21 protein-coding genes, 1 tRNA gene and 1 pseudogene are annotated in these 44,522 nt (G+C 45.8%); 6 read left to right on the forward strand and 17 right to left on the reverse strand.

The window, feature by feature from the left end:
• A pseudogene (locus CGSMWGV1500E_RS06460) lies at positions 1-868 on the forward strand (serine/threonine protein kinase); the annotation flags it as partial.
• A 522-nt stretch (positions 869-1,390) separates the two neighbouring features.
• Complete coding sequence (locus CGSMWGV1500E_RS02270; protein ID WP_004128576.1) at positions 1,391-10,636, forward strand: Rib/alpha-like domain-containing protein; 9,246 nt, start codon at positions 1,391-1,393, stop codon at positions 10,634-10,636.
• A gap of 501 nt (positions 10,637-11,137) precedes the next feature.
• On the opposite strand, the gene CGSMWGV1500E_RS02265 is transcribed toward CGSMWGV1500E_RS02270, so the two are convergent.
• The 3 genes from CGSMWGV1500E_RS02265 to CGSMWGV1500E_RS02255 form a co-directional block, all read right to left on the reverse strand.
• The gene (locus CGSMWGV1500E_RS02265) at positions 11,138-20,710 is read right to left on the reverse strand and encodes a type I polyketide synthase (RefSeq protein ID WP_004128579.1); all 9,573 of its coding nucleotides are present in this window, start codon (positions 20,708-20,710) and stop codon (positions 11,138-11,140) included.
• A 101-nt stretch (positions 20,711-20,811) separates the two neighbouring features.
• Positions 20,812-22,458 carry an acyl-CoA carboxylase subunit beta gene (locus CGSMWGV1500E_RS02260; protein ID WP_004128583.1) on the reverse strand — a complete coding sequence of 549 codons (1,647 nt, stop codon included), beginning with the start codon at positions 22,456-22,458 and terminating at the stop codon, positions 20,812-20,814.
• On the reverse strand, positions 22,455-24,383 hold the full coding sequence (locus tag CGSMWGV1500E_RS02255) for a biotin carboxylase N-terminal domain-containing protein (RefSeq protein WP_004128586.1): 1,929 nt from the start codon (positions 24,381-24,383) through the stop codon (positions 22,455-22,457). The genes CGSMWGV1500E_RS02260 and CGSMWGV1500E_RS02255 overlap by 4 nt, the downstream gene beginning before the upstream one ends.
• Positions 24,384-24,596: 213 nt before the next feature.
• Between CGSMWGV1500E_RS02255 and CGSMWGV1500E_RS02250 the strand changes: the two genes are divergently transcribed.
• Entirely contained in the window at positions 24,597-25,250 is a 654-nt protein-coding gene (locus CGSMWGV1500E_RS02250; protein WP_004128588.1) for a biotin transporter BioY, read from the forward strand.
• Positions 25,251-25,655: 405 nt separating this feature from the next.
• Here CGSMWGV1500E_RS02250 and CGSMWGV1500E_RS02245 read toward each other — a convergent pair whose 3' ends face one another.
• A complete protein-coding gene (locus CGSMWGV1500E_RS02245; RefSeq protein ID WP_004128590.1) occupies positions 25,656-26,558 on the reverse strand; it encodes a biotin--[acetyl-CoA-carboxylase] ligase in 903 nt (300 codons plus the stop codon).
• Between the two features lie 106 nt (positions 26,559-26,664).
• Between CGSMWGV1500E_RS02245 and CGSMWGV1500E_RS02240 the strand changes: the two genes are divergently transcribed.
• Both CGSMWGV1500E_RS02240 and CGSMWGV1500E_RS02235 read left to right on the forward strand, forming a co-directional pair.
• Positions 26,665-28,833: a DUF6020 family protein gene (locus CGSMWGV1500E_RS02240; RefSeq protein WP_004128592.1), complete on the forward strand. Its 2,169-nt coding sequence runs from the start codon at positions 26,665-26,667 to the stop codon at positions 28,831-28,833.
• Positions 28,796-30,073, forward strand: a complete 1,278-nt coding sequence (locus CGSMWGV1500E_RS02235; RefSeq protein WP_004128594.1) for a PucR family transcriptional regulator — start codon at positions 28,796-28,798, stop codon at positions 30,071-30,073. Before CGSMWGV1500E_RS02240 ends, CGSMWGV1500E_RS02235 begins: the two co-directional genes overlap by 38 nt.
• A gap of 410 nt (positions 30,074-30,483) precedes the next feature.
• Here the strand turns inward: CGSMWGV1500E_RS02235 and CGSMWGV1500E_RS02230 are convergent, their stop codons facing one another.
• Together CGSMWGV1500E_RS02230 and CGSMWGV1500E_RS02225 are read right to left on the reverse strand one after the other, a co-directional pair.
• Complete coding sequence (locus tag CGSMWGV1500E_RS02230; protein WP_004128597.1) at positions 30,484-31,629, reverse strand: hypothetical protein; 1,146 nt, start codon at positions 31,627-31,629, stop codon at positions 30,484-30,486.
• A 640-nt stretch (positions 31,630-32,269) separates the two neighbouring features.
• A complete protein-coding gene (locus tag CGSMWGV1500E_RS02225; protein WP_004128600.1) occupies positions 32,270-32,731 on the reverse strand; it encodes a Panacea domain-containing protein in 462 nt (153 codons plus the stop codon).
• A gap of 46 nt (positions 32,732-32,777) precedes the next feature.
• On the opposite strand from CGSMWGV1500E_RS02225, the gene CGSMWGV1500E_RS02220 reads away from it, so the two are divergent.
• A complete protein-coding gene (locus CGSMWGV1500E_RS02220; protein WP_004128604.1) occupies positions 32,778-33,923 on the forward strand; it encodes a RelA/SpoT domain-containing protein in 1,146 nt (381 codons plus the stop codon).
• An 18-nt stretch (positions 33,924-33,941) separates the two neighbouring features.
• On the opposite strand, the gene CGSMWGV1500E_RS06505 is transcribed toward CGSMWGV1500E_RS02220, so the two are convergent.
• The 11 genes from CGSMWGV1500E_RS06505 to CGSMWGV1500E_RS02165 form a co-directional block, all read right to left on the reverse strand.
• On the reverse strand, positions 33,942-34,334 hold the full coding sequence (locus CGSMWGV1500E_RS06505) for a hypothetical protein (RefSeq protein WP_230455193.1): 393 nt from the start codon (positions 34,332-34,334) through the stop codon (positions 33,942-33,944).
• Positions 34,335-35,554: 1,220 nt separating this feature from the next.
• Positions 35,555-36,307 carry a hypothetical protein gene (locus CGSMWGV1500E_RS02210; protein WP_004128610.1) on the reverse strand — a complete coding sequence of 251 codons (753 nt, stop codon included), beginning with the start codon at positions 36,305-36,307 and terminating at the stop codon, positions 35,555-35,557.
• A 674-nt stretch (positions 36,308-36,981) separates the two neighbouring features.
• Positions 36,982-37,677 (reverse strand): 50S ribosomal protein L1, encoded by a 696-nt coding sequence (gene rplA / locus CGSMWGV1500E_RS02205; protein ID WP_004128613.1) that lies wholly within the window; start codon positions 37,675-37,677, stop codon positions 36,982-36,984.
• 14 nt (positions 37,678-37,691) lie between these two features.
• On the reverse strand, positions 37,692-38,123 hold the full coding sequence (rplK, locus tag CGSMWGV1500E_RS02200; protein WP_004118588.1) for a 50S ribosomal protein L11: 432 nt from the start codon (positions 38,121-38,123) through the stop codon (positions 37,692-37,694).
• Positions 38,124-38,490: 367 nt separating this feature from the next.
• Entirely contained in the window at positions 38,491-39,348 is an 858-nt protein-coding gene (gene nusG, locus CGSMWGV1500E_RS02195; protein WP_004128614.1) for a transcription termination/antitermination protein NusG, read from the reverse strand.
• A gap of 26 nt (positions 39,349-39,374) precedes the next feature.
• Entirely contained in the window at positions 39,375-39,602 is a 228-nt protein-coding gene (gene secE / locus CGSMWGV1500E_RS02190) for a preprotein translocase subunit SecE (protein ID WP_004128616.1), read from the reverse strand.
• A gap of 37 nt (positions 39,603-39,639) precedes the next feature.
• A tRNA-Trp gene (locus tag CGSMWGV1500E_RS02185) sits at positions 39,640-39,715 on the reverse strand.
• 160 nt (positions 39,716-39,875) lie between these two features.
• Positions 39,876-41,114, reverse strand: a complete 1,239-nt coding sequence (locus tag CGSMWGV1500E_RS02180) for a pyridoxal phosphate-dependent aminotransferase (RefSeq protein WP_155114874.1) — start codon at positions 41,112-41,114, stop codon at positions 39,876-39,878.
• Between the two features lie 125 nt (positions 41,115-41,239).
• On the reverse strand, positions 41,240-42,385 hold the full coding sequence (gene proB / locus CGSMWGV1500E_RS02175; RefSeq protein ID WP_004128620.1) for a glutamate 5-kinase: 1,146 nt from the start codon (positions 42,383-42,385) through the stop codon (positions 41,240-41,242).
• A 20-nt stretch (positions 42,386-42,405) separates the two neighbouring features.
• The gene (gene obgE, locus CGSMWGV1500E_RS02170) at positions 42,406-44,088 is read right to left on the reverse strand and encodes a GTPase ObgE (RefSeq protein WP_004128622.1); all 1,683 of its coding nucleotides are present in this window, start codon (positions 44,086-44,088) and stop codon (positions 42,406-42,408) included.
• 259 nt (positions 44,089-44,347) lie between these two features.
• Positions 44,348-44,522: 50S ribosomal protein L27 (locus CGSMWGV1500E_RS02165; protein ID WP_004128624.1), on the reverse strand; the 175-nt coding region annotated here is incomplete at its 5' end.

Genomic DNA, 44,522 nt, shown 5'->3' on the forward strand with positions numbered 1-44,522 from the left:
TGTTGACGCATCCAAAGCTAAGGATGTGGTGACTGAGCCGATGAATTTAGGAGACGAAACGGCTTATCTTGTAACTCGAGCAGGCTCTTTCGTTGGCAAATGGTGCACGAAGAGTGGCGATTGCATCAATCTTATTCCGTGTCTTTATGAGAGTGAGAAAAAGTGGGAAAAAGACGAAAAAAGTATTACAGAACTTATACCGGCAGATATTGCAGATAAAAACGGCAAAATACCTGATAAAAATAGCGAAGGCTATATGAATTATAATGGCGTTCTCTATTTGAGTTCATTAGGCCAAGATCCTACGGATTACGCTGTATTTGATAAGAATCTTCCAAATAGTTCAATGATGAGAAATCATCTTATTTCTGGTGATACTGGTGCTGTTGAACTGTATGCTGGAGGTTTTATTGCGCAATGCGGCAATCAAGATGCTCCTATTTATGGCGGTGGATTTACATGTCTGAATGGAAAATACGTCCAATTTCCAGATAATGATCCAGAAGAATATGAAAGAATTCATGACGATCCAGGCTACGGCATTGGTTACTACTACACAATGCAGGATTTTATGGTTGTTGTACCTGTTGGTGCGAAGTTCGATAAGCTTGTAAATAGTGGATATTTCGTTGGAAAAGTTGAAAATAAGCCGGATTTGACACGACCATTTATTTTGCGCAGGAATCCTAAGCTTTACAAAGAAACACGCAAGGATTTGCCTGCCGGCGGAGGCGATTGGATTAATCCCTTTGTACCTACAGAGCGTAGCCGCGCAGTTCCGTTCGCACCCGCCCCGGATGATTCGAACGCGTACTATCTTGTGGAAGAACCTTTCGACTGGTCTTCGATTCCTGGCGAATCGCTGTAAAACGCGCTAAATACGTAGCGCGACGACCTGCCTGAGCGCTGCTATTTAGCGCGCGAAGGCAACCCTGAGCAAGCGAGGTCTGTCTTCGTCTCGATTGACGAAGGCAGGGCAGATTAGTGTGGCTGTGCTTTAGAAACTAGGTTGTAGTTGGTGTGCGCTGACGACCTGCTTAAGCATGTGCACAAGAAACGCTACAAGTGTGATTAATTCATATGCGAATAAATTACTATAAAATGATAAAATTTTAGATAATTTTAAATAATCTGTCGTTATGACAATATTTTATACATAGAACACCCCCCCCCCGACAGAAAATTTTAAAGTTGTTAGATATTTAACAATAAAAAATTTATATAAACTTTAATAAAATACTGTATAATATTATGAATTGTGTGTATGCGCATAAATATTTATGCCACTATTCGTTATGAAAAAATAACGAATAAGCATAGAAAAATGGACATAAGTTTAAAATAAAACGCACTCATAAACGTGAAATTAAAACCAAAACGGGGGAACACTATGGCAGATACCACTCACAAAAAGCTCTCTAGCAAAAAAGCTACGAGCGCATTTGAAAACACATGCGCATCTTACGCAGCAAAAATGAATGCAACTTCCGTGTCTGCTACTATGCGCAAGGTGTCATTGAGCACACTTGCCACAGTTCTTACTGCAGCCACGTGCTTGGGAGGCCAGCCAATACTCGCATCCTCTAATATTCTTCTTCCTCCAACTACAGCGGCTTTTGCATCTCAAGTGAGTAGCGCAAGCGATGATCCTAATCCTTGGCTGCATAAGCCGAATATTCTTGAGTTTCAGCGCTGGCGTTATCAAAACAGCAACGGCGACGCAGGATACGTAGACACTAAAGACAATCTTGGCGATTATCACAGCTTAAAGAACAAGACGGATATGTATGCGTATCTCGAAAAGATCGGGAACGACCAATACCTAGTATTCGACGTGTTCTTTAACAATGACGGCAAGTCCATGCTTACATCGTCTAAAAAACAGCAATATGTGTGGCTAGTGCCTTATGCTGTTGCAGACCTAGACAATGGCAGATATAAAGGCGATACCGTAACTGATTTACGATTTGACTTCTACAAGCGCAATGACAGATCACCTCAAACGTATGCAAATCTTTCGCACGATATTACCTTGTTTAATCATGAGGCAAGCAAATCGTTCGATCAGAATTTATTTAACAACGACCGTGATTATAATGGCTCTACTTATAAGTATTCATTGAATGTTCGTAACGGAGGAAGTAGAGGACGAGATATATCCGATAACTTCCACGTTAACGAAAGAGATTTAGATGACGCTATTAAGAAGGCTATAGCTCCTGGACCAAGCCCTTATAGCGGATACAATTACGGCATTGGTATAACAACTGTTAATGTTGATTACGCTGTACGCATGCATTGCAAGGTAAAGCTGCGCCAAGGCGTAACAACAGACGACATTCAAAACGCTTTTACTTACGCAAACACAAGCTCTTACGGAAGAAATACACATTCTGCTTACACCTTCATTTCCGGACGAACTCACGACGAAAACTTCCCTCGCACAAAAAGCGATAATTTGCCTCCAAAGCTGTATTTTAATGGCAAGGAGCTTACAGACGACTCCAGTAGCATTACCGTATATCAAGGTGATAAGCAAAAGATTACTTTCGGCACGTCCGATAATAGCGAAAAAGTAACTAATTTCTCTGTAAAAGGATTCCCGGATAGCATAAAGAATGCAAACTTTGATGAGAATAATAAGGACGGTTATGACGCAACTGAAAAGAATCCTTACAAACACGAAATTAATGGCGTTAAGTTTGAGCACAAGGATGAAAAAAATAATCCAGTAAACTCCGACTACACGATTACAGTTTCTGCAACCGACGCTTCCGGCAACAAAGCAGAAAAGAATATTACAGTACATCTTAAGAACCTGAACGAGAAGTACAAGACTCCAACCGCTACCCCACTTACTGTTGGTTGGGGGCATACGCTTACTAAAGAAGAACTAGAGAAGCAGATTCAGGACAATGATGGAAAAGGCAAGATAACTTTCGAAAAGAAGCTACCAAGTACAAAACTATCCGAAAGCCGTTTCAAACATTCTAAAAATGAACTAAAAGTCAAAGCAAAGATTACATATGCAGATGGATCCAGCCATACAGTAGACATTCCTGTAATAGTTAAAAAACCACTCGCTTTTGATCACTTACCAAAAGGTAGCGAGAACACTGTAACCGTTGGAGATAAACTTAAACAACCAAGCGATTACATAACACTCGAAAATAATTCTGGCAATAAAGTCAAGCCGAAAAAAGTAGAATGGTACGGTGGAAAACCTAATTCCAGCACAATTGGCAACTTTAATAACACTGTCAGAGTGCATTACACAGACGGTAGCCACAAAGATACTACTGTAACATTTAACATTAAGCCGAAAACACCTGTTATTGAAACAGATTTAACCGGTCGCGCAAAAATTAAAAACCAGAAAGTAGTAGTAAACGTCGGCACTGGGTTTATACCAGGTGCCACAAACAAAGTTACATTATACGATGCCAACAATAACGCAATTGGCTCTACTACCGAAATCAAAGACGGTAAGGCAACTATTACTGTAGCTAATGGCATACCTGCAGGAAATGTGTATGCGATTACAAGCAGTTCATACAACAATCATCAGGATAAACATACAAATACCTTCAATTTATCTTCCGATAAAAGTGAAAATCATCAAGCTACAGAAGATAAACAAAATCCAACACTTACAGCAAACGACGCAACTGCAAAAGTTGGAGAAAACTTAATCTTTAATCTTGAAGCAAAAGATGATATTAAAATTGACGACTTCAATATTGCAACTCCATTATTACAACTTGTAAATAATGATTTTTCACGTTTGCAGATTGATTACCAAGGAACACAAGATAATCCAAAAGATCGCAAAGTAAAAATTACGATACTCGGCATGAAGGCAAGCGAAGTTGGCGAACACAAACTCAAGTTCTCAGTTACTGATGCAGCTGGAAACAAAACTGAGAAGGAAGTTAAGCTAACAGTTAAGCAACCTTACGAGCTAAAAGCAAATCCTATTACCGTTGACTTAGGTCATAATCTTACTGAGGATGATGCTAAGAAAATATTTGAAAACAGCAAGAATGTTCCTTCTGGAACAACATACACTTGGGTTAATAAACCTGAAACCAACTCAACCGGACAAGAAAAGCAAGGCACAGTAAAAGTCAGCATTCCTGGAGGAGAAACTAAGGATATTGCTGTAGCTGTAACAGTTCAAGATAAAGTAAAACCAGTAATAAAGGTGTACAAGAAAGGCCCTGGTAACACTTGGACTGAAGTAACTGAAAAGATTACTGAAGGCAAAGTAAGCTACACAAAGATTGACACATACCACGGTGACAAGTGCGAACTGAAAATAACAGCAACCGACAACAGTGGCAAAGTTACAGATTTGAAGATTAATAATTTAGTAGCAGGCATGTCTTCATCTGATTTTGCAACAAAGAAAGGTGTTGGTTCTGAACAAGATCCTCGAGCAATAAAGATTGCAGGAACTGTGCCGAATGGCGCGGCTGCCGTATCATACTCTAGTAATCTTATAGCAGTTGATAATTCTGGAAATCAAACAAACCTTCCAATTCGCTTTATTGTGCACACTCAAGCAGATAAATTTAACAAGATTACTCCAAAGGATATAACTCACAACATTCCTGCTGATGGAAACAATAATAATCATCCAAAGGCTGAGGATGGTATATCGGAAACCAGCAAGAAAGACTTCCCAACCGGCACTACTTATTCTTGGGTTAAGGAACCAGATTGGAATAAACCTGGCGAACAGAGCGAAGTTAAGATTCGCATAACATTCCCAGATGGTTCAACTCAGGAAATCAAATCAAAGCTTACTGTTACGGATACTATTAAGCCTGTTATTGAAAAGCCTGCTTTAGGAACAGCGAAGCACGGCAATATTGATCATTACTTGCTGAAAGTTCATCGTGGACAGAAGTTTGATCTTACACTGAAAGTTCATGACAACACTGGCAAAATAGTCGGCGCAAACTTGAATGGCAAAGTAACTGAATGTGGAATTACTAGTACTGCCCTAACAGTTGACAATGCAAACAACCACAGTGTTAAAAACCCTGCTATTGTACATATAACTGGCACAGCACCAGCCGACGAAGCAACAGACCAATATTGGAGCCGTACTGTTACTGTAACAGACGAGGCTGGTAATAAATCTGAACTCCCTATTCAGATTGCTGTGTATACAAGCGCAGAGGAACACACTGCAACTGCTACCCGTATTACGAAACAAAACGGTAAAAGAGTAACAGAAGATGATATAAAGAAAGCAGTAACAACTAACTATAAGGTTAAAGACCCAAATAAGAAACCAGTAGTTTCTGTAAAAACTGGTCAGACTTTACCAGATGGCAACACTCCTGGAAACTCCACAATAACAGCTATTGTGACTTATCCAGATGGTTCTACAACAGAAGTCGAAGTACCTATTACCATTAAAGAGCCAATGAGCAAGACTAATAAGCCTAATACAAAAGAGGTTGAAAAGCCTTATGGCTCTAAGAAAGACGATATAGAAAAATCTATAACAAGTACTTCTAATGGCGGCGGAATATCTTGGCCTAATGGCAAAGTCCCTGCAGGAAATACAACAATTGAGATTTCCGACAGAACCAAGATTCCTAGCGGGACTGAACCTGGCACATACGAAGTTCCAGTAAAGATAACATATAGCGATAACTCTGTTGGATACGCAACAGTAAAAGTTAAAATTGGCGAACCACAGAGCAAGAGCTATAACCCACAAGGCAATACGATTACATTTGATTACAACTCGAAGCCAAATACAGACATATCCGGCAAAATTATTGGCGTTGGAAATGATCAAGGCATTAGCTTTGGTAAAGATATAGCCCGTCCAAAAGGCGCGAAAATTGCTATTGACAACCAGAATAATATTCCAAACGGAACTAAAGCTGGCGATTTTACTGTTCCTGTAACAATTACATACGAGGACGGTTCAGAAGATCATACAGTTGTTAAGGTAAAAATTAACAAGCCACAAAGCGAAACAAATAAGCCAACTGTTACTAATATAACGAAGGAATATGGTAAAACAACTAACGAAGCTGAAGTAAAGAAGCACGTTACTTTTGACGGTAGTAAACCTAATCCAACTTCAGTAACTGTTGAAAACGCTAGCGATATTCCAAATGGTAAGACTCCTGGCGACGTAAATATTAACGTTAGTATCGAGTATTCTGATGGTTCTAAGTCTCACGTTACAGTAAAGGTTACTACTGGAGATCCTGATACTAAGACTTACGCACCAAGCGCAAGCGAAGTTAAGAAGAACCGTGGTGATAAAATCACCGCTGAGGACATTCAGAAAGCTGTAAAGACTTCTACAGTTAATGGCAAGACCGCTCCAAAGGGAACAAAGGTAAAGCTTGTAAATGAAAACAACTTGCCTGATATGACTAAGACTGGTACAACTAACGTACCTGTTAAGGTCACATACCCAGATGGGTCAGAAGTTGTTCTTGAAGTTCCAGTGGTAGTTAGGGATACTGACAAGGATATTTACACACCAACGTCTTCTACACTAGAAAAGTCTTACGGCTCAACTATTAGCGAGAAAGAAATTACTGATAAAGTAACGGTTCCACACTTTGTTGGAGATACAACTAAAATCTCTTACAAAGTCAAGGATAAAAAGAAGATTCCAGGGATAAACTCGGAACCTGGAGCTTACAACGTACCTGTAACAGTAACTTATCCAGACGGCACAAGCGAAGATGTGGACGTAAACGTTACAATCTTGAATAAGGATTCCGACTCTTACGAACCAACCGCTACAACTCTTACGAAGAAGCACGGCGAAACGATTAGCGATGACGATATTACTAATCAAGTACGTGTGCCTAACTATCCAAGTGGTGCAGGAAAACGGCAGCCAACCAAAACCATTAAAGCTGGAACAAAGCTTCCAAATACGAATACTCCAAGTGAAAGCTATGTGCCGGTTACTGTTACATACCCAGATGGAACTACTGACACTGTAAAAGTTCATGTGGTTGTTAAGGATACGGATGCTAATACGCATACTCCACAAGCTGCACCACTTGAAAAGAATATCGACAACGGAAAGCCTACTGAAGACGAAATTACAAGTAAGGTTACGATTCCTACCTGGCCAAAGGACGAAACACGTAATCCAACTTACTCTATTGCTAATGGCGATAAGTCTAAGATTCCTGCTGGAGATAAGGCTGGCAAGTTTGAGGTGCCTGTAACAGTTACGTATCCGGATGGATCGTCAACCGTGATCAACGTGCCTGTAACTATTAAGGCTCCAACTGCTACAACTAAAGTTGTGACTGTGCCAAAGGGCGTGGAACCTAAGCCAGAAGACATGATTTCCAATAAGGATAAGTTCCCTGATGGCACGCAATTCGAGTGGGATAACAACGAAAAACCAGACACAAACACTGAAGGTAACGGCAAGCCAGGCAAAGTTGTTGTAACAGTTCCAGGTCAATCCCCTGTGAAAGTGTCAGTTACTGTAAACGTTGTTAACCCAAGTGCATCTGAAGTAAACGTGCCACAGGGCAAGCAATTGCCAGAAGCCAAGGATGTTATTAAGGATTCTGATAAAACGGATAAGTATCCTAGCGAAACTACCTTCACATGGAAGCCTGAAGATAAACCGGACACAAATAATCCTGGCTCAAAGAACGGCGTTATTATTGTCACCCTCCCAGGCCAATCCCCTGTGGAAGTGCCTGTAAAAGTGAACGTTTTACCAAAGCCAGAAGCGAAAGTTGTGAACGTCCCACAAGATGGCACACTGCCAAACGCTAAGGATGTTATTAAGGATTCTGACGATACGAGTAAATTCCCTAATGGCACTAAGTTCGATTGGGAAGATAGTGACAAACCAACTACAGATACCGTTGGAAAAAAGACAGGCGGTAAAGTAAAAGTCACTATTCCAGGCGTAAATGGCAAGTCTGGTTATACGATTGATGTTCCTGTAACTGTGAACGTAACTCCTAAGCCTACAGCGAAGGTAACCACTGTTGCTCAGAACAGCGATCCTGATCCTAAGAACAGCATTGAAAATAAGGACAAACTCCCTAAGGGAACCACCTTCGAGTGGAAGAAAGATGCTGCTCCAAAGACCGACAAGCCAGGCACTGTTAACGGCACTGTTGTTGTAAAGATTCCAGGACAAGAACCTCAAGATGTGCCAGTAACAATTACTGTGACACCAACACCTGTTGCAAACGACGTAACCGTGTTGCAAAAGAAGGATGGCAGCACAACTGATACCACTCCTAAGCCAGATGACTTAATCTCCAATAAAGATAAATTAACTGGAGCAACTTTCGAGTGGAAGAAGAAGCCTGATACGTCACACGTTGGCAACCAGCCAGGCGTTGTGACTGTTAAAGTTCAAGGCGAGCCAAATGTTGACATTCCAGTCAACGTGCTCGTTGTGCCAAATCCAGAAGGCAAGACTGTGAACGTGCATGTTGGTGATTCTCCAAGCGCAGAAAACAGCATCTCCAACCAAGGTGATTTACCTCAGGGAACCACCTTCGAGTGGAAGAAAGATGCTGCTCCAAAGACCGACAAACCAGACACCACTAACGGCACCGTGCTTGTCAAGATTCCAGGCGTAAAGGATCCAGTAGAAGTCAAAGTAACAGTAAACGTTGTGGCACAGAACAAGCCATTTATCAACGATGGCAAAGCCGAAAATACGCCAGATAAGTCTGGTAAGACAATTATTACTGGTAAAACTCAGCCAGGAAACACAGTAACTGTCAAAGAAGGCGAAAGCACTGTTGGTACTCCAGTAACAGCAGATGACAAAGGCAACTTCACTATCGAAATCGATAAGAAGAATCCTGATACAGCTCTCAAGCTTGTTCCAAGCAAGGGTGGGGTTGATGGTGACGCAACTACTGTAACCGTCACTGCCAAGCCGCAAAAGCCAACGATTACGGTACCAACCGACGGCAACACGAGCAGCGGAAGCGTAACTGTAACTCCGCCAACTGGCGACACGACGGTTGTGAAGATTGAAATCAACGCTAAGCCAAATCATATTAACGGTCCAGAGCAGCCAGTTCGCACAATTGTTGTTAAGAAAGGTGATACCGACGGCAAGTGGAAGATTGACGGAGACGCTCCAGAACGCGTAAGTGTTGATCCGCAAACTGGTGTTGTTACTATTCCAGCAAAGGATTTGGAGGATGGCAGCACTATCACCGCAGTAGCGAAGAATGATAAGGACAAACCGTCTGATCCTGCTACTGCTGTAACTGGCTTTAAGACTCCGCAGATTAGCGGGCAAACACTAAAAGATAATCCAGATGATTCTACTAAACAAATCATCACTGGAAAGACTCTTCCAGGCGCAACTGTAACTGCTACCGACAAAGATAATAAGCAAATCGGAACCGGTAAAGCAGATAACGATGGCAACTTCACTATTACTATCAACAAGCAAAATCCTGGATCCATCATCATCCTCACGCCAACCAAAGGCACGGGTGACGGCGCAAAAACAGGCGATAGCGTAAATATTACTGTCGGCGGAAATATTACTAAGCCAAAGATTGACACTCCAACCGAGGGTGGCACTAGCGTAACACCTGACGAGTCTGATACTCGCGTGAACAAGGTTGTGATTACTTACACCCCAGAAGGTAGTGAAACAACCACAACGATTACTGTTGTTGCTGAAGGCGATAATCATGAGTGGAAGATTGACGGCTCTGCACCTAACGGCGTAACTGTTGATCCGCAAACCGGAAAAGTTACGATTCCAGCAGACAAGATTAAGCGCGGTAGCACTATTACTGCGCAATCAGAAGACAGTAGCGATACGACCGGCAATAGCAAGTCAGAAGTGGTAACTGCTAAAGTTAGCGAAAAGGAGAAGCCAACTCCGGAACCAGAACCAACGCCAGAGCCAGAACCAACTCCGACACCATCAGATAGGCCAGTTGTAATAACACCACAAAATGGTGATGAGCAAGGTTCTGCAATTGTTACCCCACCAGCAGACGCTGATACTCTAGAAATCACGTATATTCCAGAAGTCGATACAACGACTCCTGCAACAATTACCGTGGAGAAAGATAATAATGGTAACTGGACTATTAACGGTAACACTCCAACCGGCGTGACTGTTGATCCAACTACTGGTAAAGTAACGATTCCAGCAAATAAGATAAAAGACAATACTGAAGTTACTGCGAAATCGACGAAGGGTACGTCTACTTCTCCGACTGTAACAGGCACAGCTGGAGCGAACCCAACAGTAGCTCCATCGCCTTTGCCAGCTCCAGTGCCTGAGCCAACTCCTTCACCGCTTCCTGATGTTCTTCCTGAGCAACTCCCAGAAGAACCTATTGAGCAAGATTCTAATGACAATAAGCAGCAAACCCAAACTGCTAAAACTCAAGAATCTAATGAGAACAAGTCTGGTTCAGACTCTGTAAAGCAAAATGCAAGCAACGCGAAGAACGTAGCAAATAATGCTCCGGCACGACACTCATCCGGTAAGGTTACTACTTCAAATCTGAGTAACACTGGAGCTGCTGTTGCTGCAGCAGGCGCTGTTGCTGCACTCGCAGCTGCAATAGGTACTGCACTCGCAGTCATTATTCGCAAGAAGAAGCACGAGTAAACGTTGGCGTTGCAACAAATATTAAAATTGAATAAATAATATATATGCTCCGTGATGAAAGAGTTCGCAAAATTTACGACAATTCTTCAGCCACGGAGCATTGTTATATCTGTAGTAAATCTGTAGAGCTGTAGGCTATAGAGGCATAAACTACAGAGGTATAGGTGCGATACATAGATGCCATTAAATGATCTGTGTACTGGTAGCGAGATAGCACACCACTGCGATAATGACAGCATACTTGACATTAGGTAATATCAGGCGACATACGCAATGTTACACGTACTAAATATGGCATACTGAACTACAGAACTACTTACGTGATTGTTAACGCAACTCCAATCGCCTTACATTTTTCCTGCAAATGTGGTCAAATAAAGCCAGAGCGAAAACAAATGCCGTGGAATAACACAGCAAATGTTTCCACATAACACCAAAACGACTACAAACGCCGGAGAAAATTCTACGACGTTTGTTGTCAAAACAATCTAAAGCAGCAACTCAGCAGTAGTAGCCGTCTGCGTTAAGGCGCGCATCAGGATTAAGCAGCATCGCCTTTTCTGCCTCGTGACCGTCGTAGCGAGTGCCGTCCGGAAGGCGCGTGCCATCCTTAAGCAAGTGGCGATTTTCCACTGGCTCAAATAGCGGAGCGTGACCCATCATGCCTTCCTCAAGCCTTCTCTGACCGGCCGCCAAGCGCGCATTCGCACGCTTGCGCCACTCCTCCAGCGTCTCAGTGCCATCGGCAGCAGCCACAGCAGCTTCGAAAGCACCAGGGTGAACCAACGCCACAAATCCGCTAACATGACCGAAGCCGAGCGAAGTTGCGAGCGCTGCCTTCACTGCACAAGAACCGGCACAAGAACCGGCACAAGAACCAGCACCGTCACCAATGCGCATCGGCTCGCGCAACCAAACCATGTGGTCGTCGCGCGCCAACTTAGGATCCACGCAATCAAGCGACGCATTTGCCGGAATTACGCCAGTTCTAAACAGTTGCGTCAAACCGTTAATTTGGAAGATGCACGCACCGCCCTTTGCGTGGCCGGTAAGTGTCTTTTGGCTGATTACGAACAGTGGATTTCCGTCCGTGCGTCCGATTGCGTGCGCAAGAGTATTGTGCAGCTCGGATTCGTTCGGATCGTTTGCATTCGTAGACGTATCGTGCTTAGAAACAACAGCAATATCGTCCGGAGTCACGCCAAGAGCCGCCAAATCGCGCACGAGCTTAGACTTAGCACCGCCCATGCCTGCAGCCAAAGCACCCAAGCCCGGAGCAGGAATAGAAGTGTGAATGCCGTCAGCGTAGGAGTGAATGAAACCAACCACACCAGCAACAGGCAAACCAAGCTTCAAAGCAATATCGCCGCGCGTAACCAAAATCGTACCGCCGCCTTGAGCTTCGAGGAAGCCGCCGCGTCTGCGATCGTTCGCACGAGAGAAGAATCGTGGGCTTATGCCCTTCGCGTACATTTCTTCACTATTGGCAGTTGCGTTCATATTGCCGAAGCCAACTACGGATTCCACACCAATATCGTCAATTGCGCCAGTTACTACGAAGTCCGCTTTGCCGAGCGCAATCTTATCGACGCCTTCTTCGAGCGAAACCGCTGCAGTTGCGCAAGCAGACACCGGCTGAACCATGTTTCCGTATCCGCCGATATATGTTTGCATTACGTGCGCTGCCACAACGTTTGGTAGCGCTTCTTGCAGCACGTCGGTTGGAATTTCGTGGTTAAGGAAGCGATCCAAGTACAATTTTCGCATTGAGCTCATGCCGCCAAAACCGGTGCCTTGCGTAGAAGCAACCAGCGACGGATGCACAGATTGCAGGATCTCCGAAGGCGTGAAACCGGCGGAAATGTAAGCATCCACGGTTGTGACGATATTCCACAACGCAATCGTGTCAACGCTTCCAACCATTGAAGCTGGAATACCCCACTTCAGCGGGTCGAAGCCCTTAGGGAATTGTCCACCAACGGTTCTGGTCATCGCAGCCCTGCGTGGCACGCGAATCATAGAACCTGCCTTGCGCGTAACTGTCCATTCGCCAGATTCTGCATCGCGAGCAATTGCAGTGTGTGCTTCGTCGAGCGCCACGTATTCGCGCGCAATCGTTTCTGTTGGCACGCTGAAAGTTACGTCGTGATCGAGGAAGATTTCTGCTTCTTCTTCGTTCGCGCCTTCCTTGTAGTCGCCGCCCATTCCGGTTTCGAATGGTCGAATACCAGAACGTGCTACTACTTCATCGCGATATTTCTCTGCAATATCTTCTTCTGGAACAAGCGTGCCTTCCGCATCATACCAGCCTGGCTTTGGCGAGTCTTGCCAAGTGAGCAAGCCCATATTCCAAGCCAATTCCAGTACTGCCCCTGCAGAAAGTTTTACGGAACCGTCTTCCTTAATTCCAAGCTCTGCTTCGAAACGAGTACGTCCAGAACCCCATGGTCCAAGCTCTCCGACTGATACGATTACGATTTCGTCTTCTGGACGAGCTGTTACGTTCTTCCAATCAGACAAGTTGACTTGCGGCTGAGTTGGCACGTAAGGAGTTGGAAGCGCTTTGTTGGTTGATTTAGCAGTTGATTTTGCAGAAGATTTAGCAGAAGATTCTGCAGCTTCCGCCGCATTTTCAACAGCTTCTTCAGCAGCTTCAGCACGCTTTTGATCTTCCAACGCTTCTGCTCGAAGCGCGTTCAAATCAAGAGGCTCCTTGCCTAATCCGCCCGTAAAGTCTACGTCCAAAGGCGCAATTGCAGCCTGTTCGCGCGCCTCGCGAGTGCACAAATCAAGCAAACGATCTGCCATTTCTTGCGTTGAGTAGGTAGTTAAGCCATGACGCTCAACTACAGCAACAAGCGGATCATTACCGCCCATTAAGCCAGTTCCACGCACCCATCCAATCTTTGGATGAGCGAAAGTCACGCGATCCGACCACACGCTTTCCGCATGAGCACGATTCACAATCGCATCAAACGCACTCTTGACTTCGCCGTAAGCGCCGTCGCCGCCAAACATGCCGCGGTTTGGAGAGCCAGGTAACACAACGTGCATACGATGTTGCACATCAGTATCTGCTCCAATTTGCGCAAATCCGGCGATTGCACGCTCCACGCCCCAAAGCATTAAGCGCGATTGCGATTCAAAAAGCGAACCGGAATCAGCCAAAGTGCCGTGAACTGGAGGCGCTGCGAACGGGAAGAACATGCTCGGCTCATAAGCAGGCTTCAAAATTGTGGTAGTTGCGCCGCTTACTTTCTTTGAAACCGTGCCAACCCACTTTACAAGCGCATCAACATCGCGGTAGCTAGACAAGTTTGCTGGAACAAGCCACAACTTTGCGCCCATCGAAGCATTTTCGCGATAGGCTTTCTTTGCCCAAGATTTAACTCTCGGCTTGAAGCTGTGCGAAGTTGCAATAACAGTGGCACCGCCCTTCAGCAAGCCTGTTACTACGCGAGCAGCGATTGAGTTTGGTGCAACTCCAGTAACAACCGCAACTTCTCCCGCGAAACGAGTTGCTTGAGCAGTATCAGCGTTGTTTTGCGCAAGTTTAGTGCGAGAATCGCGAGCAATACCGCTAAATATTGTTGCAAGATTGTTGAGTTCGCGCGATTTTGCGAGACCAGCGAACCATTCAGCTTCCGAAGCTACAGCCTCCCCTGCACCAAGGAAACTACCAAAATCATTTAAGATTTCGGAAACTTCATTTACCTGAATATCAACATTCTTTACAGCATGCTCGTAGTACAAGCGAGCAACGTCCTCGCGAGCCGAAGCCCAACGATCGTCGAAAAGAATCGCCTTTCGCTCATCGAATCGAGGCTCCACTTGCTTTGGCCAATCAGCACCTAATTCTGCTTCAACAGCAGCAACAACAGCCGCGTTTTCGTCAGCTTCACTTTCTGCTTGAGGCGCTTCAATTCCAAGCTTTGAAAGCACAAACTTAGCTGTTGCAGCAAGCACGCCATCAGCGCCAACAACTTGCTGAGCGAAAGCGTCAAGAGCTGCAAAATCAACAACAGCACCGCCTGCACCACCAGCAGCACCAGGCTGAGAAACGCTAACGCCGTGAGCTTGTGCAACCTGCTGAATTGCTGCGTCGATTAAAGCGTCAGCTGCAGCAGTATTCTTTGCAGGATCCGTAGAAAGTTGCGCAAGATTTTCGCCGCGCACGCTTGCACCTTCGCGAGTTTGCAAAACCAAAGCTGCAAGCACGTGCGCACGCCAGCCTTCACCAAGCTGCCAGACTTCCGAAATACGCTTGTCGATTTGAGCTGGCTTCACGCCTGCAGCACCGAAAAGCGCACGCAAACGTTCTCGCACAATATCGGAAAGCACGGCACCAAAAGCCTTATAGCGTGGAGCAACCGAGTCTACAAGCTTTCGCAATGCACTCATTGGAGCCTCTGCAGCACCATCCACGCTTGCCACGCCAAGCTCGGAACTAATATCCATAAGAAGCTGGTTTCTGCGTGAAGATACGCCGTTTGTTAGCGTGTCGGTTGTGTCTGCATCGCCAATTTGGTCGAGGCGAATTTTTGCACTATACGCAATAAGCATTGAGATTGCGTCGGATGCTTTGAACGGCAAGTCTGCTACAGGTCCGCTTGCTGCTGCAGGAGCTGCAGGAGCAGAAGCCGCAGGAGCAGGAGCAGAAGGTGCAGAAGTTGCAGCGGAAGTTGCAGCAGGTGCAGCTTCAGTCGCGCTATCCTCCTCATCAAACACTTCCGGCACAAGCGAATCCGTATCCGTCATATAAACGCGACCTTCATCTCGACCAACGTTATAAACAGTTACCTTTTCGCCACTAAATTCCGGCAAAGCAAGAGTTTTAGCACCAAGATTTGCCAAAGTTGGCGCGTTTCCTAAACCAACTTCCACGTACTCTTCAACGCCAAGACCTCCGCGAGCGCAATCGGCAAACATAAGAGCCTGCGTTTCAATCCAGCGAACTGGAGATGCGAACTGCCACGAAAGCAGCTCCGTAAGAAGCAATCTACCAAGCTTCTGCTCGTCGTCAGCATAAGACTTCCAGGTTGCTTCATCTTCCAAAGCTGCTTCAATACGCTCGGATGGCACAACGTCCAAAATCTTTTGCGTAAATTCTCGCGTAAGCTCAAACGGGCACGCCACAAGGTTTGGAATGTAGCGATCCACAAGCACAGAGTAGTCAATATACTTTGGCAGAAGCGAATCGAGCTTATCGCGGAATTCTGGCACGCCTTTACGAAGAATGCGAGAGTGGAACGGCACGTCAATTCCTGGAACGAGCATGAACGGCGGCTTTCCACCGTATTCTTTCGCACGCTTAGAAGCGTCTGCTTGCAAAGCTTTCAAGCCTTTAATAGTTCCAGCAATTGCGTACTGCTGGCCGGCCAAATTGTAGTTTACAATCTGCAAGAATTCGCCTGTAGCTTTAGAAATTCCTTCAACGTAAGCGTTTACGCCTTCGTCACCAACTCCAAACTGGTTTGGTCGAAGCGCACCCATGCGATAGTTCGAGCGGCCTTTTTCGTCGCGCTCAATCAAATGGTGCATAGTAGACCCGCGGTGGAACACCAATTCCAGCACAGTTTCGAGAGGAATAATTTGCGCAAAAGAGCTTAAAGCGTTGTATTCGCCAAGCGAGTGGCCGGCAAAGTAGGCTGGCCAAATATCGCATCCTGCTTCACGCAAACGCGCGGTTTGCGCAAACGCTACTGTTGCGAGTGCAACTTGCGTAAATTGCGTCAAATTAAGCAGTCCTTCAGGGTGACGATATGTTACTCCGTGAGCTGTAAGTTCCTTTGGATTATCGCGCACGACTGCGAGGATTGAGAATCCAAGCTTTTCGCGAGTAAGCTTGTCTGCTCGCTCCCAAGTATCGCGTACTGCAGGCGACTTTGCGCGCTCATCCAGCGACATTCCTTGCTTTTGGATACCCTGACCTGGGTATACGAATGCTGCGCGTGGAGCGCGAGTAAGTGCGCTTGCTTTAGACACGATTTGCCCGTCAACTCTGCACGTAACTTCCAAAGCGAGTCCGCCGCGACGAACTTTTCCAACGCGTTCAACTGTGATTTCTACTTCGTCGTCCAGCTGAACCATGCCGTACATGTTGTAAGACCAGCCGATTAACTCGTAGCGAGCGCCCTTTTCGTCCAAAGCTTGAGCCACGTGCTGAGCTGTTGCAGAAAGCCACATTCCGTGCACGAGTGGTGCGGAAAGTCCGGAAATTGCAGCACCTCGCTTAGAAGTGTGAATTGGGTTGAAATCTCCAGAAGTGCGCGCGAAAGCGGTCATATCGTGAGGCGCGCGAACTACTACTCTGCGCAAAGCTCTGCGAGGAGTGTCTTCAATTTCGTAACCGTGCAAGCCTTCTGCGTCGCCATATTCAGCAGCAGGCTCCGGAAGAGCGTTGCTAAAGCTGCGTCCGCGAATAGCGAAACGCTCGGTTTCGTGCGCAAGTCGAGTTCCGTCAGCTGCAGTGTGCACAACGTGAATTGTTACAACGCGTCCGGAAGCAGATTCTGCGTAAGGTTCTGCCCAGCCGAGCAAATTAATTCGCTTATCAACATACTTGCGGAAATCTTCAGCATCAACATCAAGCTCAACTAAGTGATCCAAGTGAACCGCATTAAGCAAGCCTTCAATAATCGGGTATCCGTCAACCATCACAGAGCCTAAAGCCGAGTAAATTGTTGGCCAAGCAGGACCGACTAACGCGTCTGGCACAATGCGAGAAGCGAGAAGTCCGTCTGGCAATCGGCCAGCAGTAGCCGACTCGTGATCAATTCCAAGATTACGAGAGAAAGTATAAGAAGAATGAACCAAGCCGAATGGGAAATCTCTATACCCTTCTTCCAGCAAATCTTCCGGCAATTTCGCTTGAGCACCACTTTGATCAACCTTTGGCATAGCGTCGAGCACATCGCCTGTAATCGCAGTATTTCCAATGCCTGCGGTTGCTGCAAGCATTTCGTACACGTGCTTTGGCAGGCGCTCGCGGTCAACTACTGGAATACTTCCAGCGCGACTTGCATCAACAGTAAGCGGGATTACAATATCTCGAACCGCATGCTTGCGTTTTGCTGAATTTGCAGCATTTTTAGCAACATTCTGCGCTTCTTGATTTTCTTGATTATCCCAGAAAGTATCTAGCTTAATATCTAAATCGAGAGAAATTACGTCGTTATTTGTAGAAGTTACAGTAATTACGTAATTTTCGTCACCCATAGCGCTTGCATAAGCAGGATTTGCAGTTACGTGACCAACCCAAGAAATATTCGGGCATGCGCGCACGTAAGCTTCCACGTTTGCAGCTGCTGCAATTTGGCTGAATGCAGTCTGATTTGCGCTATTTTCCGCGCGATTATTAGCACGATTATTAGCACCTTCTGCACGATTAAGCATTGCTGCTTCAAATCGACCAAGAATATCCGCAATCGGCTCATCCATAGTCGTAATTCCAGCCACAGAAATAGGACCTGGAATTACGCGCACAGCATCTGCTGAGTAGCGCGAATCTTCCGACTGCCAAAGCTGATCTTGACCCCACCAGCGAAGCAAATCGTTGTCAATAACCGGCACGAAAGGCATTGGCTTCGGGTATTCTCGCACCAAAGTTGGGAACCATGCGGCATCCATTGGCACGACGTTCATCTCGAGAGCTTGAGGTAACGCTTGCAAAAGTGCGTCTAAAGCAGCTTGCGGCTTTTCGCTAACTTGTGCACGAGAAGGCAAAATCGACGTAAACTCGCCGGAATCTTGGCTTACTAATCGCGCTTCAATTCGCTGCAACAAGTGCAGATAGCGGTCTGCGTAAGTAGGATCCACCCACGGGTATGCCAAATCAAGGAAACGCTGAGCAAACTGAGCGTAAGTCATGCTTTCAACGTCACCAAAATATGGTTTTGCAGTTGAGTTAAGAGCCGCAATTACTTCGTCACGGCGAGTTTCAAGCTCTTCCGGATGCTTCATCATGTGAACAAGCAAGCGTCCGCAGCGTGCAGAAGCGTTTTCAAGCTCGTAAATATCCGCGTGCAAATGGCTTAAGCCACTCGTAACGCCGCCAACAACTTTTCCAGAAGGAACCCAACGCTCGCCCATTGGTGCGAACGGATCCTCGTCAAAACCTTCAACGCTTGAAGCTTTTGGCATTACAATTCCAGGCGTTTCAACAAGCATGCGCTTTACTTCAGGACTTGTATGCGCCTCTTTTGCTGTCATTGCAGCTGTGCCAATCATTACGGCATCAACTGGCATATTTGGCAAACCGTATTCATTTGCCCACTCGCCAGAAATGTAGTCTGCAGCACGCTCAGGAGTGCCAATACCGCCGCCTGCAACAAGCACCAAATTCTCACACTCGCGCACTTGTGCGTAAGTTGTCATAAGCAAATCGTCCAAAGACTCCCACGAATGGTGGCCGCCTGCAGCACCGCCTTCAACCTGCACAATAATCGTGGCTGGAGCAACAGCTTTAGCAATTCGCACAACTTGACGAATTTGGTCAACTGTTCCAGGCTTAAACGTTACGTAAGGGAATCCGTCTTTTTGCAAAGACGCTACTAATTCCTTAGCTTCGTCAAGTTCTGGAATGCCAGCAGAAATAACTACACCGTCAATTGGAGCACCAGATTGCCTCTTTTTTGCTACGATTCGTTTCGAACCAAACTGCAAATTCCACAGGTAGCGATCCATAAACATGGCGTTAAATTCAACAGTTGCGCCTTCACGAAGCTGATTTTCAAGCGACTTCATATGGCGATCGAAAACTTCCGCAGTTACCTGACCGCCGCCAGCAAGCTCAGCCCAATAGCCTGCATTTGCTGCAGCCGCAACGATTTCCGGCTCTACTGTCGTTGGTGTCATTCCTGCAAGAAGCACAGGAGCTTTGCCGGTAAGCTTGCTAAATTTAGTAAGAACTTTGCGTCCGGAAGGAGTGTTGATTACTCGAGGCGCAAAATCAGCCCAGCAGCCGGTGCGTTGAAGCTCAGAAGCAGAGTCAGCAGTTGAAAGCTCGGCGCGAGAACGCATTGTAGCAGCTTCCACAACTCCAGCGCCAGTTCCTTGCACAAGCACTCCCGTAAGCTTTCCAAGCACTTCGCTAGGGCCCATATCTAAAATCCAAAGCGAACGCGCATCGTTCTGCTCCAAAACTTCGCCAATTTGCGCAGCCCAATCAACAGGAGTTACAAGCACAGCATCAGCCAATTCGCGCGCAACTGTAGTGTTCAAACCAGCCTCACTAGCCCACTCTACTACCTGCTCAACAGCGGATTGAAGCATTGGCGAATGGAATGGCACAGTAACATCCAAATATTCGGCAACCGGCGCAAACACGGCTCCGCCGCGAACTTTCATTTCGCGCAATTTTTGCGAACGCTTTGTTTCTTTTTGCGCTTCGTTTGCCACAGCTTCCATATCTTCCGGATATCCTGCAATAACCACGTGATTGTAAGCATTTTTAACAGCAATTGACACTTCTCCGCACGTGCGCTCTACGCGGGAAATCAAGGCTTCTGCCTGCTTTTTGGTAACTCCTTTAAGAGACAGCATTGGAGTGCGCTCACCATCTCCAGTAATTTCAAGCATGCGCGATTCGCGATCCCCGGCTGCGCCAATTAAGTATGCGATTGCAAGAAGTTCTTCGATTTGAGCGCGAGCCTTCTGCCAAGATTTTGCTTTCAGTCGCGCTTTTACAATTTCTGCTGCGATTACGCCTTGAGAATGACCCAAAACTGCGCACGGCTTGTTTACTTCAAAGTTGTATCCAAGATTTGTTAAGTCGCGCACTGCACCGAACTGTGCAAGCGTAATTCCAGGCACACTAAGAAGCGCGTTTGCAGCGTTAATATGCTTATTTTCAAGAGCATCGAAAACATTTATGTCTCCGCCGGCGTTTGCCAAAAGCTCGGCGTAAATTGGTGCGAGCAAAGCTTTTGCCCCAGCCTCATACTCGTGAAGCTCAGCGTTCAACTCCTCGTCTTTGCCGAGTTCTTTAAGGGAATCAACCCACGGAGTTGATTGGCCCGCAAAAGTTAAAGCGTGTGGATTATTAGCGAGTTGGTCGAAAAAGTAGGTTGTCATAGTGTTTCCTTCTCGTCGATTTGAATAAATTTTATAAGTTTTGTAAGTTCTATAGTTTTTTAGTTATAAGTTTGATAATTTCTATAGTTTTATAAATCTGCTTACATCGGCTGATTTCCGTGATGCTTTCCAGTTCTAGAAACGCGCTTTTTACTGCGCAAAAGTTTCAACGAGCCGGCAATCATATCGCGAGTCTGCTCCGGGTCAATCATCGCATCAATCTGACCAGTTTCCAGCGAAAGATTTGCGTTCACAGTAGTCGCTTCATATTCGTCAACCAGCTGTTTTCGAAGAGCCGAAACATCTTGCCCACGCTCTTTAGCTTTCTGCAAATCTTTACGATGAATAATATTCACAGCTCCTTGAGCACCCAAAACTGCAATCTGGCTGGTTGGCCACGCGTAATTTACGTCCGCACCCATCGACTTCGAGCCCATCACAATGTAAGCTCCGCCGAAAGCTTTGCGCAAAATCACCGTAACCAGCGGAACTTGCGCATTTGCGTACGCATAAATCACCTTCGCTCCCCTTCGAATAATTCCAGCATGCTCCTGATCAGAACCAGGTTTGTAACCTGGAGTATCAACCAAAGTCACAACAGGCAAGTTAAATGCGTCGCACAAACGCACGAATCGCGCAACTTTTTCGGAAGAATTTACGTCCAAAATACCAGCGTTCACCTTAGGCTGATTTGCCACGATTCCAACAGGATGCCCCTCAATGCAAGCAAAACCAACCACTGCAGACGCAGCGTATAATTCCTGCACTTGCACAAACTCACCGTAGTCAACTATTCTGCGAATCACGTCGAGCACGTCGTAAGGCTGACGGTCGTTATCCGGAACAATACTTGCCAACTCTCGCGCAGTTTCACGATCCGCGCGCGTTGCAGCATAAGCAAAAGTAGGAGGCTCTACTTCGCAACTAGATGGCAAATAAGCCAAAACTGTGCGCGCGTAGTCAATTGCGTCCGCTTCATCTTCACCCAAATAGTGAGCAACGCCGGAAGTTGCGTTATGCACAAGGCCGCCGCCCAAATCGTCCATACTAATAGCCTCACCGGTTGCAGCTTTAACAACATCCGGGCCAGTTACGAACATGTTTGAGTGCTCGCGAGTCATAATAATCAAATCTGTCAACGCAGGGCAATACACGGCTCCGCCAGCACAAGGTCCAAGAATAATGGAGATTTGCGGAATTAAGCCGCTCGCTTCGCAAGTTTTTTTGAAGATGCGACCGTATTGCATAAGCGCGCTAACACCTTCCTGAATGCGAGCGCCACCGGAATCAATTACGGCAACAACTGGCACGCGAAGCTCAACAGCCATGTCTAAAAGATGGCAGATTTTCTCGCCTTCCGCTTTGCCAAGAGTTCCACCGCGAACAGAAAAGTCTTGTGCGTAAACTGCAACTTTTCTGCCATAAACTTCGCCAAAACCGGTGATTACAGCGCATCCGGCAACATCGTTATTAATATCACCGCCGTTAAAGCGGCCGATTTCCACGAATGAGCCTGTGTCAAAAAGCAGGTCAAGACGCTCGCGAGCAGTGCTTTTGCCTTTTGCGTGCTGACGCTCTAAAGCTTTTTGTTCTGCGTCACGCGCAAGTTGCGCTGCGTGCTGAACAGCAGCCTTGCCGCGACGAGGCTGCAAGTTTGCTGCGTCAGAATTATTCACACTTTTCTCCGAAATTTCAGAAGTTTCAGCAGTTTTATAAGTTTCAGACTTTTCTTTTGCTAAAGTGCTCATTTCTGCTCTCCTTCCGGCTTTTCAGCGCTTTTTTCGGAAGATTTTTCGGAAGATTTATCTGCGCTTTTATCTGCGCTTTTTTCTGCACTTTTATCTCCAGCAAGATCAATCGTCACAAGTTTTGCGCCAGATTCAACGCCGTCACCAGGCCCCACAAAAATGCCAGTAACAGTGCCTGCAGCCGGCGCGTAAACGTAATTTTCCATCTTCATAGACTCAAGCACCACAAGCAAATCACCCTTAGCAACCTGCTGGCCTTCAGCAACATTCACGCGCGTAATAACAGCTTGCATAGGCGCTGCAATTACGCCAGGAATCTGCTTTTGTTCTTCAGATTTGTGAGTACTTCCGCGAAGCGAACGTCCGCGAAGAGGCTGCGAAGCTCTAGAAACGCTACGAACTCTAGCCGAACCGGTCAAATTATCAACAATATCTTGCGGAATTGTAAGCTTTACGCGCTTATTGTCAACCTCAATAATGAAGGATTCCATTGCGGGCTGCTTGTTTTCGGAATCATCCGCAGACTTTCCAGAAACAAGCGAAGCCGGCTGACCGCCCAAGGATGCTGCAGGAACGCGGTTCAAATACTTTCGTTCCATCCACTTAGTAGACACATCAAAACTGTGATTTTCAGCCGTAAACTCAGGGTCGTTAAAAATCTGCTCAAAAAGTTTCGCAGGAGTTGGCACGCCCTCAATGCAAAGTTCCTTCAAAGCGCGACGCACGCGAGCAACAGCAGTTTCGCGACTTTGCGCAGTAATAATAAGCTTGCCCATCATGGAATCGAATTTTGGCGAAATATTGTCGCCAACTTCAACACCAAAATCGACGCGAATACCAGGGCCGGAAGGCCACTTAATCTTCGTCAAAGTGCCGGAACTTGGAGTCAAATTCGTAGCAGGATCTTCCGAAGTAATGCGAAGCTCGAAGCTGTGCCCGCGAGGCTCTGGATCCTTAATCAACTCGCCGCCGTCAGCAATATTGAGCTGTTCTCGCACTAAATCAAGTCCACTAACTTCCTCACTAACCGTATGCTCAACTTGCAATCGCGGATTAACTTCCAAGAAGTAGACTTTATGCTGAGAAGTCACCATATATTCGCACGTGCCAAGACCAACGTAATCAACAGCTTCAAATAGGTTACGAGAATATCTGTAAAGCTGATCTTTTTCATCGTCAGTCAAGAACGGTGCAGGAGCTTCCTCAACCAGCTTTTGGTTTCGGCGCTGCACCGAGCAATCGCGCGTGGAATATACGGTGAAATTTCCGTGAGCGTCGCGGCCGCACTGCGTTTCAACGTGGCGAGCTTTGTCAATAAAACGCTCAATAAAATATTCGTCTAAGTCGCCGCCCTGCAAAGCGTCGTGATTCATGTAAAAACCGCGCAACTCGTCGTCGTTACGAACGACTGTAATTCCGCGTCCGCCGCCGCCATCCGTGCGCTTCATCATCACCGGATAGCCGTGCGTTTGCGCAAAAGTTAAAAGTTCTCGAATATCTTTTACCGGCTCCGAAATGCCTGGAACTGGCGGCACTTTCGCGCGAACTGCCACGCGACGAGCCGTAATCTTATCTCCCAAATCAATAAGCGCTTCCGGGCGCGGGCCAATCCAAATAACTCCAGCATCGTTGACTTTCTTCGCAAAAGACGCAACTTCCGAAAGGAAACCATACCCCGGGTGCACAGCATCCGTGCCACTTCTTTTAATAATGTCAAGAATTGCGTCCTCGTTTAAATAAGTGTCGCGATACGTGTCTCCAGAAAGTGCGTACGCTTCGTCTGCCATTTCTACAAACTGCGCGTTACGATCAGTCGGCGCATAAATTGCAACAGTAGAAATGCCCATTTCGTGAGCCGTGCGAATAACTCGCAAAGCGATTTCACCGCGGTTTGCGATGAGAATTTTTTTGATATTCGTAACCATACGTTACAAGATATTAGAAAAGTTGCGTTTACGTATGAGCCGACATACACAAAAGCTAGAGCAAAATTTTGTACACTTCTCCAATGCACATGATTTTTGTGGCACGTATTGTGATTAGCGAAACGGAAAACAGCCGGCAAAAACTTAAGTTAGCACAACTTTAAGTTACGGATAATCTATCAGCAAGCCGGCAATAACCAAAAGAAGGTTTTCATGACTAGCATGAATCAGAATAATGCAACTACAGCAACCGCAACATCTAACACAACCGTTAGTAATGTAAAGGCAGCCGCAACTTGGCTCGCTAAGCCGGTTCTTCTAACCGCGCTTTTAGCTCTTTCTACTATGGCTGGAGCTATTTATCTGCCTATTACTCCTGTGCCAATTACGTTGCAGACTCTTGTTTTGTGCATTATTGGTTTGACTTTGAGCTGGCAAAAGGGCGTTGCTTCCGTTGTAATGTATTTGGCTTTGGGCGCTGCAGGTTTGCCTGTGTTCGCTGGATTTAAGGGCGGCTGGACCGTATTCGTAGGTCCTACTGCTGGCTTCCTCGTTGGTTTTATTTTTGGCGTGGCTGCAACTGCCGCTTTGAAGCGCGTATTCGACGTTGCTCTTGACGCAATGATGCCGGAACGCTCGTTTAAGAAGACTTTCGCACGCTTCTGCACTTACTCAGTTGCTTCCATAATCGGCACGATTGTGATTTACGCATTCGGCATTTTTGGTCAGAGCTTACTTACCGGCATGCCGCTTTCTACTGCTGCAGCAACCTTGATTATCTTCATGATTGGCGATTTAATTAAGGCTTTTGTTGCGAGCGCGGCTTGCTCCGGCTTGTACAACGCACTTAACAAAAAGCGCGCGTAGCGGAAACGTTATATTGCAGAAAAACGGCATTTCCTTTACACGACTGTAAAGGGAATGCCGTTTTGTATAAGATTGCCACGCACTTGCTCTTTGACTGAGATAACTAGCAAACAGCTGACGCTTGCGCTTTAAGCGCTCGCTGTTGAGCTTGCACGGAAAGTCCACTGGACTTTCCGTCTGAGCAAGCTCACGCTCCGAATTGCTTTCGCGCGCGCAATGCTGCGCTCAAGCAGGTCGTCAGCGCACGCCAATCACAGCCGAATTCCTAATGAACTACCACGCGAATCTGCCCTGCCTTCGTCTTTATTGACGAAGGCAGACCTCGCTTGCGTTGAAAGCACACCGTGCTTTCAACTCTGAGCAAGCTCGGCGCTCCGAGTTGCCTTCGCGCACGCTGTGCTGCGCTCAAGCATGTCTTCGCGCTTCATACGCAACTGCGTGCACATCGCCGCTTTTTACCACAATCTCCTCGCCAGATGCCTCACGAATCGTAAGCGACGCATCTTCTCCAAGCCGCACAGCAGTTCCTGTCACCACGCTTCCGTCAACTGGATGCACGTTCACTTTGCGACCAAGCGTCCAGCACACATCGCTTAATCCTTTAAGCAAACCGGCGCAATTACTTGGATAATCACGAATAAAATCGCATAATCTCACTCGCAATCCAGTAACGATTTTTGCAGCAATCGCATCGCGCAATTCCGTAGCTTCCGGCAGCCCGCTCATGTGCATTTGCAACGAAGTTGCCATCTTAATCGGCAATACTTCTTGCGGCACGTGCAAATTCAATCCGATTCCAAAAACTACTCCAACAACATCATCCTTGCTTGGATCAGCCACAATTTCTGTTAAGATTCCGCCTTCTTTGCAGTCGTGCAAAAATACGTCGTTTGGCCATTTAAGTTTAAGCGCACATGCATCCGCATGAATCGGTGAACTCTTATATTCTCGGAACGTTTCCAGCAGAGCATCTCGTGCCGAAAGCCCTGCAATTATTGGCAACCAGCCGTTTCTACTTTCGTCCATAACTATAGTTTTTGGCAGCAAAGTTACGAAAGATACCAAAAAACTTTCCCCAGGTCTACTCACCCACGCGCGTCCAAGCCTGCCGCGACCAGCTGTTTGCTCGTCTGCAACAATCGCAAATATTGTTGGTTTTCCGTCATCTCGCGAAATTATTTCGCCTTTTTGTATGATTTCGCGCGCAATATTTTGCGTAGAATCCGTAATTGCGAAATATTTTACTAAATCTGCTACATTTGACGTGCGCGGCATCAATGCCACACTTTGCGAAGAAAAAGTAGTCATAGGTATAATTTACATCAGATTACGTGCTTTAGCGTGTTTATTTTCACGAATTTAAGCAGAATAAGTAGCAGCAGTTAGTATGCGTAAAAATTAGCAGGTGTAACAGATGAAGCAAATACGTTGCAAAATGCAATCTGAGCAGATGCGCGCAAGAATAGAGCTCGCATCTCGCATATTTTGTTACGTACTTTCCACAATACTTTGCTTTATTCTTGCACTTTGCACAAGCCTCGGCCCAATCTTTCGCGACCAAGACATTAAGGTTCATTTAGGTTCGATTACTGATTTTTCTTGGATTAATGCGCTGATTTTTATTGCCGCTTTCGCAGTATACGCGACTATTTTGTGGACGATTATTTATTACGGCAAACATGCGTCTTTCCCTAAGCAATATAGCCGTTTTGGGGCGTGGATTAAGTCGATTTTTAGAAAAAAGCACAAGACTAACACGGAGAAAACAGATAAAACTGTCGAAAAAGCTGACAAGAAAACAAACGAAATCAAAAGCGAAAACACAGCTACTCGCAAAATCAAAAAGCACCACACATCCGCAATCTGCCGCTTAATTCGCAACATTTCGAAGCGTTTTTATAACGCCGCGCTCTGGTTTATTAAGCATTCCACACGAAACCGCCGCAATCTTTTCCTCACTTTCTTCCTAGGCTGGATTTGGGCTCCGGTCACTTTGCTTGCTGCGTACGGCGCCGATATCTGCTCGCAAATTCGCGAGTACAGTTGGGCTTGGAATCAGGTTACAGGCTTAAAGCAGCCCTATATTGGCTTCTTTAGCTTCGTCCCAATGGACATTTACCCCACAGCTCACTACCTTTGGCCTTCGAAGCCAACCTATTTAACCGATCAGCACAACATTGTGCTAACCGTTATTTACGGTGCTACAACCGCAGTTTCTCGATATTTCACCGATTCTAACGATGCTGGAATTATACTTTTAGCTTTTATACAGTTTGTATTTGCCGCTTGGTGCGTTGCCGCGAGCGCAAATCGCTTCTTAAATAGACCTTGGTTAAAAATTGCGCAATCGCCGCAAACGCAACAATTCCAGCGAACCCAGCAAACGCAGCAAACCCCAATGTTCGCAAGATTTGCCGTCTTGCTAATGTTCTTGCTAAGCCCGCTTGTTGTGTGCTCCACAATTGCGCTCACAAAATCGCCACTTTTCGCCTTCGCGTTCCTGTGGTGGTTCGGCATAAATTATGAACTCAGCAACGCATATTCAAACACAAGCAACACATATTCAACCTCCAGCAAAACTAAGCAAAACTGCACAAAAACCAACTGGCACACCGTTTTAGAGCTTCTTATTTCTGTATGCGTTATGCTTATTGCCGCAAAATATGCATGGTATATTCTACTTATACAATGCGTGCTTCTGTTTATATTCATGCGCAAACGCTGGCGTCTGTGGCTCTGCACTATTCTGCTTCCAACGATTATTATTCACGGCGCTCTGCTGCTTCTTATTTCTAGTGGCGCAATTATTAATGGCGACCCTATTGAAAGCCGCGGCGTGCAATTGCAGCAAATCGCGCGCATTGCAAAACTCGACCCACACAGCATTCCTAAAAGCGCAAAACGTATTATTGCACCTATTTTTAATCTCGATCAAACCGCCGAAGCATACAAGCCTTACGATGCCGATCCTGTGAAATCTTCCGGATTGCAGTCAAAGAAAGTAAGTTACCGCTGGCGCTACGTTAGTCGCGAAAATATTAGCAAATTAAATATTGCATGGTGGCAAATGGTAACGCATAGTCCGCTTGTTGCAACGGATGCTTTTCTTGCGAAATCTTACGGCTATTTCGATATTTTTGACCGCCCATACGTTGGTCCAGAATACTATATTGACACGGATAATATTCGCAATTCCGATTGGATTCGCTACTGGAATCCTCAGTTCCGCACAGACTTTGCAGATTCCATAAGCACTTGGAGCGATATTCCAGTTATCGGCTGGCCTATTCACGGAAATACTTTTGTTATTGCAACGCTGCTGATTGGGGTTGCGGAAATTATTCTTCGCCGCTGGCGCACGGTTTTGTGGCATATGCCTTTGGCTTTGCTTATTGGAGTAATGATTTTGGCACCTGCGAATAATTTTGAGCGTCACATGCTGCCTATTGCTTTTGCTTTCTGCTTTGTTGCTCTTACTTTTTGGAGAGATACTTCTACTCGCACGCGCTATAATGGTAAAGAATGTTTAGAGTTAAAGGCACAAGATGGAAGAGAAGCATACACAGCAGTTTGCGCAAAATAGCAGCGAGCGCGCTTCACTCGTACCTTCTGAAGATCTTGATTTTCTCTCGCTTCTAGCCAGCGTGCAATCTTACGAAACTAATCAACCTAAAACTAGCCAGCCTGAAACAAATAACCCTGAAACAAATCAGACTGAAAATGCTATTGCAGAAACCAAATCTAATGAAGAAAAGCATCGTCACCACTTGTGGCATAGGCTTTCTGCAAATCAGAACAAAGATAATAAAAGCAAAGACGCTAAAGTCAAAGATACTCAATCTTCCGCAAACTCCGCCCCGCATTTTACTCCCCTACCTAGCGCTCCTAAATCCACCGACTTTGGCATTTTTGACACTCGCGACGGCCAAATTTTCGACTCAGCTATGCGCCTTCGTCTGCACACTTTAATTGCAACTTGCTTAATGAACGGCATTTGCGATTCTAGAATTAACGCTTTTATGCATTTGCTTCAGTGGCCCGACTCTCCAAAAATAGTTATTATTGCAGGAACTTTTGGCAAGGAAATCACTCCGGATGACGGCCCAAATCGAAAACCAGCTCCTGTAGCTCCTGCCGACAATACGGATGCTTTACGTCGCAATATTTGGCCGCAACTCGGAAGCTGCAACGCCTACGACGCTATTGTTGAGCGCGTGCAAAGTAGCGCATTGCAACGCATTTCTAAAGCATGGCAGGCAACTAAGTCTTTTGCTAAAAATATTAACGATTCCGCTGCCTTTGCTACGCCTTCGCATATTATTCTGCTTGCCGTTCGTGAAGAACCTAGCGAACAAGCTTTAGAGAAGATTTGCAGCGTGTTTGTTCCTTCTAAAAAGCCTATTTGCGTAAGTAGTTTAGTTGAAGGAGTTAGTGAGATTTCTTCCGAACTTACCGCAATACTTGCGTCGATTGCTGTTGCACCGGCGATTAAACATTTGCCACAGGTTATTCATACTGATGACGTGCTTCCAGAACGCGCGCTTATTGGCGATTCCACTGCTTTTAATACTTTGTATAACAAGGTGTATCAAAGTTTAGCACCATACAGTAGTGATGATCCAACTCTTGAAACGATTGATATGTTCTTGCGTTTTGGCGGCGCGTTAGATCAGACTGCGCACGAGCTGAATGTGCATCCAAATACCGTGAGATATCGTTTGCGTAAGGTTGCGCAAACTACAGGTTGGGATGCTACGGATCCGCGCGCAGCTTACGTTCTGCAAACGGCAATAACAATTGGTCGTATTCGCGATTCGCACTAAAACGAAGTGCACGACAATAAAAGCGCGCAAAAACAAAGGCGCGCAGAAACAAAGCATGCAAAAAATAAAGTCGCGCGAAAATAAAACATAAAGAAAGGGCTTGGAGCCTGATGCCCCTAGTAGCACCAAACCCAAGCCCTTTAACAAAACCGACTCGTTTCCCTAACAAACAAGCCAGCCAAACACTCAACAGTCACGCCCCCGAAAACCAGCGCACAACACTACCGTGAAGAAAGAGATTTGGCAAAACAGTAGAATCATGCAAAAGCCCGAAAGCAAACCCGCCGCAAAAACATAAAGCCCTTGCAGCACGTTGAGTGAAAGATTTAACAAGTGAGCGCACCATACTCACATACAGTGCGCTCACAAACAAATCATTAAACAATCAACACACTTAATGTGCTAACAGCTTAGTGACGGATCTTGCGAAGAGCAGCACCCATGCCAGCAAGCACGGAAGCAGCAACAGCAGCCAAAGCTACAGCAGCACCGGTCTTAGCCAATGGAGCAGACTTCTTATCGGCCTTCTTATCAGACTTCTTATCAGCCTTGTCGCCCTTAAGAGCCTTCAAGATATCCTTAGCGCCAGTATCGCAGCTCAAATCACGAGCGTGATCATTAGCGGAATCCAAGATAGCTTCAGCGCGAGTACGGTTGTGATGAGCAACCTCAAGCAAGCCCTTAGCCTGAGCAAGCTTGCCCTTGATTACCTTAGCTGCATCCCAATCCTCGTTAGCCTTAGCATCCTTGTAATCCTCGTTAAGCTCTGCAATAATATCCTTCACAGCAGCCTCAACGTGGCCGTAGTGCTTTACAGCCTTCTGGAGCTGACGACGAAGCTTACCCAAGTAAGCGCAGTTGTCGCCACCGAAGTTCTTAATGATGTTAGCCCAACCTGACTGCTTCAAACCGAACTCGAGCTTGTCGAGAAGAGCATCGTAAGCAGCAACGTTGGTGATACCCTTCTTGATAAGTTCAGCGGTCAAACCCTTGTAGTTGGTGTAAAGAGTGCTGGTACCAAGTGGGGAAACCATGGTAGCGCCAGATGGTTCATCGCCACCATTCAAAAGATTAATAAGATCAATCTTCTTATCATTCTTTGGGGTGGTTGGAGTGGTTGGGGTGGTGCTAGATGGCTTACCAGCATTAATCACTTCATTATCAGAATCAACCTTATTCTGAGCATTGGTGACAGCCTTCTTAGCTTCTTCAACAGCAGTCTGCTTTGTCTTAGTTACACCCTGAGCAGCCTCGTAAGCAGCCTTAGCAGCAGCCTTACCAGCCTCATCAGCGTTATCAAAAGCAACCTTCTTAGCCTGCTCATCAGCCTGAGCAGTCTTTAATTCCTTCTCAGCCTTCTCGAGAGCTTCCTTCTTCTCAGTCAGAGTCTTCTGATCAGCCTTGAGAGCTTCCTTAGCCTGCTCAACCTTAGCAGCATTAGCATTAGGAGTGAGCATATCATCCAAATTGTCAGCCATTGCTGGGGCGGCGAATGCCAAGCCGGAAACGAGGGTGGCGCCAGCAGCGAGTGCGGCGATAGCCTTCTTGTTAAACATAATATTTTCCTTTCTTCTTCTCCACCACGCTTGAAACACATGGTGAAAAAACATAAACCCACAAAATCAATCTCTTGTGGATAACTTTCAGATAGAGCATCTAGCTGAAAGCTGTTATTAACATACCCCCCCCCCGTTCGAAAAAGTCAAGAGCAAAAATACGCATCCAACACAGAAAACATCAACAAAACTACGAAAATATTCCAGTAAAAGCTCGTAAAACCACAAAAAATACGCTAAACAGCACTGTTTAATCGTAAAAAATACTATTTCACGATTTTCAAAGATTTTTCTCAGAAAACTCTCAGGAAACTCGCGGCCGCCACCCAACGCCACCCGCAAACCCTTGAAAAACCGCCATTTCTAAACGACACGCCGTGCGCTACACGCGGAGACCCGCCTTCACTCACGACCAAAACTACTCAAGCCTGCGCTGTTTAGGTCGGAATCTTCCGCAAAAGCGACCTAAACTACTCACCACTGAGTCGTTTTGGTCGAAATCTTACAAAAAAGCAACCTAAACTACTCACAGCTGAGCAGTTTAGGTTGATTAGATACAGCATAAGTAGAAGCGTGTTACATATAGAAAATGCAGCGCTTACTACACAGCTCTTACTGCACATCTCCTAATACACAGCGCTTACCGCAAAAAATTATGAGTTGAATAGTAATCTTTCAAAGAATCTTTAGTAATTTTTTGAACGCATATTGCCGAACCATTAGCACCATCATAAGCATTCTTCCATGGATCTTCACTATGCGTCATAGCGCTCAAATCACTACCAGAATATCCAGCAAACTTTTCGCATACCTTTTCCACAAGAATCTTTTGGTCATCCGTTAAAGAATTATCCTGAAGTTTCTCAGTATTTGGAAGTACAAGCTCACCTTTACGAATCAAAAACTTACCACGATGCAATGCAAATAATTCCGGGCAAACAGGACCATTCCTCCATGCCTGAAAATCCTCGTTAAATAACGGACATCCTTTAATCGCCAAAGAATACGCTTGCGAATAGTAAGCTAGCTTCTGCAGCTTCATAGTGGTAATAGTTCCAGTAATATCAAGGATGTACGATGCCACATTAAAGATTGTTGTCATACGCACCTCCCTTTTATAAAACATACAAGTTATATATTATATTCGTATGACGATAATTAGCCGAAAGCAAGCTAATGCAGCTGGCGAAATACTTAAGGAATTGAGAGATCAGCAAAACTCAGAAGAGTATGGCAAACAGATATCCATCCTCAACGCATGGCGCCATCAGCATGAAGAACCAGCACAAATCTTTTTCAAAAAACTTGTTGGAATCATAAATAAGTATCCAGACGCAATGGCTACGTATCGTCTTAAACGCAAAGAATCAATACTTAAAAAGTTATACCGCAGCAATGGAAATTTTGAGCTTGGTGCAATAGATGACATTGCAGGGTGTAGGGCGATTGTAAATTCTGTGAGTGAAGTTTACGAAGTTTATGATGAAATTCTTAATCTTAAAGAAGCTGGGGGAATCGATATTAAGAAAACGAAAGACTATATAAAAAATCCAGAAGAGTCCGGATACAGGTCACTGCACGTAATCGTAAAACAAACATTAAACCAAGAAAAAATAGATAGACAATATAGGATTGAACTACAAATACGAACCAAGCTTCAACACTATTGGTCAACAGCAGTAGAAGCTATGAGTGAGATAGATAACGTAGAATACAAAGATCCTACTTTGGTAAGTAAAGGTAATACTCGAATACAATCTTGCGTACAATTCTTCAAAGTAATCTCTAAGTTATTTGCTTACAACGAAAGCAACGATGACACTTGCAGTGAGTATAAGAAAAAACTCGCAAATTCAATGCGAACAAACAATGATTTTAAAGGAATTATTGAAGATCTTGAAGCTGCACGAAACAGCGTAACTATTAACATGCAAAAAAATAGTACACAAGGCGGCGAAGGGCTTTACCTACTGGAGTTATCGCGAGAAACGCAAGAATTAACCATACATTCATACACTATGGATTGCGTAGAAAAAGCTATAACAAACTATAACAGCAAAGAAAATAGCATCATAAACGGTGAAGATAACAAAATTCAGCATGCAGAAATCGACAACAGTAGCGTAAATAAAAACTTAACAGTTAATAAGTCAGGTGCTCAAACATCAGATATAACTGACTTTAACAGCGTACTTATTTATGCACAAAACGAAAAACAGCTAAACGATACTTACCCTAATTACTTATATAACATAGAAAAATTCATTGAAAAAGTAGAAGAAGTAATTAATTAATAAGCCTTAGAGCAATAATCATGAATTCTTCTTAATCTGTGCGTTATCTTCGCAGTCGAATATATTTTTTATGCATGTTGAGATGGCATTCTGCTTACTTTCAAAAAGATTACATACAATAATGAAAATAATAGCTAAAATAATAAACCTGTAAAATCCTAACCACATATGTTCTGTAATAATTTCATTATTTAACAATCTCGTACCACCACTAACACTAACGCAATCGTAAAGCCAATTTAATAATTCTGATAAATACTCAGAAAGTTTCAGAGATAAATACAACATTGCTTCAAAAACTACTGTCATAATATTGATAATAATTAATTTATATTTATTACTATCTGAATCTTCTATTTTTATATCAAATATCCCTTTACATAGAATCTGTAAATTTTCCAATTTAAGCAAAAATACAATGCACGTTATTATCAAAGCAACTATTGTCCAATTAGACTCATTTAAAAACCCTAAAAGTGTAAACAATACTGACGAAACAGAAATCAAGAACTTTGAACTTTTCAAGAAAGCTTTAACGCTTCTGCGCACTAAAAAGCAGAACGGTATAAACCATAGAATGAACATTGCTAGCGATTTATAACATTCTGGCAAACCTTTAGTTGTATCATAATAAATATATGCCGAAATGCAAAAGGATAAATACAACTGAATAAAAGGTATTAAAAATAGAATTTCATTGTTCTTAAACTTTAAATAAATAAGGAACAATAAAAATAGTATTAAGTACACTACACAAGCATTAACAATAGAATATATTCGCTTTGAGTATTCAATATTACCGTAAAAAATTATGGCTATGGTAAAATACAGTAAAAGCACAGATAATACTATTAAAAGCATGCGTGCCACTAGTATACAATTCCTACGACTGTTAAAAAAGGAATATAATTTATCTTTTAAATTAAGCATTTCAAACCCGCTTTTAGTAAGTGCAATATCTGCGTACTACAATGACAACGCAATTAACTTTGTCATAATTGATTTATTCATTAATGGAAACTTTGTTATTAATTCTCACAAATTGTATATCTTCTATTTCAAAATAATATTTAACCTTTTTCTTCATTTGACTTATAAGACACAAAATTTTTTCTTTATCAATCGACTCCGACTTGTAGTCCAGCAAATATTAACGCACCCCCTGCAAAAATACCACTAACCAATTCAGGAGTAATCAAAAAAATCGGGCGACGCATAAATGCATCGCCCGCAAAACTTTCGTTTTCAAATCGTATTTAAAAAATTACTATGCTTACTGTACATTCTGTACAATCTCTTTACGCATAAAAAGAAAGGGCCTGGAGTCTGATGCCCCTAGTAGCACCAAACCCAAGCCCTTTAACAAAACCGACTCGTTTCCCTAACAAACAAGCCAGCCAAACACTCAACAGTCACACCATCGAAAACCAGCGCACAACACTACCGTGAAGAAAGAGATTTGGCAAAACAGTAGAATCATGCAAAAGCCCGAAAGCAAACCCGCTGCAAAACACTAAACAGCATTCGCAGCACGTTGAGTGAAAGATTTAACAAGTGAGCGCACCATACTCACATACAGTGCGCTCACAAACAAATCATTAAACAATCAACACACTTAATGTGCTAACAGCTTAGTGACGGATCTTGCGAAGAGCAGCACCCATGCCAGCAAGCACGGAAGCAGCAACAGCAGCCAAAGCTACAGCAGCACCGGTCTTAGCCAATGGAGCAGAAGCGCACTTCTTAGCTTCAGCCTTAGCAGCAGCCTTAGCTGGAGCAGCGGCAGCAGCTGGAGCGGCAGCCTTAGCTGGAGCCTTATCTCCATCGATTGGACGATGAGACTTCATTACGGTGCGGTTCTTGGAATCGCGTGGGCCGTAAACATCCTCAGTAGAAAGGCTTGGGAGACGGTTGTTAACGAAGTTCTCCTTCTCCTTCTCCATCTCAGCAACGCACTTAGCCTTAGGCTCGACAAGCGCATCTGCAGTGCCGCATGCGTAAATCTTTTCAATCTTCTTGTTGTACAAGCGAACAAGCTCATTGTTCTTAGCTTCTACAGCACCAGCATGCTTGGAATACTCAGGATTGTAACCCTCGTTGTAAACTGGGTTCTCATATGCTGGATAATCTGTAGCCTTAATGCCCTTTTCATCGAACTTGGAAGCTTCACCAAAACGCATGTCGCTAGCCTTCTTAGGAACGGCTGGAGAATCAGTCTGAGTAGTATCACCGAGCTGTTCAGTAGTGCCGTGCTTAGTAACGTCACCATTAGTGCCGCTACCATAGCCAGAAAAACCTGCAGCGAAAGCTGGGGCGGCGAAAGCCAAGCCAGAAACGAGGGTGGCGCCAGCAGCAAGTGCGGCGATAGCCTTCTTGTTAAACATAATATTTTCCTTTCTTCTTCTCCACCACGCTTAAAACGCAGTGAAAAACATAAACCCACAAAATCAATATCTTGTGGATAACTTTCAGATAGAGCATCTAGCTGAAAGCTGTTATTAACATACCCCCCCCCCGTTCGAAAAAGTCAAGAGCAAAAACAAACATCCAACACAGAAACCATCAACAAAATTACAAAAATATTCCAGTAAAAGCACGTAAAACCATAAAAAATACGCTAAACAACACTGTTTAATCGTAAAAAATACTATTTCACGATTTTCAAAGATTTTTCTCAGAAAACTCTCAGGAAACTCGCCGCCGCTCCCCCGAGTCGCCCTCAAACCCTTGAAAAACCGCCACTCACAGCGCGACACGCCGTGCGCTACACGCGGAGACCACACGCGCCGCGAACCACATCGTCACCTATTCGTTACTAATGCAGTCTTCGTACTGCGCCAGTAACGATAAATCGCATTTATTCGCTATTAACGCAGTCTGCGTACTGCACTATCAACACTAAATCGCAATTATTCGTTACTAACGCAGAAACGCAGCGACGCAAGTAACAAAAAACGCTGAAAACGTAACTCAAAAAGAGCACATTCTCAGCGTTTAAGCCTTAGCGCTTAATTATATTGCGCGCAAAATTACGAAGGCAATAACTTAAGCAATAAAATCAGGCAGCGATGCTTGCAATATCCACTGGAACACCAGGAGCCATTGTGGAAGTCACAGTTACCTTAGTAATGTAACGACCCTTAATGGTGGTTGGCTTCAAACGGCGGACTTCGTCTGCAACAGCCTTGAAGTTTTCTTCAAGAGCCTTGGCATCGAAGGAGAGCTTGCCGAAGAGGAAGGACAGGTTGCCCTGGCGATCCACGCGGAACTCAATCTTACCGCCCTTAATGTCTGCAACAGCCTTGGCAACATCCATGGTCACGGTGCCAGTCTTTGGATTTGGCATCAAGCTACGAGGACCGAGAACACGACCCAAGCGGCCAACCTTACCCATCATGTCTGGGGTTGCAACGACTGCATCGAAGTCAAGGAAGCCGCCGGCAACCTTTTCGATCAATTCGTCATCACCAACGATGTCGGCGCCAGCTTCCTGAGCCTCAGTAGCCTTTGGGCCACGAGCAAACACCAAAACCTTAGCGGTTTTACCGGTGCCGTTTGGCAAGTTCACAACGCCACGAACCAACTGATCAGCCTTGCGAGGATCTACATTAAGGCGCATAACAGCCTCAACGGACTCGTCGAAAGCGTGCTTTGGCATGCTCTGCAACAAAGCAATAGCTTCAGCTGGGGTGTACAGGTTATTGCGGTCGATCTTCTCAGCCGCTTCACGATACTTCTTAGAACGCTTAGCCATTTCTACACTCCCTTTCAGTCGGTAACGGTAATACCCATCGAGCGAGCGGTGCCCGCGATGATCTTCATACCGGCCTCGACGTCACGTGCGGAGAGGTCAGGCATCTTAATTTCGGCGATTTCGCGCACCTGAGCCTTGGTCACAGAACCAACCTTGTGAGTCAATGGATTCTCGGTGCCCTTCTGAATGCCAGCAGCCTTAAGCAACAAAGCAGCGGCTGGTGGGGTCTTCAAAATGAAGGTGAAGGAACGATCTTCGTAAACGGTGATCTCTACTGGGACGATCTGACCCATCTTGTCCTTCGTCTGGTCGTTATAGGCCTTGCAGAAGTCCATGATGTTCACGCCGTGGGAGCCTAATGCTGGACCCAGTGGTGGGGCTGGATTTGCTTTACCAGCCTGAATCTCGAGCTTAATAAGCGCGGAGACTTTCTTTTTCGGAGCCATAATATGGTTCTTCTTTCTTGTACAAGCGGTTCAAACGGTTGCTACAAACGCTGATATAAAGCCGTTTTGCAGCTTCCTCCCGCATCTTGTATTGCTGTGCTGTGCTAGCGGATTACTCCTCCAGTCACAAGCCTTCCTATTATGCCACATCTTCGCGACACGCTGCATTACGACAGCTGCAATTCTTAACATTTAGCAGCAACATATTTTCACATACATGCTTAATATGAGGCTACCTATAAATATTCACAAAATATGCCATGGCTCGGTAAATAAACAAAACCGGAGCGCAAATTAACGCGCCCCGGTTTGTAAAAGTTATAAAAACTTAAGATTTCTGCTTAAGATTTCGGCTCAGGATTTCAGCTCAAACAATCGGCTCAACCTGGTTGAAACCAAGCTCCACAGGAGTTTCACGACCAAAGATGGAAACCAACACTGTAAGCTTCTGAGTTGTAGGCTCCACGTCCGAAACCACAGCAGCCATAGTAGAGAATGGACCGTCTGTAACAGTAACCTGATCGCCAACCTTGTAAGCAACTTCAACCTTGCGCTTACGTGCAGCTGCAGGCTTATCTCCAGCGTTCTTCAAAGCTTCGGAAGCAATCATAGGAGCCATCATTGCCACAACTTCCTTGCGGCTCAATGGAGCTGGCTCTCTAGAAGGTCCAACGAAACCAGTCACGCCCTCAGTTTCGCGCACAATGCGACGAGCGTTTTCATCCGGCCACATGCGAATGAGCACATAACCTGGCACACGCACGCGGGTAATAACTTTCTTACCCTTTTCCGTATGCTTCTCAACTTCTTCCATTGGAACTTCAATCTGGAAAATCTTATCTTCCAAACCAAAGTTCTGCACACGAGATTCAACGTTAGTCTTTACACGCTTCTCATAGCCAGAGTAGGTGTGAAGCACATACCACTTGCCTTCCAAAGTGCGCAGCTTCTTAGAAAACTCAGCTACAGCAATTGCGCCGGCATCAGTTGGGTCGTCTTCAGTAGATTCAGAATCAGTTGATTCGGCATCAGTTGCGCCAGTTTCAGCTTCCGCGTTATCTGCGTCAAGAGACGCAACAGCAGCTTCAGCGGCGGCATCGTCAGAAGAATCAGCAGCAGCATCAGAAGCATCGTTAACTGGAGCTGCATCTACGGCTTCAACATCTTCTACAGCATCTGCAACTTCTACAGCTTCTGCTTCTTCGGGATTGAACTCATCAGTCATATTTTATACACCTTCAAAATTTCAACTCAGCCGAACAACCACATTACGAACTTGCCTAAGCCAAGATCCATGCAGGTTACGAAAGCCATTAAGAACACAACGAATATGAACACAGCTATAGACCAAGCGAACAACTCTTTGCCGTGAGGAGCAACAACCTTGCGCGTTTCGTCGATAGTTTGCTTGACGAACATGCCAATACGCATGAACAAGTTCGGCTTTACTGCTTTCTTAGTGCTGCGTGCCTGTGCCATGCCTTATTCCTTCGTGTAGAATTTGTGAACTAAAAACTGGCAGGGACGGCGGGACTCGAACCCACAACCTACGGTTTTGGAGACCGTTGCGCTACCAATTGCGCCACATCCCTATGGTGAACTTGCTTATCATACCCCAAAAGGTGCGACATAGCAAAACCGCCAGATAGCTATGTTATCTCATGGGCATGATTTCGCGATTAATAGCATTTAGCGAGTGTCGTATAAAGCTAAGCCTCAACCCACTAAAGTTGAGATTCAACCAACTAAAAACTAAGCCTCAACCCACTTTTTCATGCGACGCATACCTTCTGCAAGCTGATCGTCCGCGAGCGCGCAAGAAAATCGCAAATAACCTGGAGCGCCAAAAGCCTCGCCAGGAACGGCAGCTACATGCGCTTCATCAAGCAACATTTCCGCGAATCGCGAAGAAGTATGCGGAACTTCACTTTTTTCTCCAAGAGGACGCTCAAGAAGCGCCTCAACGTTAGCAAAAGCGTAAAAAGCGCCGTGAGGAAGCGGGCAGGTAACGCCGTCAATATTATTCAGCGCTTCCACAATTGCCTTGCGACGAGCGTCAAAAGACTCTCGCATTGTGGAAACCACGTCTAAAGATCCGCCAACTGCAGCAATTGCAGCTCGTTGCGAAATATTAGAAACGTTAGAAGTCATGTGACTTTGCAGCTTTACAGCAGCTTTTGCAACATCCTCAGGCGCAACCATCCAACCAACTCGCCATCCTGGCATTGCGTAAGTCTTTGCAACACCGTTTAAAATCAACAGCTGATTTCTAACTTCCGGAACCTCAACGCCAATGTAAGAAGTTGAAATTCCGTCGTAATGAAGATGCTCGTAGATTTCGTCGGAAAGAACCCAAATATGGTGTTTTACGGCCCACTGGCCGATTGCGCGAATAGTTTGCGCGCTCCAAATAGCGCCCGTAGGATTTGACGGCGAAGTTACAATAATTGCGCAAGTGCGTGGAGTGCGTGCTGCTTCAAGCGCATCAATATCTGGCTCAAAACCGCGTTCTGCACCTGCCAAAACCGGCACAGGCACGCCGCCTGCAAGCTTTACGGCCTCCGGGTAGCTAGTCCAATATGGGGCTGGAATAATAACTTCATCGCCATCATTTAAAAGGATTTGGCATGCTTCGTAAACGGCTTGCTTTCCGCCGTTTGTTACTACGACTTGATTTGGGGAGACTTCGTAGCCAGAATCGCGCTTAACTTTGCGGGCGATCGCCTCTCTAAGCTCCGGCAGACCAGCAGTAGCGGTGTATCGGTAGTTGCGAGGGTCTTTGCAGGCAGCAGCTGCGGCTTCAACAATGTAGGAAGGAGTAGGGAAATCTGGCTCGCCTGCGCCGAAACTTACTACGTCAACGCCGGAAGCTTTCATAGCTTTTGCTTTGCCGTCGACTGCAAGCGTTGCGCTTGGGGCGACTTTGTTAATGCGATTGCTTAATACGCGCCAATCTTCTTGTGCGGAAGTATCTACCATATTCTCTGCCATGGTTTCTAGTGTAACCGCAAGCCGCGAAACGGTAAATTTGCCGCAAATCTCCGGAGTTTGTTGCCGTTTCGGAAGCATTTGACCACATTTGCCGGAAAATTCCCGGCAAATGTAGCTGCAGCTAATTACACAAGCACAAGATTGTCGCGATGCACCACCGGATGCGCATACTGCCTGCCAAGCGACTCCTCAAGCTCGTCGCTTGTGCGCCCCATAATCTCCGGAATCTCCTCAGCATCAAAAGCCACTAAACCTTTTGCCAAGTGATTTCCCTGCTCGTCGTCAATCCACACCGGATCCGTTGCCGAAAACTCTCCGCAAACACGCACAATACCAGCCGCAAGAAGGCTCGCACGTCCGCCGCGCACAGCCTTAGCAGCACCCTCATCAACCACCAGCGTTCCGTGAGGATGTGACGCAAACCCAATCCAAAGTCGCCTAGCAGAATCGCGCGTATGAACCGGAGCAAACGCAGTTCCAACAACATCTCCAGCAAGAGCCGGCCCTGCGTTTCCAGCACAAGTAAGCACGGTTGGAATACCTGAAACTGCCGCCACATGCGCGGCTTCCAGCTTCGTCACCATACCCCCAGTGCCTACTCCCGAAACACTTGCACCAACCTTCACTTCTTCTAAAGCGCGCGTCACATCCGGCACAAAGCTCACTCGTTTTGCACCAGGCTCGCTAGGCGGCGCAGTATAAAGCGAATCCACATCTGTAAGCAGCACAAGCGCTTCTGCACGCACAATATTTGCCACAATAGCTGCAAGTCTATCGTTGTCACCGAAGCGAATTTCGTTGCTAGAAAGCGCATCGTTTTCGTTTACGATTGGGATTACGCCAAGTTCCAGCAAACGCGTCATTGTGCGCTGCGCGTTACGGTAGCGAGATGGCGAAATAGTAACGTCTGCCGTCAGTAACATCTGCCCTACTCTGAAACCAAATTGCGAAAATGCTGCTTCATATTGTGCCATAAGCAAGCCTTGACCAACCGAAGCCGTGGCCTGCTGAGTTGGCACATCTTTTGGACGCTCCGCAAAACCAAGTAGTCCAAAGCCCGCGGCAATTGCGCCAGAAGACACAAGAACAATTCGAGCACCTTGCATTTGCGCGTGACTAATTGCAGAAACAAGAGCACGCAACTTTTGCACATCCAGCCACCCAGATGCGTCTGTAAGAGAGCTTGAGCCTACTTTCACAACAATTGTGCGCGCCTCGCGGATTGAACACCGAACCCCGTCTTCGGTAAGTTCAATTTCCGGATTACTCATAAAATTCCCCCTTGATTCCGCTAGTTTTCCTGCTCTTCGCCGCGCCCAAATAAGCTATTTTCGTCATGACGATCGTCGTCCACAGAAGGATCCGCCCAATGTCCCGACTTTCGCTCAGCCATCATCGCTTCTCGAACCGCAGATTTAGCGTCCATCATGCTGTGATAATCGCGTCGACGCTCTGCATTCGTGCGTCTTGCGCCGCGAGGATCGTTCGCTTCAAGTCGCAAATCTTTACCGCGCGCACCCAAGTTAGCGCCGTCCAATCCTTCCGCACCGGCTGCAATGCTTGGATCCCAGTCGAAGCAAACCATGTGATTGCCAGTGCCAATGCGAATTTCATCTCCCGGACGCGCGCCCTTTTTACGAAGCTCATCCTCAACACCAAGCTTTGCCAAACGATCCGCCAAGTAGCCTACGGCTTCGTCGTTGTCAAAATTCGTTTGCACAACCCAGCGCTCCGGCTTGGTACCGGTTACAGTGAACCAAAAATCACCATTTCTGTCTTCTTCGCGCTTAATTTCAAAGTCCGAACTGTTTCCGCGACCATCATCGCGACGTCTGCGCAAAGTCGAAGCCGGCTGCTCAAGAGGCTGAATAACAACGCGCTCTTCTTCGCGAGCCGCTTCCTCGGCAGCGAGCTTCTCACGCATCTTTTCAACAAGTCGACCAAGCGCAAAACCAAGCTCTTTCAAGCCTTCGTGAGATGCTGTAGAAATCTCAAATACAGTCAATCCCATTTTCTCAAACTCGCCGCGCACAAAATCAGCCAATTCTTTAGCTTCAGGAACATCGACTTTGTTAAGAATAATAATGCGCGGACGCTCCGGAATTGGGATTGCGCCCAACGGAAGTTCAAGTTTGTTAGCGTATTGCGCAAGCTCATGTTCAAGAGCGTTATAGTCGCTAATTGGATCGCGATTTGGCTCAAGAGTTGCGCAATCAATTACGTGCGCAATAATTTCCGTACGCTCAATATGACGCAAAAACTCAAGACCTAAGCCTTTGCCTTCAGAAGCTCCCGGAATTAAACCTGGAACGTCCGCAATTGTGTAACGATAGTTTCCGAAACTTACTACGCCAAGATTTGGCACCAAAGTAGTAAACGGATAGTCTGCAATTTTTGGTTTGGCTGCACTAATTGATGCGACTAAGCTTGATTTTCCTGCAGATGGGAAGCCGACTAAAGCTACGTCTGCAATAGATTTGAGTTCCAAAATTACGTCGCGCTCTTCGCCAGGCTCGCCCAAAAGAGCAAAACCTGGAGCACGTCGTACTTTATTTGCCAAAGCTGCGTTACCAAGACCGCCGGCACCGCCTTGAGCTACAACGAATTTATCCCCAACATGACGCAAATCCGCCAAAACTTCGCCCGGACGCTTTTGAGAGCCTGCAGCACCGCGCGCTGTAAAAACAACAGTTCCAACAGGCACAGGAAGCACCAAATCCGCGCCTTTTGAACCGTCTTTAGTATCACCCAAGCCCATCGTGCCATTCTCTGCTGTGCGATGAGGCATAAAACGATAGTCGAGTAAGCTGTTTGCATTGCGGTCTGCTACAAAAATAACTGAACCGCCGTCACCACCATTGCCGCCATTAGGTCCAGCCAATGGCTTGTACTTTTCGCGACGGACTCCAGCGGAACCATTGCCGCCGTCGCCACCCTTCACGTGCACTGTTACGCGATCTACAAAATCACTCATACTGCTACCTTACTCGAAGCTAAACACTTAATTTCGAAGCTACGAAAACATTTGACGGAAATTTATACGGCGTTTGGAGTGCCAGACACGCCTCAACACTCCAAACGCGAGATGGATTCCCCACGTTTGGAGCGCCACACCAACCAAAACCCTCCAAACGCGAGACAACTTCCCCACGTTTGGAGCACAAACGCTAGTAAATATGCGAGAACAAAAAAGCCGCACCGAATTGGGTGCGGCTAGAAGACTAATCTGTCACTCAGGCGGTAACAACGTCAACAACCTTGCGGTCGCGACGAATGCCGAACTTCACATTGCCGTCCGTCAAAGCGTACAGCGTGTGATCCTTGCCCAAAGCAACATTCTGACCGGCGTGGAACTTAGTGCCGCGCTGACGAACGATAATGTTGCCAGCCACAACAGCTTCACCGCCG

This window comes from Gardnerella vaginalis 1500E, from assembly GCF_000263595.1.
In the GTDB taxonomy this organism is placed as follows: Bacteria; Actinomycetota; Actinomycetes; order Actinomycetales; family Bifidobacteriaceae; genus Bifidobacterium; species Bifidobacterium vaginale_E.

Excerpts from the sequence above, each read along its gene's own strand:
- CGSMWGV1500E_RS02270 (WP_004128576.1), top strand. The coding sequence starts at position 1,391 with ATGGCAGATACCACTCACAAAAAGCTCTCTAGCAAAAAAGCTACGAGC.
- CGSMWGV1500E_RS02265 (WP_004128579.1), bottom strand. The coding sequence starts at position 20,710 with ATGACAACCTACTTTTTCGACCAACTCGCTAATAATCCACACGCTTTA.
- CGSMWGV1500E_RS02260 (WP_004128583.1), bottom strand. The coding sequence starts at position 22,458 with ATGAGCACTTTAGCAAAAGAAAAGTCTGAAACTTATAAAACTGCTGAA.
- CGSMWGV1500E_RS02255 (WP_004128586.1), bottom strand. The coding sequence starts at position 24,383 with ATGGTTACGAATATCAAAAAAATTCTCATCGCAAACCGCGGTGAAATC.
- CGSMWGV1500E_RS02250 (WP_004128588.1), top strand. The coding sequence starts at position 24,597 with ATGACTAGCATGAATCAGAATAATGCAACTACAGCAACCGCAACATCT.
- CGSMWGV1500E_RS02245 (WP_004128590.1), bottom strand. The coding sequence starts at position 26,558 with ATGACTACTTTTTCTTCGCAAAGTGTGGCATTGATGCCGCGCACGTCA.
- CGSMWGV1500E_RS02240 (WP_004128592.1), top strand. The coding sequence starts at position 26,665 with ATGAAGCAAATACGTTGCAAAATGCAATCTGAGCAGATGCGCGCAAGA.
- CGSMWGV1500E_RS02235 (WP_004128594.1), top strand. The coding sequence starts at position 28,796 with ATGGAAGAGAAGCATACACAGCAGTTTGCGCAAAATAGCAGCGAGCGC.
- CGSMWGV1500E_RS02230 (WP_004128597.1), bottom strand. The coding sequence starts at position 31,629 with ATGTTTAACAAGAAGGCTATCGCCGCACTCGCTGCTGGCGCCACCCTC.
- CGSMWGV1500E_RS02225 (WP_004128600.1), bottom strand. The coding sequence starts at position 32,731 with ATGACAACAATCTTTAATGTGGCATCGTACATCCTTGATATTACTGGA.
- CGSMWGV1500E_RS02220 (WP_004128604.1), top strand. The coding sequence starts at position 32,778 with ATGACGATAATTAGCCGAAAGCAAGCTAATGCAGCTGGCGAAATACTT.
- CGSMWGV1500E_RS02210 (WP_004128610.1), bottom strand. The coding sequence starts at position 36,307 with ATGTTTAACAAGAAGGCTATCGCCGCACTTGCTGCTGGCGCCACCCTC.
- rplA (WP_004128613.1), bottom strand. The coding sequence starts at position 37,677 with ATGGCTAAGCGTTCTAAGAAGTATCGTGAAGCGGCTGAGAAGATCGAC.
- rplK (WP_004118588.1), bottom strand. The coding sequence starts at position 38,123 with ATGGCTCCGAAAAAGAAAGTCTCCGCGCTTATTAAGCTCGAGATTCAG.
- nusG (WP_004128614.1), bottom strand. The coding sequence starts at position 39,348 with ATGACTGATGAGTTCAATCCCGAAGAAGCAGAAGCTGTAGAAGTTGCA.
- secE (WP_004128616.1), bottom strand. The coding sequence starts at position 39,602 with ATGGCACAGGCACGCAGCACTAAGAAAGCAGTAAAGCCGAACTTGTTC.
- CGSMWGV1500E_RS02180 (WP_155114874.1), bottom strand. The coding sequence starts at position 41,114 with ATGGCAGAGAATATGGTAGATACTTCCGCACAAGAAGATTGGCGCGTA.
- proB (WP_004128620.1), bottom strand. The coding sequence starts at position 42,385 with ATGAGTAATCCGGAAATTGAACTTACCGAAGACGGGGTTCGGTGTTCA.
- obgE (WP_004128622.1), bottom strand. The coding sequence starts at position 44,088 with ATGAGTGATTTTGTAGATCGCGTAACAGTGCACGTGAAGGGTGGCGAC.